This window comes from Flavonifractor sp. HCP28S3_F3 (genome assembly GCF_052065355.1).
Taxonomy (GTDB): domain Bacteria; phylum Bacillota; class Clostridia; order Oscillospirales; family Oscillospiraceae; genus Flavonifractor.
In genome coordinates, this window is record NZ_JBQHUF010000016.1 from 1 (window position 1) to 56,839 (window position 56,839).

Here is a 56,839-nt window from a genome sequence, read left to right on the forward strand (position 1 = left end):
GTTCGGGTTTTTCGTGCCCCCCCAGGCCTGAGCATCCGTATGTTAGAAAGAGACCCGGCCCGCCGCACACCAGGGGCGCGGCGCCGGTTTTTCATATAAGGATCCTGCACCGAAATTTTATGAGATTTTAAGGATCCTTTTACGGCGGTTTCACATAGTGGTGGTACACTGGTCCCAACAAAGGAGGAAAGAACCTATGGTGACTTTATTGAGCCTGTGCCTGATCTGCCTGGCCGCACTCATTTTCATCCCCGTGGTGCTGGTCCTGGTGGGCCTGCCCTTTCTGCTGATGATGGCCCTGCTGCCCTGGCTGCTGCGGATCGTGGGTGTGGTGCTGCTGCTAAAAGCTCTCTTCGAGCAGCCCGTCCGGTGGGAGAACTTCATGCCCGCCATCATCGCGTTCGCCCTGTCCATCCTCATCGGCTGGATCGTATGACCTTACAGCGGCTCCGCCCTCAGGGCGGGGCCGCTGCCCGTTATGGCGTAAAAGGCGTACTCCCCCGGTTTCAGGGCAGAGTTTGCCAGAGCCTGCCGCACCGACTCCAGATCCTCCGGCGGGAAGCGCAGGGCCATGCCGCAGCCCAGGGAGATCTCCCGCAGCACCGGCATCACCCGCACCGGAGCCACCGGCTCCAGGGCCTTCTGGGCGCAGATGGCCCCGTGGGTGGAGGAAAAGGTGATCAGACCGTAATCCATCACAGGCTGATGACCTTGGTGGCCTTCTGCATCCGGGTGACGATGTCGTACATATTGCTCACCGTGCCCACCTTCAGCTGGTCGGACAGGCCGTAGAAATTCAGGCAGGTGCCGCACACCAGGATCTCCGTCCCGGCGTCGGACAGGGCCTTCAGGTGCTCCACTACCTGCTCGTCCAGGGTGGGCAGCTTGACGCCTGCGTTCATGAACAGCACTGCTCCCGGCTTGTCCTCGCTTTGGGTCAGGGTATAGAAGAACATCCGTATCAGATTGGTGCCCAGCTCCCGGTCCCCGTCGCCGATGATGTCCCGGCCCACGAACACCGCCCAGTCCGCGCCCGGAGTGGGCAGAGGGGAGCTGACGGCCTCCTCGCAGGCGGCACAGCCCTCGCCCTTGACAAAATCCAGGGCGTAAGCGCCCGCCTCCTCCCGGACAGCGGCCTGGAAACCTTGGTTGTCCGCCAGCCGCTTCAGGTTTTCCACAGCGGTCTGGTTGTCCACCAGAATGGTAAAGGTCTCCGCCCCTTCCGACATGGCCTTTTTGGCCATGAGCACAGGCGTGGGGCAGGGTTTGCCCTTGGCGTCGATGATCTGTGACATGGTAATACCCCCTTTTTCTTGAGGACATTATACTATCTTTGCCATGTTCCGCGCAAGTGTGGGAAAAACGGTGGAAAATGTGAAGAATTTTTTAAAAAAGCGGGAGGGCGACGGCCTCCCGCTTTTTTATCCGGGGAAAATGTGCTATACTGCTCAACGACAGAACTGTGAAAGGAGGTGAGCGGAATGGACGCGCTCATAGGCTGGATCGTGGAAAATGAGGTGGCCTGCGCCTGGTTTACTTCTATCGTGCGCTTTGTGTTCCCCATCCTGGCCCTGCTCATCCTGGTCCGCACCATCCGCTCCCTGCTGACGGTGCCCTGCCTGCCGGAGGTGTGGGCCTACCTTACCCTGCCCAACGGCGCCCAGGAGCCCCTGACTCACTGGGAGAATATTCTGGGCCGGGGCGGCAATTCCGACGTAATTTTGAACTATCCCGTGGTGTCCCGGCAGCACGCCGCCCTTATACGCAGTGAGGATGACACCTGGACCGCCTACGACCTGGGCTCCAAGGGAGGCGTGGCGGTCAACGGGAAGGAGATCGACGGCTCCGCTCAGGTGCAGTACGGCGACGTCATTGCTCTGGGCGGCGTGGAGACAGTGCTTCTTCCCCTCTCCCCGGAGGAAAAGGCCAAGCGGCGGGAGAACCGCCGCCGTTCCCGGCCGGTGTCCCCTTGGCTGGGTTTGGTGCTCCTCACCGTGTTTCAGGTGCTCACTGCCCTCCAGCTCACCATCAGCGAGGGCGAGAACGCTACCGCCATGATCCCCCTCACCTTCCTGCTGTTTACCGGCGTGATGTGGCTCTACTTCCTGGTGCTCCGAGCCACCGGACGGGTGGGCTTTGAGATGGAGACCATCGCCTTCTTTCTGTCCACCCTGTCTCTGGCGGTCACCTGCTCCTCCAATACCGGGGCCTTGTTCAAGCAGTTCCTCTGCGTGGTGCTGGGCCTGGTGCTCTTTTTGGTGCTGGGCATCTTCCTCCGGGACCTGGACCGTACCCGGCAGATCCGCTGGCTCATGGCCGGGGCGGCCATCGTTCTGCTGAGTCTGACGGTGGTGCTCTACGCCGCCGGACTCACCGAGGCCAAGTACGGCGCGGCCAACTGGCTGAGCATCGGCGGCATTTCGGTCCAGCCCTCGGAAATCGCCAAGATCTGCTATATCTTTGCTGGCTCCGCCACCCTGGACCGGCTGTTCCGCAAGCGGAACCTGGGCCTGTTCATTGTCCTTACCGGCGTGTGCCTGGCCTGCTTGGCCTACATGAGCGACTTCGGTACCGCTGCCATTTTCTTCGTCACCTTCGTGGTCATTGCCTACCTCCGCTCCGGAGACTGGGCCACCCTGGCTCTTATCTGCGGCGGCGGTGTGTTCGCCGTGCTCACCATTTTGTCGGTGAAGCCCTATATCCTCAGCCGGTTTGCCACCTGGGGCCACGCCTGGGAGAACGCATCAGTGGGCAGCGGCTACCAGCAGACCCGCACTATGTCGGCCGCCGCCTCCGGCGGCCTGGTGGGTGTGGCGCCGGGAGAGGGCTGGCTCCACAATGTGGCCGCCGGCGACACCGACCTGGTCTTCGGCATGCTGTGTGAGGAGTGGGGGCTGATCATCGCCGTGCTGGCGGTGATGGCCATTCTCACCCTGGCGGTTTTCGCCGTCCGGGCCAGCCGGGCGGGCCGGTCCACCTTCTACATCATCGCCGCCTGCGCCGCCACCTCTATGATGGTGTTCCAGACCTGCCTCAACGTGTTCGGCGCAGTGGATATCCTGCCCCTCACCGGCGTTACCTTCCCCTTTGTGTCCAACGGCGGCACCGCCATGATCGCCTCCTGGGGCCTGCTGGCCTACCTGAAGGCCACAGATACCAGACAGAATGCCAGCTTTGCCATCCGCCTGCCCTCCCGAAAAGAGGAGCGGGGCGGCGCCCGGCTGGCTCCCAGAAGAACGGAAGAATGGGAGGCGGACGATGAAGAAGATTGAAAAGCGTACCTTCCTCTGCCTGCTGCTGGCCGCGGTCCTGCTGGCGGGCACCGGATTCTTCGTGTTTCGCTTCGTGCGCTACGGCGGGCGGTGGGCCTCCTTTTCCGCCAACCGGCATTTGTATAACAGCCAGGGTCAGCTGGCGGTGGGCCGGGTGCTGGACCGGGACGGGGACGTGCTCTCCTGGGTGGATGAAAACGGAAACCGGAAGTACTATGACGGGGCCACCGTCCGAAAGGCCACTCTCCACGCTGTGGGAGATGCCCAGGGACGCATCGGTACCGGGGCCCTGGTGGCCTTTGCCGACAAGCTGTCCGGCTATAACCTGTTTACCGGAGCCTACTCCCCCCTGGGAGCGGGCAACGACCTTTACCTCACCATTGATGCCCGGCTCAACTACATCGCCTATGAGGCCATGGGAGGCAAGAAGGGAACGGTAGGCGTGTACAACTATGAGACCGGCGAGGTACTGTGCATGGTGTCCTGCCCCACCTACGATCCCCTGAACCCGCCGGAGAACGTGGAGGACGACCCCGCCTACGAGGGCGTGTACCTCAACCGCTTCCTCTCCGGCACCTTCCCGCCCGGATCGGTGTATAAGACGGTGACCCTGGCCGCCGCCATTGAAAACATCCCCGACCTGTTCTCCCGCACCTGGACCTGTACCGGCTCCACGGTGGTGGGAGGCGAGACCATCACCTGTCCCAAGGCCCATGGAGAACTGGATATCTCCTCCGCCCTGGCCAACTCCTGCAACGGAGTATTTGCCCAGCTGGCGGCGGAACTGGGCCCGGAGCTTATGAAGCAGTACACCGAGCAGGCGGGGCTCACCTCCTCCTACAGCGTCAGCGGCCTGAATACCGCTGCCGGGAAGTTCGACTTCTCCGGCACCACCGGTCAGCTGGGTTGGGCGGGCGTTGGCCAGTACAACGACCTGGCCAACCCCTGCGCCATTATGGTGTACATGGGAGCCATCGCCCAGGGTGGCAAGACAGCAGTGCCTCAGCTGGTGCTGAAAACGGAGAACCCCCTGGGCCTGCCTTCCCTGCCCACCCTCACCAAGCACACCAAGTCTTTGGTCAATACCGACACCGCCGCCGTCATGGCGGACATGATGGCCAAGAATGTCACCGATACCTACGGCTCCAGCCGCTTCCCCAATATGGACATCTGCGCCAAGAGCGGCACCGCCGAGGTGGGAGGCGGCAATGCTCCCCACGCCTGGTTTGCCGGCTTCCTCCGCAACGAAGATGCCCCCTACGCCTTCGTGGTGCTGGTGGAGAACGGCGGCTCCGGCTCCGATGTGGCGGGCACCGTGGCCGCCAAGGTGCTGGACGCTTTGGTCAACGGATATTAAAAAACAGAGAGAGCCCGTGTGGGCTCTCTCTGTTTTTTTGTTACGGCTCTGCCAGCAGATCGCGCTGCTCGGGGTGCGTCTCAAACCACTTTTTGGCGTAAGGACAGGTCAGCACCGCCTTCAGCTCCCGGGCCCGGATCTGATCGGCCGCGGCCTGGACCAGCTTGCCCGCCACCCCCTGACCCTGGAGGGAGGAGTCCACGAAGGTGTGGTCGATGTTGACCACGTCCCGGCGCACCTGAGGAAAGGAAATCTCCGCCACCAGACGGCCTTCCTCATTTTCCGCCCAGATCCGGCCGTTTTTCTGCTGAAAGTTCATCATATGCCTCCTTTTTGAGTTGATTAGACATTATGGCGAGGGCGGGTGCGGATCGAACACACCGGGACGGGAACGCCGTCCCCAACGGTTTTGAAGACCGCGGGGCTCACCAGATACCCTTCCGCCCCCATATGAGGGGAGGTCACGCAAACCTGCGGCCCTCCCCGGTTTGTTTTGTCACGCCGGTCTTGTCCCAGTACTCCAGCAGCATCAGGGCATATTTCCGGGATACTCCCAGCGTATCCCTGGCCTGGGCCAGGGTAAATACCTCTGTGCCAAACCGGCTCTTCAGCTTGTATAGCCCCGCGTCCAGACAGGCGGCGTGGACCCGGAAGCCCTTGCACACGACCACCAGGACGCCGCGGTCGGTGAGGGCCCGCCGGGCCAGCTTCAGCTCTGCCGTCCGCCCGGGATAGGCGCACTCTATTGCCTTGTCTTCCGACGGAACCAACCCGAGATCTCTGTAAAGGGATTCTACTTCCCGGTCCAGCGGGCTGCCGCCGGAGGACGGGGCGGGCAGGTCCAGCTGGGCCATAAACCTCTCCGCCGCCCCACGGGGCAGGGCGGGAAACAATCGATCCCGAATGGCGGGAGCGTTCAGACCCTGCTTTTGCAGCTCCAGAGCCTGGATTCGGTATGCTTCCAGTGCCGCCCGGGACAGAAACCAGCCCTCTCCTTCCGGTGCGCCGATAGCCCGGTAAGGGGCGGGATCCTTGGGGTGAAGGGGCGTGTCTCCCGCCTCGGACAGCCGCCGGGCGGCGATGGCCTGTGGATCTCCCAAAGCTCGGATACGCAGACCTTCCAGCCGGTTGGGGTCCTTCCGGCCCCGGCGGGCGGGATGGGCCTCCAGGATGGTGCCGCCCCCCAGAGTAGCCAGAGGGGAAAAGAACCGCACCACGAATTTATCCTCCTCCAGCACCGCCAGAGGCTGGTCCAGCCGCAGCTGGGCAAAGCCGGTCTCGCCGGGCTGGAGCACGTCCCTGCCCAGCAGCACGCACCGGCAGACCACCGCCCGTGCCCCGTGGTGGAGGTGGAGTTGGGAGTTATTTTTGATGGGATAGGGGGAATCGGGCAGCAGGGTGAGGGACACGTCCATCTGGTCGGTGACCTCCAGGCCGTCAGGCGGGGCCAAGGTCATGCCCCGGGCCACATCCTCCGTCTTGATCCCCGCCAGATTCACCGCCGCCCGGACCCCGGGGGGCAGCTCCGCAGCCTTGGCCCCGTGGCGCTCCAGCCCACGGACCTTGGCCCGTGTATCTCCCGGCCACAGCCGCAGGTCCATACCCTGCCGGATAGTACCGCCAGTGAGGGTGCCGGTGACCACCGTGCCGCTGCCCGCCACCGAAAACACCCGGTCGATGTGGAGCCGGGGGGTATCGGTGAGCGCAGGTGGCGGCAATGCGTTTGCCTGGGCGTCCAGGGCGGAGCGCAGCTCCGGCAAACCCTGGCCGGTCACAGCGGACACCGGAATAATCGGCGCGCCCTCCAGGAAGGTGCCCTTCACCAGGGCGGCCACCTGCTCCCGCACGCCGTTTTTTTCCCCCAGATCTGCCCGGGTAAGGGCTATTACGCCCCCTTTGACCCCCAGCAGAGACAGAATAGCCAGGTGCTCCCGGGTCTGGGGCATGGGCCCTTGGTCGGCGGCGATGGCTAAGAGGACCAGATCCATTCCGGCGCAGCCGGAGAGCATAGTGGGAATGAATTTCTCATGCCCCGGTACGTCCACGATGCTTACCTTCCGCCCGCTGGGCAGGGTAAGAGGGGCAAAGCCCAGTTCAATGGTCAGCCCCCGGCGGCGCTCCTCCGCCAGCCGGTCGGTGTCCACTCCCGTCAGGGCCTTCACCAGAGCGGTTTTGCCGTGGTCCACATGGCCCGCGGTGCCCAGGATCATGGCCTCCCCTCCTTCCAGCGGGCCAGGGCGGCGGCAATGACCACCTCGTCACCCGGCAGCAGGGTACGCACATCCAGCAGCAGCTTTCCCCTGTGGATGCGGCCGATGACGGGGGTCTCCCACCCCCGGAGGAAGCGCTCCAGCTCCTCCGCCGGGGTGAGGGCTACCGCCCAGCCCGGGAGGGTTATCCCGGGCATGGAGCCGCCTCCGGCCTCTCCGGGGCTCTCTATCACCTCACAGGGACACAGAGGGGCCAGCAGGGCTGCCAGGTCCTCCGCCTGTTTGCGCAGAGTGTTCCCGTCCATCCCCAGCATGGCCGCCCCCGGGGGCAGGACCCCGTCCCGCCAGTCCATCAGGGTGGCCTCCAGGGCGGCCAGGGACAGCTTGTCCAGCCGCAGAGCACGGGCCAGCGGATCGGACTTGATTTTGGCGATCAGGTCCGCTTTTCCCAGCAAAATGCCCGCCTGAGGTCCCCCCAGCAGCTTGTCTCCCGAGAAGCAGACCACATCCGCCCAGCGCACCGCTTCTTCCACCGTGGGCTCCCCGGGGAAGGGACCGGCGGAGAGGGCGCCGCTGCCCAGGTCGCACAGCAGAGGGACGCTCTTTTCCTGGGCCAGCTCCCCCAGCTCCGGCAGCTCCGCCGCCTGGGTAAAGCCCACCACCTTAAAGTTGCTGGGGTGGACCTTCAGCAGGGCTTGAGCCGCACCGGAGTCCAGGGCGGCGGCGTAGTCGGACAGCTTGGTCTTGTTGGTGGTGCCCACCTCCACCAGGGTGGCCCCGCTGCGGGCCATGATGTCGGGTACCCGGAAGGAGCCGCCGATCTCCACCAGCTCTCCCCGGGAGATGGCCACCCCCAGGCCAGGGGTGAGGACGGACAGCATCAGCAGCACCGCCGCGGCGTTGTTGTTGACCACATAGGCCCCCTCCGCCCCGGTCAGCTCTTTCAGCAGAGCCTCCACCCGGCCGGTACGGCTCCCCCGCTTGCCCGTCTCCAGGTCGTATTCCAGGTTGCAGTAGCCTGCCGCCGCCTGACGGACGGCCTCCGCCGCCCGAGAGGAGAGAGGCGCACGGCCCAGGTTGGTGTGAAGGGGCACTCCGGCGGCGTTGACCACCCGGGTGAGCCCGGGCCGGGCCAGGGTATGGGCCAGTTCCAGGGTGCGGACGGCGGCCTCTGCCTCTGTAGGGGCATCCTCCAGAGCTCCGGCCAGCAGCCCCTGCCGGGCCTCCTCCAGCACCTGCCGGGCGGCCCGGCGCACCAGAGCGTAAGGCAGGGAGCACCCGGCCAGCTCCGGCCGGGCCAGCAGCACATCCATTTTCGGCAGGCCGGACAGCCCCTTTCCCGCCATAGCGCACACCTCATTTCCAACGGTTTCTTTTGCAGTATACCATATTTCAGCAAACGGTAGCGTATAAACTTTATGGTTTTCAGAAAAACCCTTGCAAAATCGGCCAAGAAAAGGAATAATTGCAATTGACAGAAGAGAGGCAAAACAGGTATCATCAAATTGTGAAAAAATTGACGATATGATCTGGTGAGGAGAAAAGGAGCGACTGACATGCGGGTATTTGAGACACATGTGCAGGAACTGAAAAACGACGTGCTTCGCTCGGTGGCCAAGCTGGCCTGGGCGGACGACCTGCAGACCGGGATCCTGGACATCCCCGAGCAGCTTATCCCCGGCCCGGAGGCCAAGATGCGCTGCTGTATTTATAAAGAACGTGCCATTATCAGCCAGCGGGTGAAGGTGGCTATGGGCGGCGACCGGACCAACCCCAACCTGGTAGAGGTGCTGAGCATCGCCTGTGACGAGTGCCCGGTGACCGAGATCAGCGTGGGTCCCTCCTGCCGCGGCTGTATCGCCACCCGCTGCGTCCACGCCTGCCCCAAGGACGCCATCACCGTGGTGGACCGCAAGGCACAGATCGACCACAAGAAGTGCATCACCTGCGGCAAGTGCGTGGCCGCCTGCCCCTATGGCGCCATTGAAAAGAAGACCCGCCCCTGCGAGCGCAGCTGCAAGGCCGGGGCTATCTCCATGGGGGAGGATAAGAAGGCCTTTATCGATCCCAACAAGTGCACCTCCTGCGGCGCCTGTGTGTACCAGTGCCCCTTCGGCGCCATCATGGACAAGTCCTTCATCGTGGACGCCATCCAGATGCTCCAGGGTGCAGACAAGTGGGGCTTCCACGTGTATGCCGCGGTAGCGCCCTCCATTGCCGGCCAGTTTGCCCCCGCCGACCTGGGTCAGGTGGTCACCGGCCTGAAGATGCTGGGCTTCCACGACGTGGTGGAGGTGGCTCTGGGCGCCGACATGACCGCCAAGCATGAGGCGGTGGAGCTGGAGGAAAAGGGCATGCTGGCCTCCTCCTGCTGCCCGGCCTTCGTGGACTTTGTGGAGAAGAATTTCCCTGAGCAGGCCCATTTGATTTCCTCCACGCCGTCCCCCATGATCATGGCCGCCCGGAACATCAAGAAAAAGGACCCCTCCGCCAAGGTCATCTTCATCGGGCCCTGCGTAGCCAAGAAGAAAGAGGTCAAGCTGGGCAAGACCATGCGGGCGGTGGACAGCGCCCTCACCTTCGAGGAGCTGTACGCCATGTTTGAGTCCCGTGACATCGACGTGTCCAAGCTGGACTTTGCCGATCTGGACCAGGCCAGCGGCTTCGGCCGGTCCTTTGCCCGCAGCGGCGGCGTTACCGCGGCTGTGAAGGAAGCGCTGGCCGAGCGGGGCAGCAAGTTTGAGGTCAAGCCCATGCCCTGCAGCGGGCTGGAGGCCTGTAAGCTGGCTTTCCTGAAGGCGGCCAAGGGCATCGGCGATTTCAACTTCATTGAGGGCATGGCCTGCGAGGGCGGCTGTGTCCAGGGCCCCGCCCAGCTGATCCGCTCCCCCAAGAACCAGGGAGATGTGGACCGCCACGCCAAGCAGGCGGAGGGCCGCACCATCGAGGAGGCAGTGGCTGCCGCCGAGCAGGTTCAGAACGAGGAAGCGTAATGTGGAAAAAAGAGCCCCGCCGGATCACTCCGGCGGGGCTCTTTTTTCATACTCAGCCCAGATTGTAGTCGATGACCAGGGCGTCCACAGCCCAAAAATCCTCATCGGGGATGGTCCAGTAGTCGTCATCCCCCAGGGCCACCTGGACCAGGAGGGTCTGGGGCTCCAGATAGTCCAGCTGAGGCAGCTTCTCATAGGTCAGATCCATGAACAGCTCCACCCACTCGACCTCGTAGGCCATATACTCCTCGTCCGTCATCTGGTCGGGATAACGGCTGTTGAGCTCGTCGGCGGCGCCGTTGTTGAGCTCGTCAGCCACCTGATGGAAGATGTCGATGGGCTCCACAGTCACCTTCACGCCGAAAGTGGTGTCGTCCACCTCAGAGGCCGATTCCACCGTGTACTTGGAGTGGGCGTAGATCTGCCGGTACATGGCGCTCAGCTCCTCCAGCAGACGGTCCTGCTCCTCCTGAGACAGCTCGCTCTCCACAAAGGAATCCAGGAAGAACTGAGCCTCGGTCTCCATACTGCCGGCATAGACCTCCTCCGTCTCCTCCTCTGTGCTGTCAATCAGCTTCAGGAAGTCGGGGTCGGCTTTGCCCAGGTAGTTTTCATCCAAAACACCCTGGACATAGAGCTGGGCGTCGTCAGCGCTGAGGCCGCCGCCGCAGGCAGATAGGGGGAGCAGCAGCGCCAGGGACAGGGCCAGAACCAGTGCGGTGGTCTTTCCTTTCACGGTCACTCATCCTCTCATCTTCAGTTGTTAGTTGTTATCTGTTTTTGTCAGGAGCACAGATCAATAATGGCCTGGGTGAAGATCTTGGCGGCGGTGAGCTGGTCGGCAATGCAGGTGTGCTCGTCAGCGCCGTGCATGTTGCCGTTGAAGCCGGGCATGCAGCAGCCAAAGGCCACGCCGCCGGGAATTTCATGGACGTAGGTGCCGCCGCCGATGGCCAGACACTCGCCCTTGTTGCCGGTATACTGCTCGTAGCAGTTGAGCAGCGTCTTCACCAGCGGAGAGTCGGCGGGGGTGTGGTGGGGTTCCTGCATGTCGCCCTCAGCGCTCAGGCCGAATTTGGCAAAGGAGGCCTCGGCAACCTGCTTGCAGTTCTCCTCATTGGCGCAGATGGGCACCCGGCTGTCGAACTGGCCGGACAGGCCAGTGGGGGTGACCTCCAGCAGGGAGAAGGCCAGGGTGAGAGAGCCGGAGATCTCGTCGGACTGGGCAATGCCCAGGGCTTTGCCGGCGCAGTCCCCGTGGGGGAACAGGGCATTCAGGGCGTGGAGGGCGGCGGTGGAGCCCACCTTGGCCAGAGGCAGGGCGCACAGCAGGTCCAGCAGGGCGGTGATGGCGTTGTTGCCCTCCTCCGGGGTGGAGGCGTGAGCGCCCTTGCCCTTGCACAGAATGTGCAGGTCGTCCCCGTCCTCCTTCAGCTCATAGGCGGCGCCGGTGCGCTCTGCCGCAGCGTCGCAGTAGGGCTTGGCAGCCTCGGCGGACAGGCCGGCCACCACACAGGAGGCCTCCGGCGGCAGCACGTTGATGCGGAAGCCGCCGTGGAGCTCCTTCACCCGGGGAGTGGCCTCCTCGACGTCCCAGCTCTTGGTAAAGACTGGCTTGTAGCTGCCCTTTTCGATGTTGATCAGGGGGAACTCGGCATCGGGGGAGAAGGTATAGGCGGCATAGGGCTCCTTGCTGTAATAGTAGGCCAGATCCTCGGAACCGCTCTCCTCGTCGGTGCCCAGAATCAGCCGGACGTTGTGCTTCAGAGGTACGCCCAGATCCTTCACCGCCTGCATAGCCATTAGCGCAGCGCAGGCGGGACCCTTGTCGTCGTCGGTGCCCCGGCCGTAGAGCATGCCGTCCACTTCCTTGGGATTGTAGGGCTCAGTCACCGTCCAGCCGGTGCCCTCCCCCACTACGTCCAGGTGGCAGAGAATGTGCAGAATGGTGTCCTTGTCATTCAGGTCCACCGTGCCGGCATAGTTGTCATAATTCTTTACGGCAAAGCCCAGCTCGCTGGACAGCTTCAGGGCCTCATCCAGAGCGGCGGCAGGGCCGGGGCCAAAAGGCATGCCGGGCTGCGCATCCTCCCGGACGCTGCGTACCCGTACCAGCCGGGAGATATGCTCCACCAGCTCAGCCCTGCGGCGGGGGTCATTAAAGTAAGCTTCGATCTGCTGCTTGTACATAAAGGGTGTTCCTCCTTTAATTGCTTTCACTGGGGTCTTCTTCGCCGGCGGCGCCCGCCAGCTCCCCCAGATATTTGTAAACTGTATACCGGGAAACCTGAAGCCGCTTGGCCACAAAAGGTACCGATTTCCGGAAGGAAAAGGCGTTTTTCTGGTCCAAAAGGGCGATGATCTTCATCCGGTCCCGCTTGTTCAGCGCGTTTACCGGCTTGCCCACTGCCGCCAGACACTCGTCAAACAGATTGCCCAGCTGCTGGTCCCCTCCGTGCCACATGGCGCTCTGCAGGTCGGCCTCGGCGCTCATCAGATCCACCAGGATCCGGTTGGCGTATACCAGAGAGGAGTAGTCGAAATTGATGCCCAGCGCCAGGTTGTAGTCCTCCCCGATCAGGTGAAAGGTACTGCTCTTGATCTGCTGGCCGGAAGGCGTGGTGGCGTACAGATTCACAAAGTCGGTGACCAGAGCATCCTGATCCAGCTCCCGGATTGTTCCCAGAATGTCCATGGTGGAGCCCACCGTCCGGCCGGAGACATGTCCGTTGTAGATGGACAGAATGGGGTGGCTGGGATCCCCCATGTCGTGGACCAGGGTCTCGCAGGTGGAGCCGAACATCTCCGCGATTCCCCGGGCCGTCCGGTCCAGAAATTCAAAGGCTTCCTCTCGATCCATTGTGACGAACCTCACCCTCCCATCCAAACAGTATCATACCGAACATATTGTACTGTGGCAGAGCGGAAATTGCAAGGTGATTTACACGCCGGGGCGGAACTGCTATACTGAGAAAAAAGGAGGAACGGCCATGGTGGAACACAGCGGAGCGGAGCGCCGGGCGGCGGTGGCCCGGGTATTGGAGGAGGCGGCGGGGCCGGTGAGCGCGGCGTCGCTGGCCCGGCAGTTTTCTGTCAGCCGGCAGATCATTGTGGGCGATATCGCCCTGCTTCGGGCCGGAGGGGCCGGTATTCTGGCCACGCCCCGGGGCTATGTGCTGGAACGGCGTCAGGAGGGCGTGGTGCATACGGTAGCCTGCGTCCACACGCCGGAGCAGATGGAGGCCGAGCTCACCGCCATCGTGGACGCCGGCGGCGAGGTGGTGGACGTGATCGTGGAGCACCCTGTTTACGGCCAGCTCACCGGCATATTAGGCCTGCGCAGCCGATATGATATAGGGGAGTTCATCCGGCGGGTAGCTGAGCACGGGGCCCGTCCGCTGTCCGATCTCACCGGCGGTATCCATCTGCATACTGTCCGGTGTCAGGACGAAAAAAGTTTTCAAAGAGTGCAAAAAGCACTTGCAAACGAGGGCTTTTTGCTTAATATGTGAATTTAACATAGTGAAGCGCCGGCGGAATTGTTAATTTTGACAAAAAAGTATTGCCAAATTATGAATAATGGTGTATGATTAAGTACGAATCCTTGGGTTGGGGAGGCTTTTAGGATTCGCAATTTATAAGGGAGGGTTATTATGAACTCACCACGTACAAAACGGTTTGGCAAGTTCCTGCTCGTCCTGTTTGCATTGGCCTGCATCATGACATTGGTCGTCTTTGCTGAGGGCGAAGAGGCTGCTGTCAGCCGGTTCTTCGGCACGCCCTGGTCTCTGCTGCCCCCTGTGGTGGCTATCGTCCTGGCGCTGATCACCAAGGAAGTGTATTCGTCCCTGTTCCTGGGCATTATCGTTGGCTTCCTGCTGCAGGCCGACTTTAATCCCGTCAATGCCTTCAATCTGTTCATCACTGACCTGGGCAGCAACATCGGCGGCAACGCCGGTATCCTGATCTTCCTGGTCATCCTGGGCACCATGGTGGCCCTGATGATCCGGGCCGGCGGCTCCAAGGCCTACGGCGATTGGGCTGTTGCTCACATCAAGACTAAGTCCGGCGCTCTGTGGGCCACCTTCATCCTGGCCATCGTGCTGGGCGTGGATGACTACTTCAACAACCTGACCACCGGTAACGTGATGCGTCCCGTCACCGACGGCCACCACATTTCCCGCGCTAAGCTGTCCTACATGTGCGACGCTACCGCCGCTCCTGTTTGTATCATGATGCCCGTGTCCTCCTGGGCTGCCGCCGTTACCGGCGTCATCAACAACGAGGAGCTGGGCTTCCAGATCTTCCTGCGGGCCATCCCCTATAACTACTATGCCATCCTGACCATGGTGTTCATCATCGTCATGACCAGCCTGAACGTAGACTACGGCCCCATGAAGAAGCACGAGGACAACGCCTCCAAGGGCGACCTCTACACCACCCCCGAGCGTCCCTTCGCTGGTGTGGAAGAGATGAAGTTCAACCCCGCCGGCAAGGTTATCGACCTGGTCATTCCCGTTATCATCCTGATCATCGGCTGCGTGGGCGGCCTGATCTACGCCGGCTACCTGAACGGCGGCACCACCCTGCTGGACATGTTTGCCAACACCGATGCCTTCTTCGGCCTGCCCTTCGGCTCCGGCATCGCTCTGATCGTCAACTTCATCTACTTCATCTGCCGCCGCTCCATGAAGTTCACCGAACTGATGGACTGCCTGCCTGAGGGCTTCAAGCAGATGGTTCCCGCCATCCTGATCCTGTGCTTTGCCTGGACTATCGGCGGCGTGACCCGCTACGGCCTGGGCGCTCCCGAGTTCGTGGCCAACTTCGTGGATATGCACCTGCGTCACCTGGAGAACTTCCTGCCCGCCGTTATCTTCCTGATCGCTATGGGCCTGGGCTTCGCCACCGGTACCTCCTGGGGCACCTTCGGCATCCTGCTGCCCATCGTGCTGGACGTGTTCACTCCCGGCGGCTTCGACAACCTGACTGCTGAGGCCCTGAGCGAAGTGCCCATCCTGATGGTTGGCGTGGGCGCCACCCTGGGCGGCGCCGTCTGCGGCGACCACTGCTCGCCCATTTCGGATACCACGATTATGGCATCCTCGGGTGCTCAGTGCTACCACCTGAATCACGTGGCCACTCAGCTGCCCTACGCTATGACCGTGGCTGCCATCTCCTTCTTTAACTACCTGCTGACTGGTCTGATCATCGACTTCGTGCCCCAGATCTTCTGCCTGCTGATCGCTATCATCTCCACCGTGTTGGTGATGCTGATCATCGGCAAGATGAATCACTCCATGACCCGTCACTCTCAGCGCGACTGAGATACATAGCAGACTGAGTGCGCCGGCTCCCGCTAACAGCGGAGCCCCCGCTTCCTATATCAGAAGTCAGGAGACATGATGCCATGTTCATCACCATACGTCAGACCCAGGCCAATGGAAAGAACCTCTTTCAGGTGGAATCAGAAGGCCGCATCCTGTACAGGGCCCGCACCCCTTGGGCCGACATTCGTGCTCCTTTCCAGCTGGAAAATCTGCGGGAGATGACCTTTACCGACGCTGAGGGGAATGAGGTATTCCACACCGCCTACAATGTCCTGGAGAATACCGTCCATACTGCAACCAGGTACAAATATCTCTTCGGAGCTTCCTCCAAACTGGGAGAGTACCAGGTGGTGGACGGGGATGGCACCGTGCGCGGCGCCTTTTACACCCAGATCGACGCCCCTTTTACCACCCAGATGACCATCGACTGCGGGGAGCGGACCTATGCCTGCTATGGCCGTGCCCTGGGCAAGATCTATGTCATCAGTGTGTTTGAGGGGGCGCGGCAGGTGGCCCAGATCACCAAGCCCTTGGACGTGTGGAACCGGCTGGACATTTACTATCTGCATCTGGATGACGGGTATCGGAGCCTGCTGTCTATCCTCAGCTTTTTCACCGTCTACGTGGACGCCCGGCGGTTTGACCGGCCGGGCCAGATCACAGCGGCGTCGGTGGAAAAGAACTGGAGCTATACCTTTGACCAAAATAACGACCGGTATGACCCGGACTGGATCCGCCGCACCTTTGGACAGGGGGCTGCCGACCACCTGGACTATCTCCTGCATAAACACCCGGAGCGGCCGCCGGCAGATCCGGAGCGAGCCAGGAAGCACCGGCGTCTGGTGATCGGCATCGTGGCGGCCGTGGTGGTGATCATTCTGATCGCCGTGGCGGCCATGGCCTGGCTGCTGTTCCGGCCCAAGACCGCCCTGCAGCCGGAGGACTTTGCGGCACAGATGGATGGGTACGGGTATACTGTCACGGAGGGCACCCCGGAGGGGCTGGGCAGCGGCTGGGAGCTGGCCTATGAGGCAGAGAAAGAGGGATACAGTCTTTGGTATCTGTCCTTCCCCACAGCAGAGGCGGCAGAGCGATTTTTTGCCCGGACAAAAAACCAGATGATGGCGGAGCGGACCGGCTCATATCTTCAGACCAGTACCAATCTGCTCAACAGCCAGAGATACAGCCTGACCTCTGGTGGCATCTATTCTGCAGTCTCCCGCATTGATGGTACAGTGATCCTGTGTACTGTGTCGGAAGAGGATAAGGATGCAGTCAAAAAAACCTTAAGTGATTTGGGCTATTAAAAAAACACCCTGCTTCCGCCAAGTGGCGGAGGCAGGGTGCTTTTTGCTTTTCTTTAGCGGGCGATCCACAGCAGGTTGGAGTCGGTAACGAAGTTGGGCACGCTGTAGAGCACCAGAGCCTGGTCGATGCCGTTCTGCTCAATGTAGTCCTGGATGGACAGCTTGTAGTAGCGCAGGTCGATCAGGTGGATCTCGGAGTAGTGGGGGGTCAGGAAAGGTACCAGGGAGTCGGTGTAGGAGTCCCGGATGATGAGCAGCTTGGGCTTGTCAGTGTTGGGAGTCTTGACCACGCCCAGGGACTGGTTGCCGCCCAGGAACATGGAGTACTTGTCCTTCACGCTGAGGAAGGACTCCACGTACAGGGAGCGGGGGATCTCGATGGGGTTGCCCTTATTGTCGTAGGAGTGCTCGGTGACGGTGATGCCGGTGTCGGGCACGTAGGTGGAGATGGTGTCCGGCTTCACCCACCGTACGCCGGAGGAGGAGAACACGGTGCCGTAGAACTCAGTGGAGCGGATGGTCTCCGTGTAGGTGTCCAGGCTCACCGGAGTAAAGCCCAGAGCCTCCGCCAGACCGGTGTAGCCGTAGTAGGCGCCCAGGCTGGTCCAGTGATGGTCGGTGCGGTAGAAGATGTCCTCGTCCTTGTGCTCCCACAGGGGGGCGTACAGGTCCGCCCAGGTGGCGCCGGGCACCGCGGCCTGGGCCTGGTCCAGGATATCGGTCTGGCTGGCGTTGGGCGCGCCCTCCGGCAGACGGTCGGCCCAGATGCAGGCCTGAGTGGGGATCAGAGAGAAGATTACCGGGATATCCACATTTTCCACAAAATTATTCACATAGGTTAAATTGTCGGTGACCTTCTGGCTGTCCGGCTGGTCGAAGCGGGTGATGAGGGTGTCCTGATCGCAGAAGTAGACGCCGTTGTTCTCCTGCTTGCCCAGCACCCGCTCGGTGGCGGACTTCAGGCCGATCCAGCTGTCCCGGCCCACAAACTGGTCGGTGGTGTACTCCTCAAAATCCTTCATGAATTCTCCGCTGAGCAGGGTCTCCACAGAGGGCGTGGGCATCTGCTCCAGGTTGCGGTTCTCCATCTCGGAAAAGGTCCGGTCGGGAGAGACGGCGTTGGCCACCAGGAAGACCCCGATGAAGGCACAGAACAGGGCGGTGATAAAGATGCAATACTTTTTCGACATGGTATGACCTCCAATCAGAAACGGAAATAGAGGAACGGATTGTAGGTGGCGTCCACCAGGTAGGCGGTGGAGAAGAACAGGCCCGCCAGCAGGACCACCGGCAGCACGATCTTGACCGCCTTTTCCGGCAGCTTGTTCCACACCTTCACTGCCAGCGGCGTGGAAGCCACGGCAGCAATGATAAGCATGGGGAGATAGGAGACAAAATAATACCAGACGTTATCGTTGGTCAGGCCGCCGCCCGCCATGCCGAACATGGCTTTCAGGTAAGCGCCCAGCTGACCGAAGTCCTCCACGGCAAAGATGGCCCAGCTGACCAGTACCAGGAACAGGGTGTAGATGTGGCACAGAACGGCGGGCAGCTTCTTCAGAACCTTGGACAGAACGGCCTTTTCCAGGATCAGCAGGGCGGCAAAGTACAGACCCCAGAGCAGGAAGTTCCAGCTGGCCCCGTGCCAGATGCCGGTGGCCGCCCATACGATCAGCAGGTTGAAGAACAGCCGGGGCTTTGACACCCGGTTGCCTCCCAGGGGGATATACAGATACTCCCGGAACCAGGTACCCAGGGAGATGTGCCACCGGCGCCAGAACTCGGTGATGGACTTGGAGATATAGGGGTAATTGAAGTTGCGCATGAACTCGAAGCCCAGCATCCGGCCCAGGCCCACGGCCATGTCGGAGTAGCCCGAGAAGTCAAAATACAGCTGGAAGGAGAAGGCCAGTACGCCCAGCCAGGCACCTGCCACCGTGAGCTGGTCCGTGGGCAGGGCTTTGTACACGTCCCACAGCATGCCCAGGTTGTTGGCCAGCAGGACCTTTTTGGCCAGGCCCACCACAAAGACCTGCACGCCGGAGGCAAACATCTCAGGGGAGTGCTTCCGGTAGTCGATCTGGTCTCCCAGGTCCTTGTACTTGATGATGGGACCGGCAATGAGCTGGGGGAACAGGGTGACAAATGTGCCGAAGTTGATGATGTTCCGCTGTACCGCGGCGTCTCCCCGGTACACGTCGATGGTGTAGCTCATGGTCTGGAAGGTGTAGAAGGAGATGCCGATGGGCAGGCTCAGCCCCAGCTTGGGCATAAAGGTGAGCCCCACGGCCTCCAGAGACCCGGCGATAAAGTCCCAGTACTTGAAGAAGAACAGCAGGGCCAGGTTGAAGATCACCGACGAGGCCACCGCCATCCGGGCTCCCCGGTCATTGCCCTTCCGTTTATTGGCCTCCACCAGCATGCCGTGGGTGTAGTCAATGGCGATGGAGACAAACATGATAAGGATATAGACCGGCTCTCCCCAGGCGTAGAAGATCAGGTTGGCCACCAGCAGCAGCAGGTTACGCCATTTCAGCGGTGTAATATAATAGAGGAATAATACAACGGGGAGATAGAGGAACAGAAAATACAGGCTGGAAAAGACCAACGTCTCACCTTCTCTTTCGCAGACTTCCAGAAAAAGGCCCGGCAGGAGCGGCCCTGCCGGGCGCGTTGCGCGTATCTTTTATTATACCGCAGATCGGTTACTTTGTATAGCTGTTAAAGATGCTGACTGCCTGATCGGCCTGCTCGCCGATGGCGAACAGGATGTAGTTGCCATTGGTCACCAGCTTGTAGTTCTTCACCAGCTCGTACTGCTCGGGCAGATACTGGGACCACTGGGTGTCCAGGTCGGCCTGACGCTTCTCCACGCCGGCCTTCACGGTGTCCATCTTGCCGTCCTTCACCTCAGCCACAAAGAACTCGGTGGCGTGGACGCCCATCAGGGGCATAAAGCACTTGTAGCTCACCAGGTCGGAGGCGTTGATGCCGTAGAGGCTGCTGAGCAGGGAGTCGTCCAGCTCGGTCATGCTGGGCAGCTCCAGCTTGGAGATGTCGTTCCACACGGAGCCCACCACGTCGGTCTGGGGCTTGCTCTCGGGGGTGGGAGTGGGAGCGGGAGTGGCGGAGGGCTTGGAGCTCTCAGCGGGCTTCTGAGTGGGCTTGGTGGTAGGCTTGGCAGTGGGAGCGGTGGAGGGCTTGGAGGAGGGAGTGCTCTCAGGCTCCTGGCTCTCCTCTACGGGGGCGGAGGACTCGGGCACGGGAGTGGTCTCCTCCACGGGAGCGGAGGACTCGGGCACGGGGGTAGTCTCCTCCACGGCGGGCGGGGTGGTCTCGGCGTCGGGGGTGTCATTGCCGCCGCCGCAGGCGGTGAGCAGGCTCAGGGTGAGCGTTCCGGCCAGGGCCAGAGCGAGAAAACGACGATTCATAAGAAAGGTACTCCTTTTTCCTTGTTTTTTGATTTGCGTATTCTTGGACGGCAGGGTGCCGGAAAAAGTTCCATATAATTTATAAAAAAACGGCCTGTCCTTTTTCGGACAGGCCGCAGGGATTTTTCACGATGCTTCGCCGTCTTTCATGGCGGCCAGCGGCAGTACCAGTGTGATGCGAGTGCCCACGCCGGGCCAGGAGGTGACCTCGAACCAGCCGCCGTGCCGGTCGGCGATCCACTTGGCGATGGACAGGCCCAGGCCGGTGCCGCCGGTCTGCCGGGCCCGGCTCTCGTCGGTGCGGTAGAAGCGGTCAAAAATGTGGGGCAGGCTGTCGCTGTCGATGCCCTGGCCCTCGTCCTCCACCGATAGGCGGGCCAGGCCGTCCGCCCCCTCCGCCCGGATGGTGATGTGCCCTCCCTGAGGGGTGTACTTGATGGCGTTGTCCACCAGCACTCGCAGTGCCTGCTTGATAAGCCCCAGGTCGGCCCACACCGGCACCGGCAGAGCCCACTGGGCGGAAAAGACATGGCTCTGGTCAATCATCTGGGTCTCCCGCAATACCTCTCCCGCCACCTCGGTAAGGTCAAAGGGCTCAAAGCTCACCTTCATGGAGTCGTTGTCCCCCCGGGCCAGGAACAGCAGCTGCTCTACCAGCTCCTTCATGGAGTCGGCCTCCTGGCGGATGGCGTCGATGGCCTCCTGCCGGGTGGCCGGGTCGTCCTTGCCCCACCGGTCCAGCAGGTTGGCGTAGCCCTGGATGACGGCGATGGGGGTGCGCAGCTCATGGCTGGCGTCGGAGACGAAGCGCATCTGGGAGCGGTAGGCGGCGTTGATCCGGTCCAGCATGGAGTTGATGGCCTGAGCCAGGGTCCGCAGCTCCTTCTGGGTGCTGGTGACCGAGATTCGCCGGTCCAGGTGGGTGGCGTTGATCTCGTCCAGCTTGCCCGCCAGGGCCTGAAGCTCCTCCGGGGACATGCCCTGAGCCGCTTGGTTCAGCCGGGCGGCGGCGGCGGCCAGCTCCTGAATGGGCCGCAGGGTGCGGCGGATGGTGCCTGCGTTTTTCAGCAGGTTGGATAGCAGGCTCAGCAGCTGGCAGATCACCAGCACCCGGGCGGCAAAGACGAAAATAGCCGCCGGCCGGGACAGGTCCAGGCGGATGGTGCACAGCTCCCCCTGACAGCGGGTTACCAGGGTATAGCTGGTGTCGCCGCCGGTGGAGAAGGTGAGGATGGGCAGCAGATCTACCGTGCCCGGGTCAAAGTACCGGTCCTTCCCCTCCAGTTCCGCCGGACTGGGGAGCCAGTCGGGCAGGCGAATGCCCTCCGGCGTGTCTCTGCCGGCGGACACGGTGTAGCTGCCGGCGGCCATCCACTCTGTGGCCTCAGCCGAAGGTACCCCCCGTTCCTCCGCCAGGGCGGCCAGCCGGGCGGCCTGACCCTCCGACCAGGCCACCAGTCCGCCGCAGAACAGCACCACCAGCAGCAGGTCCAGCATCAGATAGATACTGAGCAGCCGGAAAAACAGCTTGATATTGAGCCGGGCCACGATGGAGGACTGGAATCGCCCCTCGCTCCGGCGGGACTTACGGGCCATGGCAGCCTCCTACTCTTTTGGCTCCAGCCAGTCCAGCACAGGGTCCAGCTGCTCCTGGCTCACCCAGTCCGCTCCGTGGCGGACAGCGTCCAGGGCCGCCCGGGACTGGGGATCGGACTTGCCGGCAAGCACCTTCTCCATGGCGGCCATCATCAGTTTGTTCATTCCCCGCACCCGGGCGGGGGCGTAGCCGCCCTTGAGGTAAAACAGAGGCACGGCCTCCAGCCGGTTATCCCTGCGCAGCTTCTCCAACTCCACAGCGGGGGCCATACCCACAGCGCATACCCCGGCCACGGCCAGCTGGGCCCGGGCCTTTTTCAGGCCAGTGATCCTGCCGGCCCGCAGCCAGCCCAAATAGAGCACCGGCGTGTTCCGGGGCAGTTGGTCGGTGTCCTCCAGCCGGAAGACCGGCAGTCCGGTCTGATGGTGGAGCAGGGTAGCGTACTGGGCGGTGAAGCCGGTGGCGCTGGTGTAGACGATGGCAGACACGTTCATGGATGCTCCTCCTCCCGGATGGTATAGCCCACACCACGGACGGTGTGGATCAGTTTCACGCCGAACTGTTCGTCCAGCTTGGAGCGGAGGAAGCGGATGTACACATCCACCGCGTTGGTCTCCCCAGCGAAATCGAAGCCCCACACCTGATCCAGCAGGGCCTCCCGGGAGAGCACTTTCTCTTTATGTTCCAGCAGACAGCGCAGCAGGTCGAATTCCCGCCGGGTGAGCGCCACCTGCTGGCCCTTCACCGCCACCTCGTGGCGCTCGGTGTCCATGGTCAGAGGCCCGGCGGTGAGCAGGGGAGCGTCGTCCGCCTCCGAGCGGGCGGGCCGTTTGCGCAGGGCCGCCCGGATGCGGGCCAGCAGCTCCTCAATAGCAAAGGGTTTGGTGACGTAGTCGTCGGCGCCCATGTCCAGGCCGGTTACCTTATCCACCACCGTGTCACGGGCAGTGAGCATGATGACGGGGACCTGACTTTCCCGCCGCAGCCGCCGCAGCACTTCCATCCCCGACAGGGCGGGGAGCATGATGTCCAGCAGCACCAGATCGAAGCCGCCCCCGAGAGCCAGCTCCAGCCCTTTTCGCCCGTCAAAGGCCTTTTCTACTTGATAACCCTCATACTGGAGCTCCAGCTCCACCATCCGGGCCAGCTTTTCTTCGTCCTCCACCAGCAGGATCCGCTCCCCCATGGTGCAGCACCTCATTTCTTACCGTGGTGATTTTCGTGAAAATACTCCCGGGCCTGCTCCTTCATCCGGTCCACCGTGTCACCCACAGTGGAGGCAGCCTGGTTGACGGTGGCTCCAGCGGGGCTCCGGTCAAAGTCCGGCCCGGCCAGACGGTAGCGGCAGCCCAGCAGCAGGCCGATGATCAGCAGGGGTACGGTGATGCCGAAGGCCACCAGGATCAGCAGCACAGCGATGAGCAGCGGGATGCTGGTCATCAGCTCCCCCCGGCGCCACACCTCCAGACTGTTGTCCAGGCTCCGGCGCAGCAGATCCTGAAAGAAGCGCTTGACCCGACTGCCGTCGGTGATCAGGGCAATGCCCAGGAAGCGGGCGTCCTCTTCCTCGGGGCCGACCTGAGCCTCCGAGGCCCCGGCGTCAGTTCCGCCATTGCTGCCCGGCCGGGTGGAGTAGTGGGCGCTCTTGCCTGCGCCGGAATGGATCTTGCCCCGCTGTTCCAGCAAAATGAGGGCGTCCAGCAGACTGCCCCCCGCCTCCTCCAGAACGGCCTTGGCCTCCTCATAGGAGATATTCGCTTTTTCACGCAGGCGTTCCACCTGCTCCAATGTGATATCCATAACGATACGCCCCTTCTATGGTATGGTACCAGTATACCGTCCACCGTTGAAGATGGCATTTAGGAACTGTTAAAATCCCATTAAATTGCCTGAGCGGCTTTTTTTATTATACTATGGGTAAAAATAGGACGCAAGAGCACGCTTTACCCGCGGTCCGATCCATGATATAATCAAGCATCCCGAGGAAAGGAGACGGTCGGATGAAGCGGTGGAAACGAGTGCTGGCCTGCCTGTGCGCGGCAGTACTGGCGGTGACCCTGCTGGCGGGCACCCAGGCCCTGGCGGACAGTACGGAGATCTACATCATGGCGGAAAACGACCAGATCCTGGACCTGCCGCTGGAGGCCATGCCGGTGTGGATCGGTGGCGCCATGTATGTGCCCTACCATGCCTTTGACTGGACCTATACCGGTGTGAACCTGGGGGTATCCTACGGCCAGGACCGGAACGGAACAGAGTATAAATTTACCCTGTACAGCCTCAGCGGCACCCTGGTTTTTGACATCAACGCCGGCACCTGCGTGGAGCAGTCCTCCGGGGAGGATATGGGCATGAAGGCCGTGCTGCGCAACGGGCGTGTCTTTGTGCCTCTTGCAGGGGTATGCCGCTATTTTGGACTGAATTACAGTTATACCCCCACCAACTATGGCACCCTGGTCCGCATTACCAATGGCCAGGAGTGGTTGAGTACCTCTCAATTCGTGGAATCTGCGGTGAACCAGATGCGGGTGCGCTATAATGAGTATCTGAAGGCTATGAACGGCACCTCCAGCCCCAAGCCGACCAGTTCCTCCGGCGGAGGTTCCACCTCCACGCCGGCGGCCACCCCCAGCCCCGGCGAGACCGACCAGCGGCAGCTGACGGTGGCCCTGGCCTTCCAGTGCACCGGCACCGGAGCGGAAGAGCTGCTGGATGCTCTGGACGCGGCCGGGGTGAAGGCCCTGCTCTTCTTCCGGCCAGAGGTGCTGGAGGAGAATGAGGCGGCGATCCGCCGGGCGGTGGGCTCAGGCCATACGGTGGGGCTCAGCGTGCCCGCGGGCACCGCAGAGGAGGCCCTGCCGGCTCTGGAAAAGGGCGGCCGGTGGCTGGAGGACAACCTCTGCCTGCGTACCCATATGGCCTTGCTGGAGAAGCCGGGGAGCGGCGCCCTTCAGGCGGTGGAAAACGAGGGCTGGGTCTGCTGGTCCGGGGACCTGGATGCCCGGGATGACGGCCGCAGTCAGAGTACGCAGCGGTCCGCCCTGCTCAGCGAGCTGGAGGACCGGCGGGGTACTGTCCTGGTTCTGATGGACGACAGCGCCAACTGCACAGGCATGCTCCAGCAGGCCCTGACCCGGATGAAGGGAGAGGGCTATCGCTTCCGCCTGCTGGTGGAGACAGATTTTTAAAAGGGAGGGCGCCATGAGGGCCGTGTATCTGGACAACTGTGCCGCCGCCTTCCCCAAGGCTCCGGGCGTAGGGGAGGCCATGGCCCGCTCCATTTTGCGGCCCGGGCGGCCGGAGGACAGCCCCGGGGCGGTGGGAGAGAAGCTGCTGAAGCTGGCCCATGCTCCGGCGGGAAGTGTGCTCCGGTTTACCCCCGGACTGAACTGGGGGCTGGACAGCCTGCTGTCCGCCCTGCTCCGGTCGGGAGATAAGGTGCTTACCTCTCCCATGGAGCGTGGGAGTGTGTATCGCATCCTGGAGCGGCTGGGAGCGGCGGTGGAGCTGCTGCCCTGCACCCAGCGGGGTGAGCTGGTCCTGGACGGCCTGGAGGAAAAGCTGACTCCGGATGTCAGGGCGGTGTTCCTCACCCATGCTTCCCACGTCTCCGGTGCGCTGTTTCCCTTGGAAAAAGTGGGGACACTGTGCCGGGAACGAGGGACTTTTTTCCTGGCTGACGTCTCTCAGACGCTGGGGGCGCTGCCGGTGGATATGGAGGCCTGGGGTGCGGACGGGCTGATCTTTCCCAGTTATACCAGCCTGCTGGGCCCGGAGGGGATCGGCGGCCTGGCCCTGTCTCCCCGCCTGGGGGTGCTGCTGCCCCCCTACCCGGAGGATCCCCTCAATCTGCCCGGCATTGCCGGCCTGGGGGCCGCCCTGGACTATTTGACGGAAGAAGGACAGACCCTGCAGGAGAGACTGGGAAAGCTGTCCCGCCACCTGTGGGCCAGGATGAAGGAGCTGGACGGTGAAGGTTTAAGGGTGCTGGGGGTCGATACCCCTCACCATCGGGCGGGGCTGGTGTCGGTGGAGTTTACCGCCCGGCCCAATGAGGAGATGGTCCGCCTGCTGGCGGAACGGTACGGCATCCGGTGTGCCTGGGGTATACTGGACGCCCCCCTGGCCTGCCGCACTTTGGACTGTGGTCCTCAGGGCGTGGTACGCTTTTCCGTCGGACCCTTTACCACTTTTGGGGAGATCGACTGGCTGGAAGGGGCGGTGGAGGCCCTGCTTTAGAGCTCCGCAACCGATAGTTGCGCCTCTGAAAAGCAAAATGGGTGGCATACTTTGCGCCTGAACAGGTAAACTGGCCCCAGGAGGGATGTCCATGAATATCGAGATCGCCGACCGGCTGGTGGCCCTGCGGCGGGAGCACGGTTACTCTCAGGAGGAGCTGGCCGCCCGGCTGGGGGTGAGCCGCCAGGCAGTCAGTAAATGGGAGCGGGCGGAGTCCTCTCCCGACACTGACAACCTCATTGCCCTGGCCCGGCTCTACGGGGTCTCCTTGGATGAAATGCTCCTCCAGGGTGCCCGCCCGGGAGAGAGCGAGGAGGCCCGGGAGGAGCGGGAGATCTTTGAGGCGGCTGAGGCCTGGGAGGACGCTGAGGAACGCCTGGAAAAGAAACGGAAAAAGAAGCGGAAGGCCCGGAAGGAGAAGCTGCTCTGGCTGCTGACTCTGGTGCTTATGGTGGGACTGCCTACCGTTACCCACCTGATGGGGCTGGACGCGGTTTATCCGGTGGTGATCACCGTCATTTACCTCATTACCGGCTTTTTGCTGGACAACTGGCACCCGGGCTGGATGCTCTATCTCACCATCCCGCTCTACTATGCCCTGCTGTTTGGGGAATAAAAAGAGGACCGCTGCAACATGCAGCGGTCCTCTTTTTTTATGCTTACTGATGGATGGCGGTACCGGTCTTGCCGGACACGCCGTCCTTGGCCTTTTCCAACAGGGTGATCAGGGCGGAACGGCCGGGAGCGCTCTCGGCGAACTCCACGGCGGCCTGCACCTTGGGCAGCATGGAGCCGGGGGCGAAGTGACCCTCGCTCATGTACTTGCGGGCCTGGTCGGGAGTCAGCTCGTCCAGCCACTTCTCGTCGGGCTTGCCGAAGTTGATGGCCACCTTCTCCACGGCGGTGAGGATGATGAGGGTGTCGGCGTTGACCTGCTGAGCCAGCACGCAGGAGGCGAAGTCCTTGTCGATAACAGCGGCCGCGCCCTTCAGGTGATGGCCCTCGGTCTTATAGACGGGAATACCGCCGCCGCCGCAGGCCACGACCACCAGACCGGCGGAGACCATGTCCCGGATGGACTCGATCTCGATGATGGACTGGGGTTTGGGAGAGGCCACCACGCGGCGGTAGCCACGGCCGGCGTCCTCAATAACATTGTAGCCGCGCTCGGCCACCATCTTGTCGGCCTCTTCCTTGGTCATGAAGGCGCCGATGGGCTTGGTGGGGTTGGCAAAGGCGGGATCGGCGGGATCCACCTCCACCTGGGTGAGTACGGTGGCTACACCCTTGTTGATGCCCCGATCCAGCAGCTCTTCCCGCAGGGCGTTCTGCAGGTCGTAGCCGATGTAGCCCTGGCTCATAGCCACGCAGACGGACAGGGGGCAGGGGATATACTTCTCCGGGTCGGAGCGGGTCAGCTCCGCCATAGCCTTCTGGATCATGCCCACCTGGGGGCCGTTGCCGTGGGCGATGATGACCTCGTGGCCCTCCTCGATCAGGTCGACGATGGCCTTGGCGGTCTGCTTCACCGCGATCATCTGCTCGGGCAGGTTGTTGCCCAGAGCGTTGCCGCCCAATGCGATAACAATGCGCTTGCCCATATGGAAAACACCTCGGTCACAGTATTTGAAATAGTGCGGCCCGTCCGCACAAAGTCAGGCAGGTGAGCTTATGCGGACGGGCCTTTTGGAATGAAGGGAAAAGGAAATGGAAGTCTATCTGTTCAAAAGCAATGGATCAATTACTTGTTGAACCAACGGGCGAGGCCGCGCTCCTCCAGAGCCTTCAGAGTGGCCTGGGGATCCTTGCACTTGGCCAGGAAGATCATGGCGGCGATGATGTAGGGCTTGAAGGAAGCCTCCTTGTACAGAGGATCGCGGTAACGGTCGAACACGGAAGCCTCGACCTCGCCGTCCTTGCAGGAGACGTCGTTGATGTCGGCGGGCAGGCAGTGCATGTACAGAGCCTTGCCGTCCTTGGTGGTCTTCATCAGCTCTTCGGTGCAGCACCAATCCTTGTAGTTGGCGTTCTGAGCCAGCAGCTCCTTCTCCAGAGCCTTGATGCCGTCGGTGTCGCCCTCGGCGTACAGGTTGGTGCGCTTCTCCATGGCGGCGAAGGGAGCCCAGCTCTTGGGATACACGATGTCGGCGTCCTTGAAGGCCTCAGCCATGCTGTGGGTCTTGGTGAAGGTGCCGCCGGACTTCTCGGCGTTGGCCTTGGCGACCTCCTCGACCTCGGGCATGACCTCGTATCCCTCGGGGTGAGCCAGGACAACGTCCATGCCGAAGCGGCTCATCAGGCCGATGATGCCCTGGGGCACGGAGAGGGGCTTGCCGTAGCTGGGGCTGTAAGCCCAGGTCATGGCGATCTTCTTGCCCTTCAGGTTCTCCACGCCGCCGAAGTGGTGGATGATGTGCAGCATGTCGGCCATGGCCTGAGTGGGGTGGTCGATGTCGCACTGCAGGTTCACCAGGGTAGGCTTCTGCTCCAGAACGCCGTCCTTGTTGCCCTGGGTCACGGCGTCCATGAACTCGTGCATGTAGGCGTTGCCCTTGCCGATGTACATGTCGTCGCGGATGCCGATAACGTCGGCCATGAAGGACACCATGTTGGCGGTCTCACGGACGGTCTCGCCGTGAGCGATCTGGCTCTTGCCCTCGTCCAGGTCCTGGACCTCCAGGCCCAGCAGGTTGCAGGCGGAGGCGAAGGAGAAGCGGGTACGGGTGGAGTTGTCGCGGAACAGGGAGATGCCCAGGCCGGACTCGAAGATCTTGGTGGAGATGTTGTTCTCACGCATGTAGCGCAGAGCGTCGGCCACGGTGAAGACGGCCTCGATCTCGTCGTCGGTCTTCTCCCAGGTCAGGAAGAAGTCGCCGTTGTACATCTCTTTGAAGTTGAGCTTGTTCAGTTTGTCAATATAAGCCTGCAGCTTGGCGTCCATGTGGATCGTCTCCTTTTCAAAATTCAGATTTTAAGAAGTAATTGTGGGAAGAAAATTACTTGATATCGTTGTTGGTCTTGCCGGCGCGGAACTGAGACACATCGGCGGTCTTGTTCTCCTCCTTGTACAGGCCGGGCACGGCGGCGTACAGGGCGGCGCAGGACACCAGATCCTGCTTCCAGGTGATCTCGTTGGGAGCGTGAGCCTGGCTCTCAGCACCGGGGCCGAAGCCTACGCAGGGGATGCCGTAGCGGCCCTGGATGGCAACACCGTTGGTGGAGAAGGTCCACTTGTCGATCAGAGGACGGTTGCGCAGGTGCATGGCGCCGTCGGGCCCGATGCGCTTCTCGCCGAACAGAGCGTGGTGGGCGTCCACCAGAGCCTGCACGTGAGCGGCGTTCTCCTTGTTGATCCAGGTGGGGAAGTAGGACTCGGTCTCGTACACCTCACCGGTCCAGGAGGGACGGTCGTACATGTACATGGAAACCTTCACGTCGTCGCCGTACTTCTTCACGTTGGGCAGGTTGCGGATCTCGTCCAGGCAGGAATCCCAGGTCTCGCCAGCGGTCATGCGGCGGTCGATGGAGATGGAGCAGGAGTCAGCCACAGCGCAGCGGCTGGGAGAGGTGTAGAAGATCTGGCTGGTGGTGCAGGTGCCGCGGCCCAGGAAGCGGGCGTCCTCGTAGTGCTCGGGGTTGTACTTGGGGTTGAGCATCTTCACCAGGCCCTTGATCTCGGTGGAGTCGGCGTCGTCGTTCTCGTTCAGGGCGCGCACGTCCTGGAGAATGTCGGCCATCTTGTAGATGGCGTTGTCGCCGCGCTCGGGAGCGGAGCCGTGGCAGGACACGCCCTTCACGTCCACGCGGATCTCCATACGGCCGCGGTGACCGCGGTAGATGCCGCCGTCGGTGGGCTCGGTGGAGATAACGAACTCAACCTGCTCCTTCTTGATGCCCTTGGCGGGGAAGAACTTGTTGACGATGTACTGCCAGCACATGCCGTCGCAGTCCTCTTCCTGCACGGAGCCCACAACCATGATCTTGTAGCCGGCGGGGATCAGGCCCAGATCCTTCATGATCTTGGCGCCGTAGGTGGCGGAAGCCATGCCGCCCTCCTGGTCGGAACCGCCGCGGCCGTAGATGACCTCGTCGTCCTCATAGCCCTCGTAGGGGTCGTGGGTCCAGTTGTTGATGTTGCCGATGCCCACGGTGTCGATGTGGGAGTCGATGGCGATGATCTTGTCGCCCTGGCCCATCCAGCCGATGACGTTGCCCAGGCCGTCCACCTCGACCTCGTCATAGCCCAGCTTCTCCATCTCAGCCTTGATGCAGGCGACAACTTCCTTCTCCTCGCAGCTCTCGCTGGGGTGGGAGATCATGGCCCGCAGGAAGCGGGTCATGTCGGCCTTATAACCTTCGGCGGCGGCTTTGATCTTCTCAAAATCCATGGTAATGACCTCCAAATCTTAAAATTTTTCCTTTACTTCATCCCGTACGGGTTATGCTCAATTACTGATAGGGGTGCTGGGGAGTCTCGGTGGTGGGATACTCGCCGTCCCAGATCACCCGGCGGAACTTCAGAGGATCGGTGTTGCCCTCGGTGGAGAACATGAGCACCTGGCTGAAGCGGTTGAGCTCCAGAGCCTCACGCAGCTCTTTGTAGGTGTCGTCGCACATGATGGCGTCCAGGCAGCCCATGCCCACAGCGCCGGACTCGCCGGAGATCACGGTGGGGTCGCCCTTCACCGGCACGCCCAGCATCCGCATGCCCTTGGCGGACACCCAGTCGGGGCAGGAGACGAAGGCGGACACATGGTTGCGCAGGATATCCCAGGAGATGGTGTTGGGCTCGCCGCAGGCGAGGCCGGCCATGATGGTCTGCAGGTCGCCGGTGACGATGCGGGGGTTGCCGTCATTGGCCAGAGCGCCCTGATACAGGCAGTCGGCGGCACGGGCCTCCATCACTACGAACTTGGGAGGATCGTTGGGGAACAGGTTGGTGAAGTAACCCACCACAGCGCCGGCCAGAGAGCCGACACCGGCCTGCACGAACACGTGAGTGGGCCGGTTGATGCCCACCTGGCGGAGCTGATCGGCGGCCTCGTTGGCCATGGTGCCGTAGCCCTGCATGATCCAGGAGGGGATCTCCTCGTAGCCGTCCCAGGCGGTATCCTGCACGATGACGCCGTGCTCGGTCTGCTCAGCCTCGGCGGCGGCCATGCGTACGCAGTCGTCGTAGTTGACTTCCTCGATGGTGACCTTGGCGCCCTCCTTGGCGATGTTGTCAAAGCGGGACTTGGCGCTGCCCTTGGGCATATGTACCACGGCCTTCTGGCCCAGCTTGTTGGCGGCCCATGCCACGCCGCGGCCATGGTTGCCGTCGGTGGCGGTGAAGAAGGTGGCCTGGCCGAACTCCTTGCGGAAGGCCTCGCTGGTCAGGTAGTCGTAGGTCATCTCGGATACGTCCCGGCCCATCTCCTTGGCAATGTACTTAGCCATGGCGAAGGAGCCGCCCAGCACCTTAAAGGCGTTCAGGCCGAAGCGGTAGGACTCATCCTTCACGTACACGCCGCCCAGGCCCAGGTACTTGGCCATGCCCTCCAGCTGAGCCAGGGGGGTGATGGAGTACTGGGGGAAGGAGCTGTGGAAGAAGCGGGCCTTCGCCACGTTGGACAGGGACATCACATCAAGCTGCTTGTCCTCGCTCTTGGGCATCTTGTTCAGGACCCATTTGATCTGGTCTTTCATCGGACTGTCGCCTCCAAAATGTTTTTGAAGCCTACTGATTTTTTAGCTTATTTCTGACACAATCATACCACGTGTGGAGCAGATGTCAAGAGGGAAAACTAAAAAATTTCATGTAAAGCTAAAAATTTTTTTGGTACTGGGCAAACCGTTGGGGCGCTAGCCCCTATGCCCTTTCACACTTTACAGCAAGAGGAGAAAAATGGGCCCTGGTTCGGGGCGGGAAAAGCCGCCGGACCAGGGCCCTGGGGAGGGCCGCCTGGCCTTCGCGGAGGGAGGAAAAGTCGGGGTTATTTTTTCTTGTTGTAGAAGGTGTCCTCCATGGGCAGGGAGGTACGCAGGATGTGATCCCGGGCGTAGTAGGCGCCCTGCACCGCCGGAGCGGTGGGGATGGTGGCGATCTCGCCGATGCCCTTGGCACCGTAGGCGAAGGGGAGCAGCTCCTCCTTCTCCACGTAGATGGCGTGGATGTCGGGGATCTGATCGGCCCGCATCAGACCCAGGGTGCCGAACTTCACCTGAGGCACGCAGTCCTTCAGAGTGAACTTCTCGGTGAGGGCGTAGCCCAGGCCCATGAGCACGCCGCCCTCGATCTGGCCCTGGATGGAGATGGGGTTGACCACCTTGCCGGAGTCGTGGGCCGCATAGACCTCTTTCACCTTGCCCTCGTCGTCCAGGATGACCACGTGGGTGGCAAAGCCGTAGGCTACATGGCTCTTGGGGTTGGGCACGTCGGCGCCCAGCTTGTCGGTGGGATCGAAGAACTCGGCAAAGTACTCCTTGCCCTCCAGCTTGCTCAGGTCGCCGCCCGCGGCGTCCAGATCCTTCTTCACGTCCTCGCACACCATGCGCACAGCCTCGCCGGTGATGAGGGTCTGGCGGGAGCCGGAGGTGGTGCCCGAGTCGGGAGCCACCTCAGAGTTGGCGCCCATGTTCTTCAGCTTCTCCTTGGGCAGGCCCAGGGTCTGAGCCATGATCTGCACAAAGACGGTGAAGCAGCCCTGGCCGATGTCGGAGGCGGCGGAGTACAGCTCCACGACGCCGTTGCGGATGACCACCTTGGCCCGGCCCTTGTCAGGCAGGCCCACGCCCACGCCGGAGTTCTTCATGGCGCAGGCAATGCCGGCGTGATCCTTGTTGGCCTCATAGGCGTCCTTGACGGCCAGCAGAGTCTCCTTTAGAGCGGTGGAGCAGTCGGCGATCTGCCCGTTGGGCAGCACCTTGCCCGGCTCGATGGCGTTGCGGTAGCGGATCTCCCAGGGGGAGATGCCCACCTTCTCAGCCAGCAGGTTGATGTTGGACTCCAGGGCGAACTCGCTCTGGCACACGCCGAAGCCCCGGAAAGCGCCGGCGGGAGGATTGTTGGTGTAGTAGCCGAAGCCCCGGATATCGGTGTTCTGGTAGCAGTAGGGGCCTACGGAGTGTGTGCAGGCACGCTCCAGCACCGGGCCGCACAGGGAGGCATAGGCACCGGTGTCGAAGTAGATCTCGCAGTCCAGGCCGGTGAAGATACCGTTCTCGTCACAGCCCAGGGTGAAGGTGCCCTCCATATAGTGGCGCTTGGGGTGGAAGTTGATGGACTCCTGCCGGGTCAGCTTCACCTTCACCGGGCGCTCCAGCTTGAGGGCGGCCAGGACAGCCAGATGCTGCACCGACACGTCCTCCTTGCCGCCGAAGCCGCCGCCCACCAGCTTGTTCTCCACCACGATGCGCTCGGGATCCCAGCCCAGCATGATGGAGATCTCCTTCCGGGTGTCGTACACGCCCTGGTCGGAGGTGTACACCTTCACCCCGTCCTTGTAGGGGAAGGCCACCGCGCACTCGGGCTCCAGGAAGGCGTGCTCGGTGAAGGGGGTCTGGTAGCTCTGGGTCACCACGTACTTGGAGTTGGCCAGGGCGGTCTTGGCGTCGCCCCGGGTCACGTGGCGCTGCTGGCACAGGTTGCCCTTGGAGTGGACCAGGGGAGCATTTTCCGCCATGGCCTCCTGAATGGTGCGCACCGGCTCCAGAGGCTCGTAGTCGATCTTCACCAGCTTCTTGGCCTCGCGAAGAATGTCCTCATTCTCCGCCACCACCATGCAGATGGCGTCGCCCACGCAGCGGGTGATGTCGCCCTTGGCGATGAACACATCCCAGTCCTGCTGGATGTGGCCCACCTTGTTGTTGGGCACGTCGTCGGCGGTGAGCACGGCCAGCACGCCGGGCATGGCCAGGGCCTCAGAGGCGTCGATGTCCAGGATCCTGGCACGGGGATACTGGGAGCGGACGGCGGAGCCGTACACCATGCCGTCCATCCGCACATCGTCGCAGTACTCGCCGGTGCCCAGCACCTTCTCCCGCACGTCGGTGCGGAAGGCACGGTCGCCCACCTGGTAGCGGTCTCCGCCCTCCAGGGTGGGGTCGATCTTCTCGTCCCCGCGGAGGATGGCGGCGGCCAGGGAGATGCCCTCGATAATCTTCTTGTAGCCGGTGCAGCGGCACACGTTGCCCCGGATGGCCTTTTTGATCTCGGCCTCGGTGGGATTGGGGTTCTGGTCGATTAAAGCCTTGCCCGACATCACCATGCCGGGAATGCAGAAGCCGCACTGCACCGCGCCCACCGAGCCGAAGGCGTACACAAAGGCCTCCTGCTCGTCATAACTCAGGCCCTCTACGGTGAGGATGGTCTTACCCACCGCCTTCTTGGTGGTGAGGATGCAGGAGCGGACGGCCTTGCCGTCCACCACGATGGTGCAGGTGCCGCAGGCGCCCTCGCTGCAGCCGTCTTTGACCGAAGTCAGATGGAGGTCCTCCCGCAGGTAGCGCAGCAGGGGTTTATCCTCCTCGGTGGTACGCAGGACGCCGTTGACGGTAAAGGAATAGCTCTCGCTCATGTGAGGTACCTCTTTTCTGATGCGGGAACAGCCCGCCGCCCGAAAGGGCGGCAGGCTTTTCCACTCTTATTTCAGCAGATAGCTGTAGTTGTCGTACACCGCGCAGATCAGGCGGCGGAGAGGATCGTACAGGCCGCAGTTCGCATCGGCCACGTCGTACTCCTTCACCTGGCCGTCCAGACGCACCCGGGTGTTGGTGCCGTCCAGCTTCAGGAAGCCCTGATTCTCGCTGTTGTTGAAGTCCTCCTCGCTCCAGAACAGGGTGAACTTATCCTTGTAGGGGCGGGAGTCGTAGGGGCAGAAGGTGCCGCAGTTGCCGCACTCGTTGCACATGCCGTCCACGTGGATGATCTGACGCTGACGCATGCCGGGCACCGCCACGGCCACGTTGGCACGGTTGGGGCACACCTCGGTGCAGGTCTCGCACACGGTGGCGCAGCCCAGGCAGCGGATATCCTCGCAGCTCTTGCAGTCGCTGCACAGCTCGCCCCGCTTGGCCAGGGGTTTCTGGTAGTCGGGGTTCACGTTCTTTTCCACATAGGTGTCCACGTCGAAGTTCTCGATGGCCCGGGCGGCCTTGGTGGCGTCGGCAATGGCCTCCACCACGGTGCCGGGGCCCTTCATGCCGTCGCCGATGACGAACACGTTCTTCACGGAGGACTCCAGGGTGTCGGCGTTCACCACGGCCTTGCCTCTCTTGTCCACTTCCAGACCGTTGGCGGTGTACAGAGCGGTGTCCACCTTCTCGCCCACGGCGGTGATGACGGTATCGGCGGGCACCTCAGCCACCTTGCCGGTGTCCACGGGGGACCGGCGGCCGGAGGCGTCGGGAGCACCCAGCTCCATCACGTGGCAGGTGAGCACGCCGTCCTTCACGCCCACGGGAGCCAGCAGCTCCTGGAACTCCACGCCGTCCTCCAGGGCGAACTCCAGCTCCTCCTGATCGGCGGGCATGTACCGCTTGGTGCGGCGGTACACCAGGGACACGGTCTCCACGCCGGGGATGCGCTTGGCAGCCCGGGCGGCGTCCATGGCGGTGTTGCCGCCGCCGATGACCACAACATGCTTGCCCAGATTCAGGCTGCGGGGGTTCTTCTTGGCGGCCTCCAGGAACTCGATGACGTTCATTTCCTCGCCGTACTCCAGACCGGCGCTGCCCTTGGTCCAGGCGCCGGTGGCCAGGATCACGTGGGTGTAGCCCTGCTTAAAGAGCTCCTGCACGTCCTTGACCTCGGTGTTCAGCTCCACCTTCACGCCCATGGCGTTCATCAGCTTCACATCGTTGTCGATGGCCTCGTCGCTGATGCGGAAGGCGGGGATCACATGGCGGACGATGCCGCCCAGGGAGTCCTTGCGCTCAAACACGGTGACATCCACGCCGGAGCGGCCCAGGAAGTAGGCGGCGGACATACCGGCGGGGCCGCCGCCGATGACGGCAACCTTCTTGCCGGCCACGGGAGCGCCGGCTTTCAGCTTGGGCAGCAGGGCGTCGAACCCGCCCTCGGCGGCCTTCAGCTTCTGGGTGCGGATATACACGCTCTCCTCGTAGGCGTTGCGCATGCACTTGTCCTGGCAGCGGTGAGAGCAGATGGTGCCGGTGATGAAGGGCAGGGCGTTGCGGTGGGTGATGATCTCCAGAGCCTCCTCAAACTTGCCGGCGTTCACCCGCATCAGGTAGGCGGGGATGTCCTGCTCAATGGGGCAGCCGTTGCGGCAGGGGGCGGAGAAGCAGTCGATGAGGGGCACCTTCTTGTCGGTCTTGCGGCTGGGGATAGGCTTCATGGGCTTCTGGTAGTGGTTGTCAGCGGCGAAGGCAGTGACCATGCCCTCCACCTTGGCGGGGTCCACACCGCCCCAGGGGCCGTAGTCGATATCCATCAGCAGGTTGCCGATCTGGCTGAACCGCTGATAGCCGCCGGACTTGAGCACGGTGGTGGCCATGGTGATGGGCCAGATGCCGGCGTTGAACAGGTCCTTGATGTTGTAGTAGTCGGCGCCGCCGGAGTAGGAGATGCGCAGCTTGCCGCCGAACTCCTTGGCCAGCTTGCCAGCCAGGGACAGGGACAGGGGGTACAGGGAGCGGCCGGACATGTACATCTCCTCGCTGGGCAGCTCGCCGGCCTTCACGTCCACGGGGAAGGTGTTGGTCAGCTTCACGCCGAACTCCAGGCCCCGCTCGGCAGTCAGCTTCATCAGCCGCTGGAACATGGGCACCGCGTCGGCCCACTGCAGGTCCTCCACGAAATGGTGGTCGTCAAAGGCGATGTAGTCGAAGCCCAGGCCGTCCAGGGTCTTGCGGGCAAACTCATAGCCCAGCAGGGTGGGGTTGCACTTGACGTAGGTGTTCAGGTTCTTCTCGGTGATGAGGTAGGTGGCGATGCGCTCGATCTCGTCGGGAGGGCAGCCGTGGAGGGTGGACTCGGTGATGGAGTCGGACACCTTGGGAGAGATGGCCTTCACATAAGCCTCGTCCACGTTCTGGAACTTGTCCAGGTTGTTCAGGGCCCAGTCCATGCACTCCTGCCACACGGCGCTGCCGGAGGCGTCCTTCATGCCCTCGATGTACTTGTCGATCTTCTCGCTCTTGATACCCGCCAGGTCGTAGCCCACGCTCATGTTGAACACGAAGCCGTCGGGATCGCCCAGACCCAGCTCCTTGGCCAGCAGCTTGCAGGCGAACCAGCCCTTCACGTACTCGTCATAGGCCTGGGGCACGTACAGCTCGGTGGACCACTCGCAGTTGTAGCACTCGTCGGCGGCGGTGATGCAGGGCTTGGCCACGCACTTGGAGAGCTCGTCGCCGTCCATGATCTGCACGGTCTTCAGCTCGAAGAACCGGGCGCCGGCGGCGTAGGCGGCGATGAGGTTCTGAGCCAGCTGGGTGTGGGGGCCGGCGGCGGGGCCGTAGGGAGACTCGATCTTCTCCTTGAACATGGGCAGGGCCTTGCCATTGTCATGCTTCACCAGCTTGGACACGCCGAAGATGGAACCCTGGCTCTTGTACTCGGACAGGATCCAGTTCATCAGGTTGGAAAACGGAATGGGGCGCATAATGTCGCTCATATGATTCGACCTCCAATTTTGATACAATCAAATTTTATCAGTAGGTGCGATGATTCAGCTCGCCCCACAGCTTCTTGGCCTGCTCCATGGTCCAGGCGTTGATACGCTCTTCGTCGATGCCCACGAACTCGCGGTCCTTGTAGAGTACCTTGCCGTTGATGATGGTGGTGCGGCAGTTCTTGCCCATCATGCCGAAGAGCATGTGGCCGTCGATGTTCTCGGCGGAGAAGGGAGTGAAGGGCTTGTAGTCCATGACGATCACGTCGGCGGCGGCGCCGGGCTTGAGCACGCCCAGAGGCTTCTTGAAGTACCGGGAGCAGATCTTGGCGTTGTTCTCAAACAGCATGCCGGTGGCCTCGCACCAGCCCACGTTGGGCAGGGCGGCGTTGTGGCGCTGCATGGGCAGCAGAACCTTCAGGCTCTCCAGCATGTCGTGGGTGTAGGCGTCGGTGCCCAGGCCGATGAGGATGCCCTTGCCGTACATCTGGAGCACCGGGGAGCAGCCCACCGCGTTGCCCATGTTGGACTCCGGGTTGTGGCACACCATGGTGCCCGTCTCCTTGATGATGTCCAGCTCGGCGGGAGAGACGTGGATGCAGTGGCCCAGCATGGTCTTCTCGCCCAGGATGCCGTTGTACAGCAGACGGTTCACCGGGCGGCAGCCGTAGTTGCGCAGGGAGTCGTACACGTCGTTCATGCCCTCGGCCACGTGGATGTGGAAACCGGTCATGCCGTCGTTGGCCTTTACCATCTCCTCAAAGGTCTTGTCGGAGATGGTGAACAGGGCGTGGCCGCCGAACATGGCCTTGATCATGTCGTCGTCCTGCTCCTTGGCCCACTTGGCGAAGTCGGCGTTCTCCTGGATGGACTGGCGGGTCTTCTCCTCGCCGTCCCGCTCGGAGACCTCGTAGCACAGGTTGGCACGGATGCCCAGCTCCTGGCACACGTCCTTGATGGCGAACAGGGAGCCGGGGATCTCGCAGAAGGAGGCGTGGTGGTCGAAGATGGTGGTCACGCCGTCCCGGATGCAGTCCAGCACGGTGGCGTAGGCGGAAGCCCGGGTGCCGTCCAGGGTCAGGTGGCGGTCGATGTTCCACCACATGCCCTCCAGGACCTCCAGGAAGTTGGTGGGGTTGTTGCCCTCGATGGCCAGGCCGCGGGCCAGGCCGGAGTAAATATGGGTGTGGACGTTGATGAGACCGGGCATGATAACTCCGCCCTTGGCGTCCACGAACTCGGCGTCGGGATACTTGGCCTTCATGTCGGCCAGGGTACCTACTTCTTTGACGATCTCACCGTCCAGCACCACCGCGCCGTCCCCCAGATAAGGCAGCGCCTGGTCCCGGGTAATCAGTTTTCCGTTTCCGATCAGCAGCATGTGCAGTTCCTCCTATTACAATAAGATGTTCATTTTTGCACGAAAAAAACGTCCATTCCAACCAGAATGGACGCCGGTTTCCTGTGAGAGGCGGCGGTGTGCGCGCAACCTCCAGACGAATTCCAGGTCCATCCAGCCCGTGCGCAAAGCACTCCGTTGCAGCCACAACCAAAATGATGAAAATTTGTGAAACATGAACAGAATATTTTTGCTCTACGGGTCTATATTACCACGAAAAGCACGGGCATGCAACACCTTTGTGAGAAAAACTAAAAAATTTTTAGGCCACATAATTTTATTGCAATTACGGCGGCCTGTGGTAAAATAAAAGCAACGGGAAACGACAATTTCCAGCAAAGGAGAGACGTACATGTTAGAAGCCTCGACCCTGCAATTCCTGTTCAAACTGGCCAAGGGGATCGCCAGCCAGTTTGGACCCAACTGCGAGGTGGTGGTCCACGACCTGGCCACCAACGATCCGGAGAGCTCTATCGTCGCCATCGAGAACGGACAGGTCACCGGCCGTAAGGTGGGGGATGGTCCCTCCCATGTGGTGCTGGAAGCTCTGCGGGGGGAGAACAGTGAGCTTCAGGACCACCTGAGCTACCTGACCAAGACGAAGGACGGCAAGATCCTCAAGTCCACCACCATCTACATTCGGGACGACGATGGCGCGCCCATCGGTATTTTCGGCATCAACTACGACATTACCCTGATGCTGGCCATGGAGACCGCCCTGAAGCAGTTTACCGCCACCGAGCCGGAGGAGAAGGAGCCGGAGGCCATCTCCCGCAACGTGTCCGACCTGCTGGACGAGCTGATCCAGCAGAGCGTGAAGATCGTGGGCAAGCCGGTGGCCCTCATGACCAAGGAGGACAAGGTGAAGGCGGTGCAGTTCCTCAACGACACCGGCGCCTTCCTCATTACCAAGAGCGGCGACAAGGTGTGCAAGTTCTTCGGCATCTCCAAATATACCCTGTACAGCTACATTGACGAGGCCAAAGAGTAAAAATAATCTGGAAAGTGCCCGGCTCCTTACGGAGCCGGGCGCTTTTTGTTACTTGGAGGATTTCTCCTTGGGCAGGATCAGGTTGAGGATGATGGCCATGATGGTGGCAACCACCACGGAGGAGGAGCCGAACACGGTGTTGACCCAGGCGGGGAAGCCTTCGCCGGCCAGGCAGCCGGACACCTGAGTGATGCCCACGCCCAGAGCCACGGACAGGCCAACCACGGAGCTCTTCCGGGGGGTAAAGCCGCCCTCAGTGATCATACGGATACCGGTCATGGTGATGGTGGCGAACACGGAGATGGTGGCGCCGCCGATAACGCACTGGGGAATGGTGGTCAGCAGGGAGGCGAACTTGGGTACCAGACCGGCCACCAGCAGGATCAGGGAGGCCAGCACGAACACAGCCCGGTTGATGACCTTGTTGACGGTGACGATACCCACGTTCTGGCTGTAAGAGGCGGTGGGCAGGCCGCCGAAGAAGGCGCCCAGGATGCTCATGATGCCCTGGCCGATGATGCCGCCGGACAGTTCCTTGTCAGAGGGCATCCGGTCCATGCCGCCCATGGTGATGGAGGACAGGTCGCCGATGGTCTGCACCGCGTTGACCACGTATACGATAGCCAGGGAGACGCAGGCGGAGGGCACAAACTTGATCTCAAAGGGCATGACCTCGGGCAGGGCAAACCATGCGGAGGAGCCGATGCCGGACAGATCCACGATGCCCAGGAAGTAGGCCAGGATATAACCCACGATCATGCCGAAGAGAATGGCGCCCAGCTTGAAGATACCTTTGGTAAAGTTGGACAGGACAACCACAACGGCCAGAGTGACGAGCGCCACCACCCAGCTCTTCACGTTGCCGAACCACTCAGTGCCGGCGCCGCCGGCCATGTACTTCACAGCGGTGGGATAGAGGGACAGGCCGATGGTGAAGATGACAGTACCGGTGACCAGGGGCGGGAACAGGGGACGGATCCACTTGACGAAAATGCCGAAGATGATGGCAACGATGCCGCCTACGATCTCAGCGCCCAGGATGGTGGCGATGTCAAATTCCGCGCCGATAGCCTGAAGGGTGGGGATGTACGCAAAGCTGATACCCATGATGACGGGCAGGCCGGAACCGATCCGTCCGAAAATGGGGAAGAGCTGGAGCAGGGTGGCCAGGGCGGTCAGGATCAGGGAGACCTGGATCATCAGCGTCTTTTCCGCCTCGGACAGGCCGCAGGTGTTGGAGACCAGAATAGCGGGGGTAATGATGCCCACTACGGCCGCCACCACGTGCTGCAGACCCAGAGGGACCAGCTGGCCCGGCTGGGGAATGCCTTTCCACTGGAATACGGTATCAGTGCTGTTCAGTTTTGGGGTACCCATTCCTTTCACCTCACAAAATTTTTTTAGCACAAACAATAATTTTTACAACCAAACTATAACCGATTTAGGCGGTGGATGCAAGGAAAAAATCAAGTGCGGCAGCCAAAAAGTGGGACAAGAAATTGTGCAAAACAGACAAAAGCTTACAGGCGTAGGGCGGCAATACGCTATAAAGCGCCGATGAATGAACTGCGGGGTTTAAAAAAGCGGCCGCCCGGATGGACGGCCGCTTTTTGCGGAGCGATTCTTACTTGACGGCAACAGCCTCGATCTCGAACAGGGCGCCCTTGGGCAGGGCGGCAACCTGCACGCAGGAGCGGGCGGGAGCCTCGCCGGTGAAGTACTCGGCGTAGATGGCGTTGATGGCGGCGAAGTCGTTGATGTCGGCCAGGAACACGGTGGTCTTGGTGACGTCGCAGAAGTCCATGCCGCCGGCCTTCAGCACGGCGCCCAGGTTGTCCAGAGCCTGACGGGCCTGGGCCTCAACACCGGCGGGCAGCTCCCCGGTGGCGGGGATCAGGCCCAGCTGGCCGGAGGTGTACAGGGTGTTGCCAGCCAGCTTGGCGTGGCAGTAGGGGCCCACGGCGGCGGGAGCGTTGGTAGCGGTAATGGTCTGATTCATGAGAAATCCCTCCTGAAATAATATTAGTGTTGCTAATTTCATTATAAAGGAGGAAAGAAAAAAATCAAGGACTACTTAAAATTTTTTTGATTCGCTGCAAGAAATTCGTGGGAAAGGCTTCACAAAAGGGTAAGAGGGTTTTTACATCTTTTTAAGAAGTTTTTGTTATCCTGAGAGCAAATCAACAGGGAGGAACAAAAATGGAATCGATTCTGCGTGTAGAGCATCTGGTGCGGGAGTACGGCGGCAAGGGCAGCCTGACCCGGGCCATTGACGATGTGAGCTTTGAGGTAGCGCAGGGGGAATTTGTAGGCATCATGGGTGCGTCGGGCAGCGGCAAGTCCACCCTGCTCAACTGCGTGTCCACCATCGACAGCCCCACCGCCGGCAAGATCTGGGTGGAGGGGAAAGAGGTGACCCGGATGAAGCCCAAGCAGGTCTCCCGGTTCCGGCGGGAGCGGCTGGGCTTTGTGTTCCAGGACTGCAATCTGCTGGACACCCTCACCGCCTTTGAAAATATCGCCCTGGCCCTCACCATCCGGGGGACTGCCCCAAGCCTGGTGGAGAAAAAGGTACAGGAGACCGCTCAGCTGCTGGAGATTGCCGACTGTATGAGCAAATACCCCTACCAGATGTCCGGCGGCCAGCGCCAGCGCACGGCGGCGGCCCGGGCCATTGTCACCAGCCCCGCTCTGGTGCTGGCCGACGAGCCCACCGGAGCTCTGGACTCCAAGTCCGCCAAGCTGCTGCTGGACCGGTTCGAGGCGTTGAACAGCCAGCGGGAGGCCACCATTCTGATGGTCACCCATGACGCTTTTACCGCCAGCTACTGCCACCGCATCCTCTTCCTTCAGGATGGAGCCGTACTCACTCAGCTGGAGCGGGGCGGACAGAGCCGCAAGGAATTCTTCCGACAGATCATCGACGTGGTGACCCGGCTGGGAGGTGACCAGAGTGATGTTCTCTAAGCTGGCCCTCAAAAACGTCCGCCGCAGCGTAAAGGATTACGGTGTTTGGTTCCTCACCATCGTCTTCGGCGTATGCCTGTTCTACGTGTTCAACGCCCTGGAGAACCAGTCGGTGCTCCGCTATCTGGCTCAGAGCCCCAGAGTCTATATCGTGGACTCCATTAAAAACCTGATCGGCATGCTGTCCGTCTTCGTGTGGGTGGTGCTGGCCTTTTTGATCCTCTACGCCTCCGGCTTTCTGATCCGCCGCCGGAAAAAGGAGCTGGGCACCTATCTGCTGCTGGGTATGGAGCGGTGGCAGGTGGCCCGTCTGCTGCTGGCCGAGACAGTGTGCATCGGCGCTTTCGCCCTGGCGCTGGGGCTGGTGCTGGGCGTGCTGGCCGCCTGGGGGCTCAGTGCCTTCACCGCCGGACTGTTCGCCGTGCCCATGACCTTCTTTACCTTTTCCGTCTCCATCTCCGCTCTGGTCAAGACGGCCCTGGCCTTTGCCGCTATTTTCCTGCTGGTGATGGTGTACCACGCTTTCGCCGTCTCCCGGTGCAAGCTCATCGACCTGATGCAGGCCAACCGGGTGAACCAGACCCTGCGGCAGCAGAGCCTGGGAGCGTCGGTGGCCCTGTTTCTGGCGGGGATTATCTTGCTGGTCATCGCCTACGCCATGCTGCTCACCCGGGGCCTGCTGCGGGTGGACGCCCTGTTCTGGGTGATGATCGGACTGGGCAGCCTGGGTACCCTGCTGTTCTTCCGGTCCCTGTCCGGCTTCCTGCTGCGGATCTGCCAGAGCAGTAAGGGACTGTGGTACAAAAACCTCAACATGTTCGTGCTGCGGCAGTTCAACGCCCGCATCAACACCACCTACCGCTCCATGACGGTGATCTGCCTCATGCTGCTGCTGGCCATTGGCATCACCGCCAGCTCGGTGGGCCTGAACAACACGGTGGAACAGATGACCAATGAGATGTACCCCCGAGATGTGCAGCTGATCTTCTGGAATGAGCCGGAGGATCCCCAGCCCGACCTAGCGGCTGTTTTAAAGGAGGGCGGCTTTGACCCGGAGACCGAGTGTTCCGCCTGGTTCTCCTTCCCCGTTTATCAGGGGGAGCAGTCCAACACCCTGACCCAGGCCGACTATGACGCCATCGTGGAGCGCTGGGGGAAGAAAGAGGCAGATGCCTTCCTGGAGCGGGAGTGGCTGAAGGTGGCCTCTGACCAGGGCGACCAGACTACCTCGCTGAACTACTACTACTTCCTGGCCGACTATGCCGGGGACAAGAGCGCCGCCGAGGAAAAATTTGATGAGGCACTGTCCGGCCTGGCACAGCTGGGTGGCTTCAGCTGGTCCAGCAAGCTGCAGAACTGGATGGACCTGATGGGCACCAAAGTGCTGGTGCTTTTCATCGGCCTATACCTGGGTGTGGTGTTCCTGCTGGCCGCGGCGGCGGTGCTGGCCCTCCAGCAGCTCACTCAGGCCGCCGATTCCGCCGGTCAGTACCGGGTGCTCTCTCTGCTGGGCGCTCCGGCTAAAATGCGGGGCCGGGCGGTCACCGCCCAGGTGTTCCTGGCCTTCTTCCTTCCCCTGTCCCTGGCTCTGGTCCACGCGGCGGTGGGCATGACTGCCGCCAACGCCGTGATTGCCGAGGTGGGCAAAGTGGACGCTGCCGCATCCTCTGTCATGACCGCCCTGCTGCTGGTGGTGGTATACGGCGGCTACTTCCTTGCTACATGTTGGGGCAGCCGCAGGATCTTGCGCACTTCCCGGTGAAAGTATGAAAAAACCCTTGCAATCGGCCTGAAAATGTGCTATCATACCTCTTACGTGTGAGAGTAGGCGCAGTTTTGACGCGCCTAAGGATAGCAACAAACCCCATGCCGGGGTCGAAAGGACGATGTAGCGTGGATATCACCAAGCTGGTTCTGAGCATTATTGATGTGGCTGCCTGCCTGTTCCTCATCGCCGTGGTGCTGCTGCAGTCCGGCAAGAGCGCGGGCCTGTCCGGCGCTATCGCCGGTGTGGCGGATACCTTTATGGCCAAGAACAAGGCCAAGACCTGGGACGCCAAGCTGGCCAAGCTGACCAAGTGGGTTGCCATTGGATTTATGGTCCTGACCTTTGTCATCTGCCTGCTCTGAGAAACCGAGAAAAACGCCCTTCCGACTTCGGAAGGGCGTTTTTTTGTTGAGCGCGGCCCCCAACAGGGGTATAATACAGAAAAGTACGTAATAGAAAGGAAATGTTTATGGATCGATCAGAGGAATTGATCGGCAGATATCAGGCTACTGGCCGTGGCTTTGGCTTTTTGATCCCCGAGGAAGGGGAGGACTGCTTCATTCCGCCCCGAGCCCAGGGCGGCGCTTGGAACGGGGACACGGTGTCCGTCCGTATTACTGAGGAGGACCCCCAGACCGGCCGCCGGGTGGCCAAGGTGACCCAGGTGCTGGAGCGGGCCAACAAGACGGTGGTAGGCGTGCTGGAGAAGCACGACCACGCCCTGTGGCTGCGTCCGGACAGTGAACGGCTGCCCAGCCTGATCCAGGTGGTGACCCGCCGCCGCAGCCTGCGGGCGGGAGAGCGGGCGGCGGTGTCCATGACCAGCTTCGGCGGGGACCGCCGGCCCCCCATGGGCACCCTGAAGGAGACCTTCGGCCCCGCCGACCAGCGTCAGAGCGCCGTAGCCGCCATTTTGTACAGTCACGACATCCACCGGGACTTTCCCCCGGAGGTGATGGAGCAGACCCGGGCCATCCCCCAATTCGTCCAGACTGCCGCCATGGCGGGCCGTCTGGACCTGCGGGACAAGACCATCATCACCATCGACGGGGCCTCCTCCAAGGATTTTGACGACGCGGTGAGTCTGGAGCAGGACGACAAAGGCCGCTGGGTGCTGGGTGTCCACATCGCCGACGTAAGCCACTATGTGCAGCCGGGTACTCCCCTGGACCTGGAGGCCTACGAGCGGGGCACCTCGGTGTATTTTGCCGACCAGGTTGTGCCCATGCTGCCTGAGGCTCTGTCCAACGGCATCTGCTCCCTCAACCCCCAGGTGGACCGGCTGGCCCTGTCCTGCATCATGACCCTGGACCGGGAGGGGGCCGTAGTGGACCACCAGATCGCCAAATCGGTGATCCGGTCCACCGAGCGGATGACCTATGGGGACTGCAACAAGCTGCTGGCGGAGGAAGATCCCGCCCTGGCGGTAAAATATGACCACATTCTGCCCATGCTGAAGGACATGGCCGCCCTGGCCAAGATCCTGGACGGCCGCCGCCGCCGTCGGGGCGGCCTGGACCTGGAGACTCAGGAGAGCCAGGTGCTGTGCGATGAGAACGGCGAGCCGGTGGCGGTGGTGCTCCGCCGCCAGGGGGAGAGCGAAAAGCTCATTGAGGCATTTATGCTGGCCGCCAACGAGTGTGTGGCCGAGCACCTGTCCAGGGCCCAGAAGCCCTGCGTCTACCGGGTCCACGAAAAGCCCTCCCAGGAGAAGACCGACGCCCTGCGCACCCTGGTGGCGCCCCTGGGTTACGACCTGAAAACCGCCGACGGTCCCGGCCTGCAGAAGCTGCTGGACTGGGCCAAGGGCAAGCCGGAGGAGGGCGCGGTGTCCATGATGGTGCTCCGCTCCCTGATGAAGGCACGGTATGACGGAGAGAACCTGGGCCACTTCGGCCTGGCCGCCCCCTACTACTGCCACTTCACCTCCCCCATCCGCCGCTATCCCGACCTGATGGTCCACCGCATCCTCACCGCCATCCTGGATGGCAAGTGGGACAAGGAGGGTCGGAAGCTCACTGCGGCGGTGCCCCGGGCCGCCCTCCAGTCCTCCCAGCGGGAGCTGGCCGCCCAGGAGAGCGAGCGGGAGATCGAAAAGCGGTACCTGGCGGAATATATGTCCCACCAGATCGGGGAGAAATTCACCGGAGCCATTACCGGCGTTACCCGGTTCGGCCTCTTCGTCATGGTGGCCGGTGGCGTAGAGGGCCTGCTGCCTGCGGAGGCCCTGCCCGCCGGACCCTGGGAGTATGACGAGGCCCGGCTCACCCTTGAGGGACCCAACGGTCGCTATACTCTGGGCATGGAGCTGGAGGTGGAGTGCTCTGCCGCCGACCCGGTGTCCGGCCAGGTGGACTTCATTCTGCCCGGCGGGGTGCCCGTCCCCCCGCGGAAATCCCGGAAAGAGGAAAAGCCCCAGCCGCCCCGCCGAAAGGAGGGAAAAGGCCGGGGCCGGGCCATGCACGTGCCCAAGCGCCGTAAGGGAGGAAAAAAGCGATGACGAAACGGCATCTGATCCTACCTGTATTACTGCTTGTATTGCTTTTGGCGGCCTGTGACAGCCAGACACCCACAGATCCCACTCCCACAGCGGCCACGCCGACCCCTACGGCGGAGCCTACGCCCAGCCCAACGCCGGAGCCTACCCCCACCCCTGACCCGGCAGCAGAGCTGCTGGTGGACATGACGGTGGAACAGAAGGTGAGCCAGCTGCTGGTGGCGGGCATCAACGGTCTGGAGCCCGGCGACGACGGCACCCAGGCTGTGGCCGACTACCAGGTGGGTGGTATCATCCTCTTTGGCCGCAACGTGGAAAGCGCAGAGCAGCTGACGGCCCTGACCAACGGCCTGAAGGAGCTAAACGGGGACTACATCCCCCTGTTCCTGTCCGTGGACCAGGAGGGAGGACGGGTAGATCGGATGCCGCCGGAGGTGGCGGAGCTGCCGGCGGCCTACCAGTTCGGACAGATTGCCGATCCGGACCAGCGAATGGACGCCTGCTTTGCCCTAGGCCAGGCCCTGGCGGCCCAATGCGCCGCCTTTGGCTTTAATCTGGACTTTGCCCCTGTGATGGATATCTGGTCCAATCCGGACAACACGGTCATTGGAGATCGGGCCTTTGGCTCTGATCTGGAGTCGGTAACCTATGCCGCCAACGAGACCGCCTGGGGCATCCTCAGCGGCGGAGTCATTGCCGCGGCCAAGCATTTCCCCGGCCACGGAGATACGGCGGTGGATTCCCACTACGGCCTGCCCGTGGTGGACAAAAGCCTGGAAGAACTGCTGGACTTTGAGCTGGTGCCCTTCCGCCAGGCCATCGACGGCACCTGCGTCTACGGCGCGGCGGGGGGCGACTCGGCCATCCCGGTCATCATGGTGAGCCATGTCCTGATGACTGCCATTGATCCGGATCGTCCCGCATCCCTGTCTGAGCCGGTGGTCACCGGCCTGCTGCGGGAAGAGATGGGCTTTGACGGGGTGGTATGTACCGATGACCTCACCATGGCCGCCGTGTCCGACAGCTACGGCATGGGCGAGGCGGCGGTGCTGGCGGTGGAGGCGGGCTGCGACCTGCTGCTGGTGTGCCATGAGGCGGACAACCTGACCGCCGCCCGGGATGCCCTGCTGGAAGCGGTGAACAGCGGTCGGATCTCCCAGGAACGCCTGGATGAGAGCGTATACCGCATCCTCTCCCTGAAACTGGACTGGGAGCTGACCAACGATCCGGTGGAGGTCCCCGACATAGACGCCTTGAATGCAAAGATCCAAACTGTGATGCCATGAAAAAAGAGCCCGTCCGCAAAGCGGACGGGCTCTTTGGTTTTACTTGGCGTAATCCACCACTTTGGTCTCCCGGATCATGTTCACCTTGATCTGACCGGGATACTCCAGCTCTTCCTCGATCTTCTTGGCGATGTCCCGGGCCAGCAGCACCATCTGGTCTTCGCTGACCTTGTCGGGAGCCACCATGATGCGGACCTCCCGGCCCGCCTGGATGGCATAGGACTTCTCCACACCGGGGAAGGAAGAGGTGACCTCCTCCAGCTTCTCCAGACGCTTGATATAGTTCTCCAGGTTTTCACGCCGGGCGCCGGGCCGGGCGGCGGAGATAGCGTCGGCGGCCTGGACGATGCAGGCCACGATGGTGCGGGGCTCCACGTCGTTGTGGTGGGCCTCGATGGCGTGGACCACGTCCTCATTCTCACGGTACTTCCGGGCCAGCTCCACGCCGATCTGCACGTGGGAGCCCTCCACCTCATGGTCGATGGACTTGCCCAGGTCGTGGAGCAGACCGGCCCGCTTGGCCTGGGTTACGTCGGCGCCGATCTCGGCAGCGATGAGGCCCGCCAGATGGGACACCTCGATGGAGTGGTTGAGCACGTTCTGGCCGTAGCTGGTGCGGTAGCGCATGCGGCCCAGCAGCTTGATCAGCTCGGGGTGCAGGCCGTGGACGTTGGTTTCGAATACGGCGCGCTCGCCCTCGGCCTTGATGGTAGCGTCTACCTCCCGCTTGGCCTTCTCCACCATCTCCTCGATACGGGTGGGATGGATGCGGCCGTCCTGGATGAGCTTCTCCAGGGCGATGCGGGCGATCTCCCGGCGAACCGGGTCGAAGCAGGAGACGGTGATGGCCTCCGGCGTGTCGTCGATGATCAGATCCACACCGGTCATGGTCTCCAGAGTGCGGATGTTGCGGCCCTCCCGGCCGATGATACGTCCCTTCATTTCGTCATTGGGCAGGGGAACCACACTGACGGTGGCTTCCGCCACGTGGTCGGCGGCGCAGCGCTGGATGGCCAGGGACAGGATCTCCTTGGCCTTCTGGTCGGCCTCCTCCTTGAACTGAGCCTCGATCTCCCGGACCTTCATGGCCGACTCGTGGGTCACTTCCTCAGCCAGCTGGTCGATCAGGTAGTTCTTAGCCTCCTCGGCGGTAAAGCCGGAGATCCGCTCCAGGACCTCCATCTGGGTCTTCTTAACGGTGGCCACCTCTTCCCGGGCTTCGTCCAGCTCGGCCAGCTTGCGCTGCAGGGTGTCCTCCTTCTTCTCGATGTTCTCGGTCTTACGGTCCAGGTTTTCTTCCTTCTGCTGGAGCCGGCGCTCCTGCTTCTGCAGGTCAGCCCGACGCTCCTTCACCTCGCGCTCATACTCGTTGCGGGCCTGGAGAATCTCCTCCTTGGCCTCCACCAGCGCCTCACGCTTCTTGCTCTCGGCGGACTTGATGGACTCGTTGATGATACGCTTGGCCTCCTCCTCCGCGCTGGAGATCTCCTTCTCGGCGACCTTCTTGCGCCACTGGATGCCGGCGGGGAAGCCTATGGCAAGTGCGACCACGGCGGTGATCACACAGGCGATGATTGTCTGCATCAAGGTTGAAACACACCTCCCTTTCTTGGATTTTCAAAGTTCGTAATTGGCATGTTGAACGGATGCGGCCGGGCGGGGTTGTCCAAACCGCACAAAAACCGAAGAACGTACCCCTCGTTCTTCAAAATACTACACCTAGACTATTTTAAGTCCTAGAGCATCCTTCTGTCAAGGAAATTCGTATGCGCACAAAAATCCCCGGACCCACTGGGGTCCGGGGAAAAGCGGACAGTTCAGACGTTCTGTTCAGGCAGGGAGTCGTCCTCCCGAATCCAGTCCTCCACATGGACCACGGAGTAGTCTGTTTCCGTGTTCCGGATGACCACCCGCTGGATGCCGGCGTTGATGATGAGCCGGCGGCACATGGAGCAGGAGGTGGAGCCGGGGATCAGGGCGCCGGAGCCCGGATCCACGCAGGCCATGTACAAGGTGGCGCCGATGGTCTCGCTCCGGGCGGCGGAGATGATGGCGTTGGCCTCGGCGTGGACGGAGCGGCACAGCTCATACCGCTGTCCGGAGGGGATGTTCAGGGCCTCCCGGGTGCAGTAGTTCAGATCCACGCAGTTTTTCCGGCCCCGGGGAGCGCCATTGTAGCCGGTGGCGATGATCTCATCGCTCTTCACGATGATGGCCCCGTAGTGGCGCCGCAGGCAGGTGGCCCGCTCTGCCACGGTCTGGGCAATGTCCAGATAGTAATTTTCCTTGTCGATGCGTCCCATATCCTGCCCTCCGATGGTTTTTTACCCAGTATACCGGCTTTTTTTCTCCGGCGCAAGGGGGTTTCTCCGCTGAATTCACATATTGTTTACGTTTGCTTCCTTGACGAAAAAAGCCGCAGGCGGTATCATAATATTCAGAAAAATTTAATCTTTCAGGCTGAAGGAGACGACTACAGCTCATGCTCATGAATTTTTTCAGAAAATTGATGTACGGGCGGTATGGCAGCGACCAGCTCTCCTTTTTCCTCCTCATCCTCTATGTGATCCTGATCCTGCTGTCCGGCCTGCCCCATATGGGCTTCCTGTCCTGGGTGGCCCTGGCGGTGCTGGTGTGGGACGTATACCGTATGTTCTCCCGGCGATTTGACCGCCGCCGGGCGGAGAACGCCCGGTTCCTGGCTATGGCGGGTCCCGCCATCCGCTGGGTGAAGATGCGCCGTACCATTCGACGGGACAAGGAGCACCGCTACTTCAAGTGTCCCAACTGCGGGCAATACCTGCGGGTGCCCCGGGGCAAGGGGAAGATCACGGTGAGTTGCCGCAACTGCGGTGCCAGCTTTGAGGAGCGAAGCTGAGTTTTGCGCCCCCCCCGGCCGGCGCGCCACCGGCGCGCCGGCTTTTTGCAGCCTTTTGACAGAGAGCGGGTGAAAGAATATGAGACAGTGTATGGACGCCGACAACCTCCACCGCCGTCTGCGGAAGATCATCGGCCAGCTCAACGCCATTGACCGGATGGTGGACGAGGACATCCCCTGCGAGGAGATGCTGATGCAGATCAACGCCGCCAAAAGCGCCCTCCACAAGGTGGGCCAGGTGGTGCTGGAAGGGCACCTTAACCACTGCGTCCGGGACGGCATCGAGCACGGGGACGCGGACAAGACAATTTCCGAGTTTGCCAAGGCCATTGAGCACTTTTCCCGCATGAGCTGAGCGGGAGACGCATTTTTCCTCCTTTACAGAGGTGCGCTCTGGTGATAATCTGAAGTCAGAAGGCAGATATCTGCCCAAAACTTTGGAAAAGGAGCGTGATTCTATGGCAGAGAAGGTTCCTGTCCTGGCCCGCAGAAAGCTGTTCAGCACCACATCCTCCCAGGAGGTGGGGAAGATCCGCGCTGCTCTCACCGAGCTGGGTATTCCCTTCCACATCGGTCAGTCCGACATGACTCCGCCTTTAGGGAATGGAGGACGGTTGGCCCTCCATTATGACGCGCCCTTGCCAGCCTATGAGTACACCTTTTACGTCCACAAGGATGATATGGAGCTGGCGGAAAGCGCTCTGTCCGGAATCGTGGAGTGATCCTCGAAAAAGGAGCGTGAGCCCGTGGCTGAAAAAGTGCCTGTTTTTGCCCGCAGGAGGCTGGTCAGTACCACGTCCTCTCAGGAGGTGGGGAAGATCCGCGCCGCTCTCACTGAGGCGGGCATCCCTTTCCACATCGGCCAGACTGAAGTCACCCCGCCGGTGGGGAGCAATGGCGTCATAGGCGGCCGCCACCCCTGGGGTGCGCTGGGCCTTTCCAGTTTGGGCGCCATCGGCATGTCTGCCCCTGATCTCCTTCCGGCCTATGAGTACACCTTCTATGTCCACAAGGACGACGTAGAGGTGGCCCAGGCCGCTGTGACTGGGAGCCTGAATTAAGCCGCAAAACAAAAACTGCCGCACATCGTGCGGCAGTTTTTTTATTTTCCCACGCAGAAACGTTCAAAGATCCGGGCGGTGATATCCTCCCGCAGGTTGGCGCCGGTGAGCTCTCCCAGAGCGGACAGAGCTTCCTCCACATCGGTGAGCAGGGCGTCGGGGGTGATCCCGGCCGACAGGCTGTCCTCCGCCCGGGCCACGCTGTCCAGAGCCCGCCGGGCGGCATCCGCCTGCCGGGCGTTGGTCAGCAGCTCCCCTGCCGCTCCCTGGCTCCCTGCCGGGAACAGACGCTCCACCTCCGCCGCCAGCTCCTCCAGACCCTGGCCGGTTTTGACACTCACCTCCACCACCGGGGGCATGGGATCCAGAGCCAGAACGGGAATGGGAGAGGAGGGCAGGTCCCCCTTGGTCCACACCAGAATGGTGGGGGCGTGGGAGAGGGCCTCCTCCAGCAGGTGGGCGTCCTCCTCCGTAAAAGGAACCGAGCCGTCGCACAGAAGCAACACCAGGGCGGCCTCCTCCAGGGCGGCCCGGCTCCGCTCCACCCCGATGCGCTCCACCTCGTCCGCCGTCTCCCGGATGCCGGCGGTGTCGATGACCCGCAGGGTCACCTTCCCCAGCCGGCAGCGGGCCTCCACCGTGTCCCGGGTGGTGCCGGGCACGGCGGTGACGATGGCCCGCTCATATCCCGCCAGGGCATTGAGCAGGGAGGACTTGCCCGCGTTGGGGCGGCCGATGAGAGCGCAGGGAATGCCTCCGGCCAGATACCGACCCCGGTCGTAGGTGGCCAGCAGGGCGGACAGATCCGTTTTCGCCTGTTCCAGCCCCTTGTGGATAGTGTCTGCCCGGAAGGGGTCGATGTCCTCGTCCGGGTAGTCCAGCACCGCGTGGAAGTGGGCCAGCAGGTCCACCAGAGTGTCATAAATGCCCTTTACCCGGCGGCTCAGGGCCCCGGAGAGCTGTCCGGCGGCCTGCTGGACAGCGGCGGGGGTCTCCGCGTCAATGAGGTCGGCCACCGCCTCCGCCTGGACCAGGTCCAGCCGCCCGTTGAGCAGAGCTCGGCGGGTAAACTCTCCCGGTCCCGCCTGCCGCACTCCTTGGGCAAACAGAGCCTCCAGCCCCAGGGTCAGCACCATGGGGGAGCCGTGGCATTGCAGCTCCGCCGTGTCCTCCCCGGTGTAGCTGTGGGGACCGTGGGAAATGGTGGCCAGGGCCTGGTCAATGGGAGCGCCGTCCACCCCCAGCAGGGTACCGTACACCAGCTGCCGGTCCCCGTAAGCCTCCAAAGGCTTGCCGCCCAAGGGGTGGAACACGGCGGACGCGGCAGCAATGGCCTCTGGTCCCGAAAGCCGCAGGATGCCGATGGCACCAGGGGCCGGACCGGTGGCAATGGCGGCAATGGTATCGGACATGGGATCACCTCAGAGAGAAGTTTTGGTTGCTCAAATTATACCAGATTTCGTCCACCTTGGGGAGGGAAAAACTTTGGCGAAAGCGACGTGGTTTTTTTGCTTGACTTGTTTTATGTCAACGATTTCTGAATATCCACAGGGTGTGCACAACTGTGGAAAACCATGTGGACAATGTGGAAAACCGTTTATAGAGCTGGTTTTTACCCCGCCTTTACCAAAAGCATCTCCTGCATATTTCCGTGTATAAAACTTGTCAAAAGCAAGTTATGGTTTCTGGGGGGCGTGTCCGGTCAAATTGGCAAAAAAGATACACCAAATTTAGGCAATGTGACCCTTGAACCAGCCAGTTTTTGGTGCTAAACTATTATTAGTACTAAAAAATAATTTTTTGGAGGCGGTAACATGGACCACCATGGGCTGCTGGGGCGGTACCTGATGTTCTTTGTCGGTGTGGTGTGCTCCGCACTGGGCATCGCGCTCATTACCCTGGCCGGTATGGGTACGTCGGCAGTGTCCAGCCTGGCCTATGTTCTGACCTTTGTATTTCCGGGGGTTACCCTGGGGTGCTTCTCCTTTGTGGTCAACTGCGTAATGCTGGGGGGACAAATTCTGCTGCTGCGGCGGAAGTTTCCTCTGGTCCAGCTGCTGCAGATCCCGTTCACCTTTGTGTTCTCCGTCTGCATCGACCTGTGGATGGACCTGCTCTCTCCCCTGGTGCCGGCTGCCTATGCCGGACGATGGGTGGTGCTGCTGCTGGGCTGCACCTTCCTGGGGCTGGGTGTGGCCCTGGAGGTGGTGCCCAACGTGCTGATTCTCCCCTGTGAGGGCTTTGTGCGTACCTGCAGCCAGGTGTTCGGCTGGGAGTTCGGCAAGACCAAGACTGGCTACGACCTGACCATGGTGGGGACGGCGGCTCTGGTTTCCTTCCTCTGTCTGGGTACCATCCACGGCCTGCGGGAGGGCACGTTGGTGTGTGCCCTGACGGTGGGGACCATTTCCCGCTTCTTCTGCCGCCAGATCAACCGGGTGAAGGAGCATTGCTCTGGCATGACTGCCTGTGTATGAATCAAAAAACCGCCGCGAGCGTCTGCTCGCGGCGGTTTTTTATGCCTTTTAAGGACCTCAGCCCAGACGGCCGAGGATAACCTGAGCGGCCTTAACACCGGAAGCGCCAGCCTGAGCCAGGCCGCGGGTGATGCCCGCGCCGTCGCCCACGGCGAAGAAGCCGGGCAGAGAGGTCTCCAGTTCGCCGGACAGAGCCAGACGGGCGGAGTAGAACTTCACCTCCGCGCCGTAGAGCAGGGTGTCGTAGTTGGCGGTACCGGGGGCGATCTTGTCCAGCTGATAGATCATCTCAATGATGTCATCCAGCTGCCGCTTGGGCAGGGCCAGGGACAGGTCGCCGGGAACGGCAGCGGTAAGGGTGGGCCGGACGAAGGACTTACTCAGCCGGTGCTCGTTGGTGCGGATGCCGCTGACCAGGTCGCCGAAGCGCTGCACCAGCACGCCGCCGGCCAGCATATTGCTCAGGGAGGCAATGTGCTTGCCGTAACGGTAGGGCTCGTTGAAGGGCTGGGTAAAGCGGTTGGACACCAGCAGGGCGAAGTTGGTGTTTTCGCTCTGAAGGGCGGGGTCGGAGTAGGAGTGGCCGTTGACGGTGTTGATGCCCTCCACGCTCTCAGCCACCACGTGGCCGTAAGGGTTCATGCAGAAGGTGCGCACTGGGTCGCCGTACTGCTTGGTGCGGTAGACCAGCTTGGACTCATATACCACGTCGGTGATGTGCTCAAACACCTTGGCGGGCAGCTCCACCCGCACGCCGATGTCCACCTGGTTGTTGATCAGCTGGATGCCCAGCTCCTTGCACTGGTTGGAGAACCACTCGGCGCCGGAGCGGCCGGGGCCAGCGATGAGCCAGGTGCAGTCGATCTCGTCGCCCTTCTCGGTGATGAGACGATAGCCCTCCCCGTTCAGGTTCTCGATCTTGGTTACTGCGGTGTGGAACCGGAACTCCACACCCTTGCGGCACTCCTCGTAGATGCTCTGGAGGATTTTTAGATTGTTCTCGGTGCCCAGGTGCTTGCACCGGGCCTGCAGCAGGTGCAGGTCGTGCTCCAGGGCACGCTTTTCCAGCTCCCGGGCGGCGGGGGTATCGGTGGAAAACACCTTGTCGGTGGCCCCGTGCTTCATGTTGATGGAGTCCACATAGTCGATCAGGTGCATGACCTCGTCCCGGGGCATGAAGTCGGTGAGCCAGCCGCCAAAAGCGGTGGTGAAGTTATATTTGCCGTCAGAGAAGGCGCCGGCGCCGCCGAAGCCGCACATGGTGCCGCACACCTTGCAGTGGATGCACTCCTTCACCTTGCCCGCCACGATGGGGCAGCTGCGGGTGTAGATGTCGGCCCCCTGGTCCAGGGCCACCACCTTCAGGCTGGGGTTGCGATGCATCAGCTCGTAGGCGGCGAAAATACCAGCCTCACCACAGCCCAGAATGGCAACGTCATAGCGTGTGTTCATGCGCGATCTCTCACTTTACGTCATATTAGGATGGCACAGCACATGCCTATCCAATTTGATATTATACCAAAGAGCCGCAGATTTGACAACAACATTTTTAATAGGTTTACTAAAAGATTTTTAGGATTTTGGCGTATAAGGGGCGATCTCCACCCCGGTATAATACCATTTTAAAATTTCGTCGTAGGTCTTGCCCTCCTTGGCCAGGGCATTGGCACCATACTGGCTCATGCCCACGCCGTGGCCGTAGCCGGTGACTGAGAAGGTCACGCCCTCTGCTGTGGCGGACACCGTAAAGCTGGTGGAACGCAGACCGAAGAGGGTGCGCAGCACCCCGCCGGAGATGGTGATCCCGCCCACGTCGATGGTCTCCACACCTCCGGCGGAGTTGGGCACCAGATTCTGAAACCAGCCCGAGGGGTCTCCGGACAGGTTGGCGTCGGGATATTGGGCCAGCAGCTTGCTCTTGAACTCCTCCAGTGTGAAGGAGGCAGTGGAGTGGTAGTTGGGCACCTCGTCCCCCTCGGGGCTGTCCACTCCGGTGAGGTAGGGCACCGAATTGCCCCACACTTCCACCGCATCCACCGTCCGCCCGGCGGCGGAGGAGAAAAACACCGCCTGGATGGGCTGACCGTCGTACAGAATGGCCATGCCGTCGGTGCCGGAGACGGCGGCGGTGATCTTGGCGGTGTACTCCGCTGCGGCGTCT

At 61.8% G+C, this 56,839-nt stretch carries 50 protein-coding genes and 1 tRNA gene (1 of these 51 cut by a window edge); 21 read left to right on the top strand and 30 right to left on the bottom strand.

Going from position 1 to position 56,839, the window contains the following annotated elements; translation table 11 throughout:
- Positions 1-196 precede the first annotated feature (196 nt).
- Positions 197-436 carry a phage-shock protein gene (locus tag ACTNB1_RS12990; RefSeq protein WP_441170033.1) on the top strand — a complete coding sequence of 80 codons (240 nt, stop codon included), beginning with the start codon at positions 197-199 and terminating at the stop codon, positions 434-436.
- A 2-nt stretch (positions 437-438) separates the two neighbouring features.
- Here ACTNB1_RS12990 and ACTNB1_RS12995 read toward each other — a convergent pair whose 3' ends face one another.
- Entirely contained in the window at positions 439-696 is a 258-nt protein-coding gene (locus ACTNB1_RS12995) for a DUF3343 domain-containing protein (protein ID WP_441170135.1), read from the bottom strand.
- The gene (gene yedF, locus ACTNB1_RS13000) at positions 696-1,295 is read right to left on the bottom strand and encodes a sulfurtransferase-like selenium metabolism protein YedF (RefSeq protein ID WP_441170034.1); all 600 of its coding nucleotides are present in this window, start codon (positions 1,293-1,295) and stop codon (positions 696-698) included. The genes ACTNB1_RS12995 and yedF overlap by 1 nt, the downstream gene beginning before the upstream one ends.
- A 186-nt stretch (positions 1,296-1,481) precedes the next feature.
- On the opposite strand from yedF, the gene ACTNB1_RS13005 reads away from it, so the two are divergent.
- Together ACTNB1_RS13005 and ACTNB1_RS13010 are read left to right on the top strand one after the other, a co-directional pair.
- Positions 1,482-3,272, top strand: a complete 1,791-nt coding sequence (locus ACTNB1_RS13005) for an FtsW/RodA/SpoVE family cell cycle protein (protein WP_441170036.1) — start codon at positions 1,482-1,484, stop codon at positions 3,270-3,272.
- Entirely contained in the window at positions 3,259-4,629 is a 1,371-nt protein-coding gene (locus tag ACTNB1_RS13010; RefSeq protein WP_441170037.1) for a penicillin-binding transpeptidase domain-containing protein, read from the top strand. Before ACTNB1_RS13005 ends, ACTNB1_RS13010 begins: the two co-directional genes overlap by 14 nt.
- A 40-nt stretch (positions 4,630-4,669) precedes the next feature.
- Here ACTNB1_RS13010 and ACTNB1_RS13015 read toward each other — a convergent pair whose 3' ends face one another.
- From ACTNB1_RS13015 to selA, 4 genes are all read right to left on the bottom strand, one after another.
- Entirely contained in the window at positions 4,670-4,948 is a 279-nt protein-coding gene (locus tag ACTNB1_RS13015; RefSeq protein WP_441170039.1) for a GNAT family N-acetyltransferase, read from the bottom strand.
- A 33-nt stretch (positions 4,949-4,981) separates the two neighbouring features.
- Positions 4,982-5,077 (bottom strand) — tRNA-Sec (locus ACTNB1_RS13020).
- A gap of 13 nt (positions 5,078-5,090) precedes the next feature.
- Entirely contained in the window at positions 5,091-6,839 is a 1,749-nt protein-coding gene (gene selB / locus ACTNB1_RS13025) for a selenocysteine-specific translation elongation factor (RefSeq protein WP_441170040.1), read from the bottom strand.
- The gene (gene selA / locus ACTNB1_RS13030) at positions 6,836-8,185 is read right to left on the bottom strand and encodes an L-seryl-tRNA(Sec) selenium transferase (protein WP_441170041.1); all 1,350 of its coding nucleotides are present in this window, start codon (positions 8,183-8,185) and stop codon (positions 6,836-6,838) included. The genes selB and selA overlap by 4 nt, the downstream gene beginning before the upstream one ends.
- Before the next feature lie 210 nt (positions 8,186-8,395).
- Here selA and ACTNB1_RS13035 point away from each other — a divergent pair, with 210 nt between their 5' ends.
- Positions 8,396-9,832, top strand: coding sequence for a 4Fe-4S dicluster domain-containing protein (locus ACTNB1_RS13035; protein WP_441170042.1), 1,437 nt, complete (start codon positions 8,396-8,398; stop codon positions 9,830-9,832).
- A 52-nt stretch (positions 9,833-9,884) separates the two neighbouring features.
- Here ACTNB1_RS13035 and ACTNB1_RS13040 read toward each other — a convergent pair whose 3' ends face one another.
- The 3 genes from ACTNB1_RS13040 to ACTNB1_RS13050 are packed head-to-tail and all read right to left on the bottom strand — an operon-like array spanning position 9,885 to position 12,692.
- Positions 9,885-10,568 carry a hypothetical protein gene (locus ACTNB1_RS13040; protein WP_441170044.1) on the bottom strand — a complete coding sequence of 228 codons (684 nt, stop codon included), beginning with the start codon at positions 10,566-10,568 and terminating at the stop codon, positions 9,885-9,887.
- A 47-nt stretch (positions 10,569-10,615) separates the two neighbouring features.
- Positions 10,616-12,022, bottom strand: a complete 1,407-nt coding sequence (locus ACTNB1_RS13045; protein WP_441170045.1) for a Sapep family Mn(2+)-dependent dipeptidase — start codon at positions 12,020-12,022, stop codon at positions 10,616-10,618.
- Between the two features lie 16 nt (positions 12,023-12,038).
- Positions 12,039-12,692: a helix-turn-helix transcriptional regulator gene (locus tag ACTNB1_RS13050; protein ID WP_441170047.1), complete on the bottom strand. Its 654-nt coding sequence runs from the start codon at positions 12,690-12,692 to the stop codon at positions 12,039-12,041.
- 130 nt (positions 12,693-12,822) lie between these two features.
- Here ACTNB1_RS13050 and ACTNB1_RS13055 point away from each other — a divergent pair, with 130 nt between their 5' ends.
- The 3 genes from ACTNB1_RS13055 to ACTNB1_RS13065 all read left to right on the top strand — a co-directional run bounded on the left by ACTNB1_RS13055 (position 12,823) and on the right by ACTNB1_RS13065 (position 16,469).
- Positions 12,823-13,344: a transcription repressor NadR gene (locus tag ACTNB1_RS13055; protein WP_441170048.1), complete on the top strand. Its 522-nt coding sequence runs from the start codon at positions 12,823-12,825 to the stop codon at positions 13,342-13,344.
- 141 nt (positions 13,345-13,485) lie between these two features.
- Positions 13,486-15,159 carry a Na+/H+ antiporter NhaC family protein gene (locus tag ACTNB1_RS13060; protein WP_441170050.1) on the top strand — a complete coding sequence of 558 codons (1,674 nt, stop codon included), beginning with the start codon at positions 13,486-13,488 and terminating at the stop codon, positions 15,157-15,159.
- A gap of 83 nt (positions 15,160-15,242) precedes the next feature.
- Entirely contained in the window at positions 15,243-16,469 is a 1,227-nt protein-coding gene (locus ACTNB1_RS13065; protein ID WP_441170052.1) for a hypothetical protein, read from the top strand.
- A gap of 53 nt (positions 16,470-16,522) precedes the next feature.
- Here the strand turns inward: ACTNB1_RS13065 and ACTNB1_RS13070 are convergent, their stop codons facing one another.
- From ACTNB1_RS13070 to ACTNB1_RS13100, 7 genes are all read right to left on the bottom strand, one after another.
- Positions 16,523-17,659 carry a DHHW family protein gene (locus ACTNB1_RS13070; RefSeq protein ID WP_441170053.1) on the bottom strand — a complete coding sequence of 379 codons (1,137 nt, stop codon included), beginning with the start codon at positions 17,657-17,659 and terminating at the stop codon, positions 16,523-16,525.
- Between the two features lie 14 nt (positions 17,660-17,673).
- Entirely contained in the window at positions 17,674-19,077 is a 1,404-nt protein-coding gene (locus ACTNB1_RS13075) for an MBOAT family O-acyltransferase (protein ID WP_441170055.1), read from the bottom strand.
- Positions 19,078-19,174: 97 nt separating this feature from the next.
- Complete coding sequence (locus ACTNB1_RS13080) at positions 19,175-19,900, bottom strand: DUF4358 domain-containing protein (RefSeq protein WP_441170057.1); 726 nt, start codon at positions 19,898-19,900, stop codon at positions 19,175-19,177.
- 126 nt (positions 19,901-20,026) lie between these two features.
- On the bottom strand, positions 20,027-21,496 hold the full coding sequence (locus ACTNB1_RS13085) for a sensor histidine kinase (RefSeq protein WP_441170059.1): 1,470 nt from the start codon (positions 21,494-21,496) through the stop codon (positions 20,027-20,029).
- Between the two features lie 9 nt (positions 21,497-21,505).
- The gene (locus ACTNB1_RS13090; RefSeq protein WP_441170061.1) at positions 21,506-21,991 is read right to left on the bottom strand and encodes a hypothetical protein; all 486 of its coding nucleotides are present in this window, start codon (positions 21,989-21,991) and stop codon (positions 21,506-21,508) included.
- Positions 21,988-22,683, bottom strand: a complete 696-nt coding sequence (locus ACTNB1_RS13095) for a response regulator transcription factor (protein ID WP_441170062.1) — start codon at positions 22,681-22,683, stop codon at positions 21,988-21,990. Before ACTNB1_RS13095 ends, ACTNB1_RS13090 begins: the two co-directional genes overlap by 4 nt.
- 11 nt (positions 22,684-22,694) lie before the next feature.
- Positions 22,695-23,297, bottom strand: a complete 603-nt coding sequence (locus ACTNB1_RS13100; protein WP_441170063.1) for a ubiquitin — start codon at positions 23,295-23,297, stop codon at positions 22,695-22,697.
- A 200-nt stretch (positions 23,298-23,497) separates the two neighbouring features.
- Here ACTNB1_RS13100 and ACTNB1_RS13105 point away from each other — a divergent pair, with 200 nt between their 5' ends.
- The 3 genes from ACTNB1_RS13105 (at position 23,498) to ACTNB1_RS13115 (ending at position 26,352) form a co-directional block, all read left to right on the top strand.
- The gene (locus ACTNB1_RS13105) at positions 23,498-24,685 is read left to right on the top strand and encodes a hypothetical protein (protein WP_441170064.1); all 1,188 of its coding nucleotides are present in this window, start codon (positions 23,498-23,500) and stop codon (positions 24,683-24,685) included.
- Positions 24,686-24,698: 13 nt separating this feature from the next.
- Positions 24,699-25,736, top strand: coding sequence for an aminotransferase class V-fold PLP-dependent enzyme (locus tag ACTNB1_RS13110; protein WP_441170066.1), 1,038 nt, complete (start codon positions 24,699-24,701; stop codon positions 25,734-25,736).
- A 91-nt stretch (positions 25,737-25,827) separates the two neighbouring features.
- Complete coding sequence (locus ACTNB1_RS13115; protein WP_441170067.1) at positions 25,828-26,352, top strand: helix-turn-helix domain-containing protein; 525 nt, start codon at positions 25,828-25,830, stop codon at positions 26,350-26,352.
- 43 nt (positions 26,353-26,395) lie between these two features.
- On the opposite strand, the gene arcC is transcribed toward ACTNB1_RS13115, so the two are convergent.
- From arcC to ssnA, 7 genes are all read right to left on the bottom strand, one after another.
- Entirely contained in the window at positions 26,396-27,337 is a 942-nt protein-coding gene (gene arcC, locus ACTNB1_RS13120; RefSeq protein WP_441170068.1) for a carbamate kinase, read from the bottom strand.
- A 140-nt stretch (positions 27,338-27,477) separates the two neighbouring features.
- Positions 27,478-28,677 (bottom strand): knotted carbamoyltransferase YgeW, encoded by a 1,200-nt coding sequence (ygeW, locus tag ACTNB1_RS13125; protein ID WP_441170069.1) that lies wholly within the window; start codon positions 28,675-28,677, stop codon positions 27,478-27,480.
- Between the two features lie 55 nt (positions 28,678-28,732).
- Complete coding sequence (locus tag ACTNB1_RS13130; RefSeq protein ID WP_441170070.1) at positions 28,733-30,124, bottom strand: YgeY family selenium metabolism-linked hydrolase; 1,392 nt, start codon at positions 30,122-30,124, stop codon at positions 28,733-28,735.
- Between the two features lie 61 nt (positions 30,125-30,185).
- Positions 30,186-31,424 carry a diaminopropionate ammonia-lyase gene (gene dpaL / locus ACTNB1_RS13135; protein ID WP_441170071.1) on the bottom strand — a complete coding sequence of 413 codons (1,239 nt, stop codon included), beginning with the start codon at positions 31,422-31,424 and terminating at the stop codon, positions 30,186-30,188.
- A 287-nt stretch (positions 31,425-31,711) separates the two neighbouring features.
- Positions 31,712-34,294, bottom strand: coding sequence for a selenium-dependent xanthine dehydrogenase (xdh, locus tag ACTNB1_RS13140; RefSeq protein WP_441170072.1), 2,583 nt, complete (start codon positions 34,292-34,294; stop codon positions 31,712-31,714).
- Between the two features lie 66 nt (positions 34,295-34,360).
- Positions 34,361-37,357: a putative selenate reductase subunit YgfK gene (gene ygfK / locus ACTNB1_RS13145; RefSeq protein WP_441170073.1), complete on the bottom strand. Its 2,997-nt coding sequence runs from the start codon at positions 37,355-37,357 to the stop codon at positions 34,361-34,363.
- 37 nt (positions 37,358-37,394) lie between these two features.
- Positions 37,395-38,735 (bottom strand): putative aminohydrolase SsnA, encoded by a 1,341-nt coding sequence (gene ssnA / locus ACTNB1_RS13150; RefSeq protein WP_441170075.1) that lies wholly within the window; start codon positions 38,733-38,735, stop codon positions 37,395-37,397.
- A 370-nt stretch (positions 38,736-39,105) separates the two neighbouring features.
- Here ssnA and ACTNB1_RS13155 point away from each other — a divergent pair, with 370 nt between their 5' ends.
- The gene (locus ACTNB1_RS13155; RefSeq protein ID WP_441170077.1) at positions 39,106-39,744 is read left to right on the top strand and encodes a helix-turn-helix transcriptional regulator; all 639 of its coding nucleotides are present in this window, start codon (positions 39,106-39,108) and stop codon (positions 39,742-39,744) included.
- Positions 39,745-39,792: 48 nt separating this feature from the next.
- Here ACTNB1_RS13155 and ACTNB1_RS13160 read toward each other — a convergent pair whose 3' ends face one another.
- Both ACTNB1_RS13160 and ACTNB1_RS13165 read right to left on the bottom strand, forming a co-directional pair.
- On the bottom strand, positions 39,793-41,121 hold the full coding sequence (locus ACTNB1_RS13160; protein ID WP_441170079.1) for a uracil-xanthine permease family protein: 1,329 nt from the start codon (positions 41,119-41,121) through the stop codon (positions 39,793-39,795).
- A gap of 247 nt (positions 41,122-41,368) precedes the next feature.
- Positions 41,369-41,743, bottom strand: coding sequence for a RidA family protein (locus tag ACTNB1_RS13165; protein ID WP_441170081.1), 375 nt, complete (start codon positions 41,741-41,743; stop codon positions 41,369-41,371).
- Positions 41,744-41,943: 200 nt separating this feature from the next.
- Between ACTNB1_RS13165 and ACTNB1_RS13170 the strand changes: the two genes are divergently transcribed.
- The 5 genes from ACTNB1_RS13170 (at position 41,944) to nagZ (ending at position 48,262) form a co-directional block, all read left to right on the top strand.
- Positions 41,944-42,711 (top strand): ABC transporter ATP-binding protein, encoded by a 768-nt coding sequence (locus ACTNB1_RS13170; RefSeq protein ID WP_441170083.1) that lies wholly within the window; start codon positions 41,944-41,946, stop codon positions 42,709-42,711.
- Positions 42,701-44,473 (top strand): FtsX-like permease family protein, encoded by a 1,773-nt coding sequence (locus tag ACTNB1_RS13175; protein WP_441170137.1) that lies wholly within the window; start codon positions 42,701-42,703, stop codon positions 44,471-44,473. The genes ACTNB1_RS13170 and ACTNB1_RS13175 overlap by 11 nt, the downstream gene beginning before the upstream one ends.
- 131 nt (positions 44,474-44,604) lie before the next feature.
- Positions 44,605-44,841 carry a preprotein translocase subunit SecG gene (gene secG, locus ACTNB1_RS13180; protein ID WP_441170085.1) on the top strand — a complete coding sequence of 79 codons (237 nt, stop codon included), beginning with the start codon at positions 44,605-44,607 and terminating at the stop codon, positions 44,839-44,841.
- 101 nt (positions 44,842-44,942) lie between these two features.
- Positions 44,943-46,979, top strand: a complete 2,037-nt coding sequence (rnr, locus tag ACTNB1_RS13185; RefSeq protein WP_441170087.1) for a ribonuclease R — start codon at positions 44,943-44,945, stop codon at positions 46,977-46,979.
- Positions 46,976-48,262, top strand: a complete 1,287-nt coding sequence (gene nagZ, locus ACTNB1_RS13190; RefSeq protein WP_441170088.1) for a beta-N-acetylhexosaminidase — start codon at positions 46,976-46,978, stop codon at positions 48,260-48,262. Before rnr ends, nagZ begins: the two co-directional genes overlap by 4 nt.
- A 39-nt stretch (positions 48,263-48,301) precedes the next feature.
- Here nagZ and rny read toward each other — a convergent pair whose 3' ends face one another.
- Together rny and ACTNB1_RS13200 are read right to left on the bottom strand one after the other, a co-directional pair.
- Positions 48,302-49,846 (bottom strand): ribonuclease Y, encoded by a 1,545-nt coding sequence (gene rny, locus ACTNB1_RS13195; RefSeq protein ID WP_441170139.1) that lies wholly within the window; start codon positions 49,844-49,846, stop codon positions 48,302-48,304.
- A 233-nt stretch (positions 49,847-50,079) separates the two neighbouring features.
- Complete coding sequence (locus ACTNB1_RS13200) at positions 50,080-50,565, bottom strand: deoxycytidylate deaminase (RefSeq protein WP_441170090.1); 486 nt, start codon at positions 50,563-50,565, stop codon at positions 50,080-50,082.
- Positions 50,566-50,744: 179 nt separating this feature from the next.
- On the opposite strand from ACTNB1_RS13200, the gene ACTNB1_RS13205 reads away from it, so the two are divergent.
- From ACTNB1_RS13205 to ACTNB1_RS13220, 4 genes are all read left to right on the top strand, one after another.
- Positions 50,745-51,140 carry a hypothetical protein gene (locus ACTNB1_RS13205; RefSeq protein ID WP_441170092.1) on the top strand — a complete coding sequence of 132 codons (396 nt, stop codon included), beginning with the start codon at positions 50,745-50,747 and terminating at the stop codon, positions 51,138-51,140.
- A gap of 79 nt (positions 51,141-51,219) precedes the next feature.
- Positions 51,220-51,495 (top strand): metal-sensing transcriptional repressor, encoded by a 276-nt coding sequence (locus ACTNB1_RS13210; RefSeq protein WP_441170094.1) that lies wholly within the window; start codon positions 51,220-51,222, stop codon positions 51,493-51,495.
- A 103-nt stretch (positions 51,496-51,598) separates the two neighbouring features.
- Entirely contained in the window at positions 51,599-51,862 is a 264-nt protein-coding gene (locus ACTNB1_RS13215) for a hypothetical protein (RefSeq protein ID WP_441170096.1), read from the top strand.
- Between the two features lie 24 nt (positions 51,863-51,886).
- Positions 51,887-52,201, top strand: a complete 315-nt coding sequence (locus tag ACTNB1_RS13220; protein ID WP_441170098.1) for a hypothetical protein — start codon at positions 51,887-51,889, stop codon at positions 52,199-52,201.
- A 41-nt stretch (positions 52,202-52,242) separates the two neighbouring features.
- Here the strand turns inward: ACTNB1_RS13220 and mnmE are convergent, their stop codons facing one another.
- A complete protein-coding gene (mnmE, locus tag ACTNB1_RS13225; RefSeq protein ID WP_441170100.1) occupies positions 52,243-53,613 on the bottom strand; it encodes a tRNA uridine-5-carboxymethylaminomethyl(34) synthesis GTPase MnmE in 1,371 nt (456 codons plus the stop codon).
- A 402-nt stretch (positions 53,614-54,015) separates the two neighbouring features.
- On the opposite strand from mnmE, the gene ACTNB1_RS13230 reads away from it, so the two are divergent.
- Positions 54,016-54,678, top strand: coding sequence for a YczE/YyaS/YitT family protein (locus ACTNB1_RS13230; RefSeq protein WP_441170102.1), 663 nt, complete (start codon positions 54,016-54,018; stop codon positions 54,676-54,678).
- A gap of 57 nt (positions 54,679-54,735) precedes the next feature.
- Here ACTNB1_RS13230 and ACTNB1_RS13235 read toward each other — a convergent pair whose 3' ends face one another.
- Entirely contained in the window at positions 54,736-56,130 is a 1,395-nt protein-coding gene (locus tag ACTNB1_RS13235) for an NAD(P)/FAD-dependent oxidoreductase (protein WP_441170104.1), read from the bottom strand.
- A gap of 120 nt (positions 56,131-56,250) precedes the next feature.
- Positions 56,251-56,839, bottom strand: partial view of a stage II sporulation protein D gene (gene spoIID, locus ACTNB1_RS13240; protein WP_441170106.1) — the 3' portion only. 416 nt of this gene lie beyond the right edge of the window; the window shows 589 of its 1,005 coding nt (coding positions 417-1,005); the start codon falls outside the window, past its right edge; its stop codon occupies positions 56,251-56,253.

Coding starts and splice junctions, on each gene's coding strand:
- ACTNB1_RS13050 (WP_441170047.1), bottom strand. CDS start 12,692: ATGGATCGAGAGGAAGCCTTTGAATTTCTGGACCGGACGGCCCGGGGA.
- ACTNB1_RS13080 (WP_441170057.1), bottom strand. CDS start 19,900: ATGAATCGTCGTTTTCTCGCTCTGGCCCTGGCCGGAACGCTCACCCTG.
- xdh (WP_441170072.1), bottom strand. CDS start 34,294: ATGAGCGAGAGCTATTCCTTTACCGTCAACGGCGTCCTGCGTACCACC.
- mnmE (WP_441170100.1), bottom strand. CDS start 53,613: ATGTCCGATACCATTGCCGCCATTGCCACCGGTCCGGCCCCTGGTGCC.
- selA (WP_441170041.1), bottom strand. CDS start 8,185: ATGGCGGGAAAGGGGCTGTCCGGCCTGCCGAAAATGGATGTGCTGCTG.
- ACTNB1_RS13105 (WP_441170064.1), top strand. CDS start 23,498: ATGAAGCGGTGGAAACGAGTGCTGGCCTGCCTGTGCGCGGCAGTACTG.
- ACTNB1_RS13155 (WP_441170077.1), top strand. CDS start 39,106: ATGTTAGAAGCCTCGACCCTGCAATTCCTGTTCAAACTGGCCAAGGGG.
- yedF (WP_441170034.1), bottom strand. CDS start 1,295: ATGTCACAGATCATCGACGCCAAGGGCAAACCCTGCCCCACGCCTGTG.
- ACTNB1_RS13175 (WP_441170137.1), top strand. CDS start 42,701: ATGTTCTCTAAGCTGGCCCTCAAAAACGTCCGCCGCAGCGTAAAGGAT.
- ACTNB1_RS13165 (WP_441170081.1), bottom strand. CDS start 41,743: ATGAATCAGACCATTACCGCTACCAACGCTCCCGCCGCCGTGGGCCCC.
- ACTNB1_RS13205 (WP_441170092.1), top strand. CDS start 50,745: ATGCTCATGAATTTTTTCAGAAAATTGATGTACGGGCGGTATGGCAGC.
- ACTNB1_RS13010 (WP_441170037.1), top strand. CDS start 3,259: ATGAAGAAGATTGAAAAGCGTACCTTCCTCTGCCTGCTGCTGGCCGCG.
- ACTNB1_RS13160 (WP_441170079.1), bottom strand. CDS start 41,121: ATGGGTACCCCAAAACTGAACAGCACTGATACCGTATTCCAGTGGAAA.
- ACTNB1_RS13090 (WP_441170061.1), bottom strand. CDS start 21,991: ATGAACGTGTCTGCCATCGTCTACACCAGCGCCACCGGCTTCACCGCC.
- selB (WP_441170040.1), bottom strand. CDS start 6,839: ATGATCCTGGGCACCGCGGGCCATGTGGACCACGGCAAAACCGCTCTG.
- ACTNB1_RS13230 (WP_441170102.1), top strand. CDS start 54,016: ATGGACCACCATGGGCTGCTGGGGCGGTACCTGATGTTCTTTGTCGGT.
- ACTNB1_RS13005 (WP_441170036.1), top strand. CDS start 1,482: ATGGACGCGCTCATAGGCTGGATCGTGGAAAATGAGGTGGCCTGCGCC.
- ACTNB1_RS13085 (WP_441170059.1), bottom strand. CDS start 21,496: ATGGCCCGTAAGTCCCGCCGGAGCGAGGGGCGATTCCAGTCCTCCATC.
- ACTNB1_RS13045 (WP_441170045.1), bottom strand. CDS start 12,022: ATGTACAAGCAGCAGATCGAAGCTTACTTTAATGACCCCCGCCGCAGG.
- rny (WP_441170139.1), bottom strand. CDS start 49,846: ATGCAGACAATCATCGCCTGTGTGATCACCGCCGTGGTCGCACTTGCC.
- ACTNB1_RS13235 (WP_441170104.1), bottom strand. CDS start 56,130: ATGAACACACGCTATGACGTTGCCATTCTGGGCTGTGGTGAGGCTGGT.
- ACTNB1_RS13115 (WP_441170067.1), top strand. CDS start 25,828: ATGAATATCGAGATCGCCGACCGGCTGGTGGCCCTGCGGCGGGAGCAC.
- dpaL (WP_441170071.1), bottom strand. CDS start 31,424: ATGAAAGACCAGATCAAATGGGTCCTGAACAAGATGCCCAAGAGCGAG.
- ACTNB1_RS13110 (WP_441170066.1), top strand. CDS start 24,699: ATGAGGGCCGTGTATCTGGACAACTGTGCCGCCGCCTTCCCCAAGGCT.
- ACTNB1_RS13015 (WP_441170039.1), bottom strand. CDS start 4,948: ATGAACTTTCAGCAGAAAAACGGCCGGATCTGGGCGGAAAATGAGGAA.
- ACTNB1_RS13100 (WP_441170063.1), bottom strand. CDS start 23,297: ATGGATATCACATTGGAGCAGGTGGAACGCCTGCGTGAAAAAGCGAAT.
- ACTNB1_RS12990 (WP_441170033.1), top strand. CDS start 197: ATGGTGACTTTATTGAGCCTGTGCCTGATCTGCCTGGCCGCACTCATT.
- ygeW (WP_441170069.1), bottom strand. CDS start 28,677: ATGGACGCCAAGCTGCAGGCTTATATTGACAAACTGAACAAGCTCAAC.
- ACTNB1_RS13215 (WP_441170096.1), top strand. CDS start 51,599: ATGGCAGAGAAGGTTCCTGTCCTGGCCCGCAGAAAGCTGTTCAGCACC.
- nagZ (WP_441170088.1), top strand. CDS start 46,976: ATGACGAAACGGCATCTGATCCTACCTGTATTACTGCTTGTATTGCTT.
- arcC (WP_441170068.1), bottom strand. CDS start 27,337: ATGGGCAAGCGCATTGTTATCGCATTGGGCGGCAACGCTCTGGGCAAC.
- ACTNB1_RS13065 (WP_441170052.1), top strand. CDS start 15,243: ATGTTCATCACCATACGTCAGACCCAGGCCAATGGAAAGAACCTCTTT.
- ACTNB1_RS13095 (WP_441170062.1), bottom strand. CDS start 22,683: ATGGGGGAGCGGATCCTGCTGGTGGAGGACGAAGAAAAGCTGGCCCGG.
- ACTNB1_RS12995 (WP_441170135.1), bottom strand. CDS start 696: ATGGATTACGGTCTGATCACCTTTTCCTCCACCCACGGGGCCATCTGC.
- ACTNB1_RS13055 (WP_441170048.1), top strand. CDS start 12,823: ATGGTGGAACACAGCGGAGCGGAGCGCCGGGCGGCGGTGGCCCGGGTA.
- ACTNB1_RS13035 (WP_441170042.1), top strand. CDS start 8,396: ATGCGGGTATTTGAGACACATGTGCAGGAACTGAAAAACGACGTGCTT.
- ACTNB1_RS13170 (WP_441170083.1), top strand. CDS start 41,944: ATGGAATCGATTCTGCGTGTAGAGCATCTGGTGCGGGAGTACGGCGGC.
- rnr (WP_441170087.1), top strand. CDS start 44,943: ATGTTTATGGATCGATCAGAGGAATTGATCGGCAGATATCAGGCTACT.
- ygfK (WP_441170073.1), bottom strand. CDS start 37,357: ATGAGCGACATTATGCGCCCCATTCCGTTTTCCAACCTGATGAACTGG.
- ACTNB1_RS13130 (WP_441170070.1), bottom strand. CDS start 30,124: ATGGATTTTGAGAAGATCAAAGCCGCCGCCGAAGGTTATAAGGCCGAC.
- ACTNB1_RS13210 (WP_441170094.1), top strand. CDS start 51,220: ATGAGACAGTGTATGGACGCCGACAACCTCCACCGCCGTCTGCGGAAG.
- ACTNB1_RS13060 (WP_441170050.1), top strand. CDS start 13,486: ATGAACTCACCACGTACAAAACGGTTTGGCAAGTTCCTGCTCGTCCTG.
- ACTNB1_RS13070 (WP_441170053.1), bottom strand. CDS start 17,659: ATGTCGAAAAAGTATTGCATCTTTATCACCGCCCTGTTCTGTGCCTTC.
- ACTNB1_RS13200 (WP_441170090.1), bottom strand. CDS start 50,565: ATGGGACGCATCGACAAGGAAAATTACTATCTGGACATTGCCCAGACC.
- ssnA (WP_441170075.1), bottom strand. CDS start 38,735: ATGCTGCTGATCGGAAACGGAAAACTGATTACCCGGGACCAGGCGCTG.